This is a genomic window from Amycolatopsis sp. lyj-84 (assembly GCF_046549075.1).
GTDB lineage: Bacteria > Actinomycetota > Actinomycetes > Mycobacteriales > Pseudonocardiaceae > Amycolatopsis.
Window position 1 is genome coordinate 1 of sequence record NZ_JAJPWO010000015.1, and the last position, 57,070, is coordinate 57,070.

Annotated in this window: 49 protein-coding genes and 1 rRNA gene (1 of these 50 cut by a window edge); 24 read left to right on the forward strand and 26 right to left on the reverse strand. The window is 69.1% G+C overall.

Annotated elements, in window-relative coordinates; translation table 11 throughout:
- The first annotated feature begins 6 nt into the window (after positions 1–6).
- Positions 7–123 (forward strand): 5S ribosomal RNA (rrf, locus tag ACLJRM_RS34995).
- Positions 124–681: 558 nt separating this feature from the next.
- On the forward strand, positions 682–1,083 hold the full coding sequence (locus ACLJRM_RS35000) for a nuclear transport factor 2 family protein (protein WP_410665534.1): 402 nt from the start codon (positions 682–684) through the stop codon (positions 1,081–1,083).
- 5 nt (positions 1,084–1,088) lie between these two features.
- On the opposite strand, the gene ACLJRM_RS35005 is transcribed toward ACLJRM_RS35000, so the two are convergent.
- The 7 genes from ACLJRM_RS35005 to ACLJRM_RS35035 all read right to left on the reverse strand — a co-directional run bounded on the left by ACLJRM_RS35005 (position 1,089) and on the right by ACLJRM_RS35035 (position 7,348).
- On the reverse strand, positions 1,089–1,856 hold the full coding sequence (locus ACLJRM_RS35005) for an SIR2 family NAD-dependent protein deacylase (RefSeq protein WP_233223742.1): 768 nt from the start codon (positions 1,854–1,856) through the stop codon (positions 1,089–1,091).
- Between the two features lie 15 nt (positions 1,857–1,871).
- Positions 1,872–3,071, reverse strand: coding sequence for an Ig-like domain-containing protein (locus ACLJRM_RS35010; RefSeq protein ID WP_410665535.1), 1,200 nt, complete (start codon positions 3,069–3,071; stop codon positions 1,872–1,874).
- A 107-nt stretch (positions 3,072–3,178) separates the two neighbouring features.
- On the reverse strand, positions 3,179–4,045 hold the full coding sequence (locus ACLJRM_RS35015) for a patatin-like phospholipase family protein (protein WP_410665536.1): 867 nt from the start codon (positions 4,043–4,045) through the stop codon (positions 3,179–3,181).
- Between the two features lie 9 nt (positions 4,046–4,054).
- The gene (locus ACLJRM_RS35020) at positions 4,055–4,717 is read right to left on the reverse strand and encodes a DedA family protein (protein WP_101609531.1); all 663 of its coding nucleotides are present in this window, start codon (positions 4,715–4,717) and stop codon (positions 4,055–4,057) included.
- A gap of 61 nt (positions 4,718–4,778) precedes the next feature.
- On the reverse strand, positions 4,779–5,780 hold the full coding sequence (gene lipA, locus ACLJRM_RS35025; protein WP_181773779.1) for a lipoyl synthase: 1,002 nt from the start codon (positions 5,778–5,780) through the stop codon (positions 4,779–4,781).
- 37 nt (positions 5,781–5,817) lie between these two features.
- On the reverse strand, positions 5,818–6,774 hold the full coding sequence (locus tag ACLJRM_RS35030; protein WP_410665537.1) for an oxidoreductase: 957 nt from the start codon (positions 6,772–6,774) through the stop codon (positions 5,818–5,820).
- 43 nt (positions 6,775–6,817) lie between these two features.
- A complete protein-coding gene (locus ACLJRM_RS35035) occupies positions 6,818–7,348 on the reverse strand; it encodes a hypothetical protein (RefSeq protein ID WP_410665538.1) in 531 nt (176 codons plus the stop codon).
- A gap of 132 nt (positions 7,349–7,480) precedes the next feature.
- Here ACLJRM_RS35035 and ACLJRM_RS35040 point away from each other — a divergent pair, with 132 nt between their 5' ends.
- Both ACLJRM_RS35040 and ACLJRM_RS35045 read left to right on the forward strand, forming a co-directional pair.
- Entirely contained in the window at positions 7,481–8,098 is a 618-nt protein-coding gene (locus tag ACLJRM_RS35040) for a TetR/AcrR family transcriptional regulator (RefSeq protein ID WP_410665539.1), read from the forward strand.
- Between the two features lie 25 nt (positions 8,099–8,123).
- The gene (locus tag ACLJRM_RS35045) at positions 8,124–9,059 is read left to right on the forward strand and encodes an LLM class F420-dependent oxidoreductase (RefSeq protein WP_101613397.1); all 936 of its coding nucleotides are present in this window, start codon (positions 8,124–8,126) and stop codon (positions 9,057–9,059) included.
- A 64-nt stretch (positions 9,060–9,123) separates the two neighbouring features.
- Here the strand turns inward: ACLJRM_RS35045 and ACLJRM_RS35050 are convergent, their stop codons facing one another.
- The 8 genes from ACLJRM_RS35050 to lpdA all read right to left on the reverse strand — a co-directional run bounded on the left by ACLJRM_RS35050 (position 9,124) and on the right by lpdA (position 16,697).
- On the reverse strand, positions 9,124–9,405 hold the full coding sequence (locus tag ACLJRM_RS35050) for a hypothetical protein (protein ID WP_101609527.1): 282 nt from the start codon (positions 9,403–9,405) through the stop codon (positions 9,124–9,126).
- 60 nt (positions 9,406–9,465) lie between these two features.
- Complete coding sequence (lipB, locus tag ACLJRM_RS35055) at positions 9,466–10,209, reverse strand: lipoyl(octanoyl) transferase LipB (RefSeq protein WP_410665540.1); 744 nt, start codon at positions 10,207–10,209, stop codon at positions 9,466–9,468.
- Positions 10,210–10,219: 10 nt separating this feature from the next.
- Positions 10,220–10,834 (reverse strand): phosphatase PAP2 family protein, encoded by a 615-nt coding sequence (locus ACLJRM_RS35060; RefSeq protein ID WP_410665541.1) that lies wholly within the window; start codon positions 10,832–10,834, stop codon positions 10,220–10,222.
- The gene (locus ACLJRM_RS35065; protein ID WP_410665542.1) at positions 10,831–11,715 is read right to left on the reverse strand and encodes a TIGR01777 family oxidoreductase; all 885 of its coding nucleotides are present in this window, start codon (positions 11,713–11,715) and stop codon (positions 10,831–10,833) included. The genes ACLJRM_RS35060 and ACLJRM_RS35065 overlap by 4 nt, the downstream gene beginning before the upstream one ends.
- A gap of 37 nt (positions 11,716–11,752) precedes the next feature.
- Complete coding sequence (locus tag ACLJRM_RS35070) at positions 11,753–12,220, reverse strand: ArsR/SmtB family transcription factor (RefSeq protein WP_410665543.1); 468 nt, start codon at positions 12,218–12,220, stop codon at positions 11,753–11,755.
- A gap of 22 nt (positions 12,221–12,242) precedes the next feature.
- Positions 12,243–13,337, reverse strand: coding sequence for a serine hydrolase (locus ACLJRM_RS35075; protein ID WP_410665544.1), 1,095 nt, complete (start codon positions 13,335–13,337; stop codon positions 12,243–12,245).
- Positions 13,338–13,491: 154 nt separating this feature from the next.
- Positions 13,492–15,267: a 2-oxoglutarate dehydrogenase, E2 component, dihydrolipoamide succinyltransferase gene (gene sucB / locus ACLJRM_RS35080; RefSeq protein WP_410665545.1), complete on the reverse strand. Its 1,776-nt coding sequence runs from the start codon at positions 15,265–15,267 to the stop codon at positions 13,492–13,494.
- A gap of 56 nt (positions 15,268–15,323) precedes the next feature.
- Entirely contained in the window at positions 15,324–16,697 is a 1,374-nt protein-coding gene (lpdA, locus tag ACLJRM_RS35085) for a dihydrolipoyl dehydrogenase (protein ID WP_101609520.1), read from the reverse strand.
- Between the two features lie 214 nt (positions 16,698–16,911).
- Between lpdA and ACLJRM_RS35090 the strand changes: the two genes are divergently transcribed.
- A complete protein-coding gene (locus tag ACLJRM_RS35090; RefSeq protein WP_020630431.1) occupies positions 16,912–17,256 on the forward strand; it encodes a hypothetical protein in 345 nt (114 codons plus the stop codon).
- A gap of 420 nt (positions 17,257–17,676) precedes the next feature.
- On the opposite strand, the gene ACLJRM_RS35095 is transcribed toward ACLJRM_RS35090, so the two are convergent.
- A complete protein-coding gene (locus ACLJRM_RS35095) occupies positions 17,677–18,660 on the reverse strand; it encodes an SMI1/KNR4 family protein (protein WP_410665546.1) in 984 nt (327 codons plus the stop codon).
- 184 nt (positions 18,661–18,844) lie between these two features.
- Here ACLJRM_RS35095 and ACLJRM_RS35100 point away from each other — a divergent pair, with 184 nt between their 5' ends.
- The 6 genes from ACLJRM_RS35100 to ACLJRM_RS35125 are packed head-to-tail and all read left to right on the forward strand — an operon-like array spanning position 18,845 to position 37,406.
- A complete protein-coding gene (locus ACLJRM_RS35100; protein ID WP_410665547.1) occupies positions 18,845–21,403 on the forward strand; it encodes a hypothetical protein in 2,559 nt (852 codons plus the stop codon).
- 1 nt (position 21,404) lies between these two features.
- Positions 21,405–26,108 (forward strand): DUF6603 domain-containing protein, encoded by a 4,704-nt coding sequence (locus ACLJRM_RS35105; RefSeq protein WP_410665548.1) that lies wholly within the window; start codon positions 21,405–21,407, stop codon positions 26,106–26,108.
- A 16-nt stretch (positions 26,109–26,124) separates the two neighbouring features.
- Positions 26,125–27,291, forward strand: a complete 1,167-nt coding sequence (locus ACLJRM_RS35110; protein WP_410665549.1) for a Kelch repeat-containing protein — start codon at positions 26,125–26,127, stop codon at positions 27,289–27,291.
- On the forward strand, positions 27,288–30,374 hold the full coding sequence (locus ACLJRM_RS35115; RefSeq protein WP_101609515.1) for a hypothetical protein: 3,087 nt from the start codon (positions 27,288–27,290) through the stop codon (positions 30,372–30,374). Before ACLJRM_RS35110 ends, ACLJRM_RS35115 begins: the two co-directional genes overlap by 4 nt.
- Positions 30,367–35,553: a hypothetical protein gene (locus ACLJRM_RS35120; RefSeq protein ID WP_410665550.1), complete on the forward strand. Its 5,187-nt coding sequence runs from the start codon at positions 30,367–30,369 to the stop codon at positions 35,551–35,553. The genes ACLJRM_RS35115 and ACLJRM_RS35120 overlap by 8 nt, the downstream gene beginning before the upstream one ends.
- Positions 35,550–37,406: a hypothetical protein gene (locus ACLJRM_RS35125; RefSeq protein WP_101609513.1), complete on the forward strand. Its 1,857-nt coding sequence runs from the start codon at positions 35,550–35,552 to the stop codon at positions 37,404–37,406. The genes ACLJRM_RS35120 and ACLJRM_RS35125 overlap by 4 nt, the downstream gene beginning before the upstream one ends.
- 64 nt (positions 37,407–37,470) lie before the next feature.
- Here ACLJRM_RS35125 and ACLJRM_RS35130 read toward each other — a convergent pair whose 3' ends face one another.
- The gene (locus ACLJRM_RS35130; protein WP_410665551.1) at positions 37,471–38,973 is read right to left on the reverse strand and encodes a leucyl aminopeptidase; all 1,503 of its coding nucleotides are present in this window, start codon (positions 38,971–38,973) and stop codon (positions 37,471–37,473) included.
- Positions 38,974–39,105: 132 nt separating this feature from the next.
- Between ACLJRM_RS35130 and ACLJRM_RS35135 the strand changes: the two genes are divergently transcribed.
- Positions 39,106–39,960: a hypothetical protein gene (locus tag ACLJRM_RS35135; RefSeq protein WP_410665552.1), complete on the forward strand. Its 855-nt coding sequence runs from the start codon at positions 39,106–39,108 to the stop codon at positions 39,958–39,960.
- The gene (locus tag ACLJRM_RS35140; protein WP_410665553.1) at positions 39,953–40,579 is read left to right on the forward strand and encodes a DUF402 domain-containing protein; all 627 of its coding nucleotides are present in this window, start codon (positions 39,953–39,955) and stop codon (positions 40,577–40,579) included. The genes ACLJRM_RS35135 and ACLJRM_RS35140 overlap by 8 nt, the downstream gene beginning before the upstream one ends.
- On the opposite strand, the gene ACLJRM_RS35145 is transcribed toward ACLJRM_RS35140, so the two are convergent.
- Positions 40,576–40,887 (reverse strand): hypothetical protein, encoded by a 312-nt coding sequence (locus ACLJRM_RS35145; RefSeq protein WP_410599988.1) that lies wholly within the window; start codon positions 40,885–40,887, stop codon positions 40,576–40,578. The genes ACLJRM_RS35140 and ACLJRM_RS35145 overlap by 4 nt on opposite strands.
- Positions 40,888–41,004: 117 nt before the next feature.
- Here ACLJRM_RS35145 and ACLJRM_RS35150 point away from each other — a divergent pair, with 117 nt between their 5' ends.
- Entirely contained in the window at positions 41,005–42,108 is a 1,104-nt protein-coding gene (locus ACLJRM_RS35150; protein ID WP_410665554.1) for a branched-chain amino acid aminotransferase, read from the forward strand.
- Between the two features lie 138 nt (positions 42,109–42,246).
- Here ACLJRM_RS35150 and cobT read toward each other — a convergent pair whose 3' ends face one another.
- Positions 42,247–43,323, reverse strand: coding sequence for a nicotinate-nucleotide--dimethylbenzimidazole phosphoribosyltransferase (cobT, locus tag ACLJRM_RS35155; RefSeq protein ID WP_101609508.1), 1,077 nt, complete (start codon positions 43,321–43,323; stop codon positions 42,247–42,249).
- 93 nt (positions 43,324–43,416) lie between these two features.
- Here cobT and ACLJRM_RS35160 point away from each other — a divergent pair, with 93 nt between their 5' ends.
- Positions 43,417–44,085: a 2-C-methyl-D-erythritol 4-phosphate cytidylyltransferase gene (locus tag ACLJRM_RS35160; protein WP_410665621.1), complete on the forward strand. Its 669-nt coding sequence runs from the start codon at positions 43,417–43,419 to the stop codon at positions 44,083–44,085.
- On the opposite strand, the gene ACLJRM_RS35165 is transcribed toward ACLJRM_RS35160, so the two are convergent.
- On the reverse strand, positions 44,082–44,489 hold the full coding sequence (locus tag ACLJRM_RS35165) for a hypothetical protein (protein WP_101609506.1): 408 nt from the start codon (positions 44,487–44,489) through the stop codon (positions 44,082–44,084). The genes ACLJRM_RS35160 and ACLJRM_RS35165 overlap by 4 nt on opposite strands.
- Before the next feature lie 170 nt (positions 44,490–44,659).
- Between ACLJRM_RS35165 and ACLJRM_RS35170 the strand changes: the two genes are divergently transcribed.
- Genes ACLJRM_RS35170 through ACLJRM_RS35180 form a run of 3 tightly spaced genes read left to right on the forward strand, consistent with a single transcriptional unit; the run spans position 44,660 to position 46,477 of the window.
- Positions 44,660–45,409 carry a GntR family transcriptional regulator gene (locus ACLJRM_RS35170; protein ID WP_410665555.1) on the forward strand — a complete coding sequence of 250 codons (750 nt, stop codon included), beginning with the start codon at positions 44,660–44,662 and terminating at the stop codon, positions 45,407–45,409.
- Positions 45,406–46,257: a phosphoribosylaminoimidazolesuccinocarboxamide synthase gene (locus ACLJRM_RS35175; RefSeq protein ID WP_101609504.1), complete on the forward strand. Its 852-nt coding sequence runs from the start codon at positions 45,406–45,408 to the stop codon at positions 46,255–46,257. The genes ACLJRM_RS35170 and ACLJRM_RS35175 overlap by 4 nt, the downstream gene beginning before the upstream one ends.
- A complete protein-coding gene (locus ACLJRM_RS35180; RefSeq protein ID WP_039795309.1) occupies positions 46,250–46,477 on the forward strand; it encodes a hypothetical protein in 228 nt (75 codons plus the stop codon). Before ACLJRM_RS35175 ends, ACLJRM_RS35180 begins: the two co-directional genes overlap by 8 nt.
- Positions 46,478–46,537: 60 nt before the next feature.
- Here the strand turns inward: ACLJRM_RS35180 and ACLJRM_RS35185 are convergent, their stop codons facing one another.
- Both ACLJRM_RS35185 and ACLJRM_RS35190 read right to left on the reverse strand, forming a co-directional pair.
- A complete protein-coding gene (locus tag ACLJRM_RS35185; protein WP_101609503.1) occupies positions 46,538–47,527 on the reverse strand; it encodes an aldo/keto reductase family protein in 990 nt (329 codons plus the stop codon).
- Between the two features lie 55 nt (positions 47,528–47,582).
- On the reverse strand, positions 47,583–48,239 hold the full coding sequence (locus tag ACLJRM_RS35190) for a DUF3043 domain-containing protein (protein WP_101609502.1): 657 nt from the start codon (positions 48,237–48,239) through the stop codon (positions 47,583–47,585).
- Positions 48,240–48,382: 143 nt separating this feature from the next.
- Here ACLJRM_RS35190 and ACLJRM_RS35195 point away from each other — a divergent pair, with 143 nt between their 5' ends.
- Positions 48,383–48,760, forward strand: coding sequence for a HesB/IscA family protein (locus ACLJRM_RS35195; RefSeq protein ID WP_101609501.1), 378 nt, complete (start codon positions 48,383–48,385; stop codon positions 48,758–48,760).
- 72 nt (positions 48,761–48,832) lie between these two features.
- Here ACLJRM_RS35195 and ACLJRM_RS35200 read toward each other — a convergent pair whose 3' ends face one another.
- A complete protein-coding gene (locus ACLJRM_RS35200) occupies positions 48,833–49,021 on the reverse strand; it encodes a hypothetical protein (RefSeq protein ID WP_101609500.1) in 189 nt (62 codons plus the stop codon).
- Positions 49,022–49,162: 141 nt separating this feature from the next.
- Between ACLJRM_RS35200 and ACLJRM_RS35205 the strand changes: the two genes are divergently transcribed.
- Positions 49,163–50,152, forward strand: a complete 990-nt coding sequence (locus ACLJRM_RS35205; protein WP_101609499.1) for a carbohydrate kinase family protein — start codon at positions 49,163–49,165, stop codon at positions 50,150–50,152.
- Between the two features lie 125 nt (positions 50,153–50,277).
- Positions 50,278–50,925: an SMI1/KNR4 family protein gene (locus tag ACLJRM_RS35210; RefSeq protein WP_410665556.1), complete on the forward strand. Its 648-nt coding sequence runs from the start codon at positions 50,278–50,280 to the stop codon at positions 50,923–50,925.
- Here ACLJRM_RS35210 and ACLJRM_RS35215 read toward each other — a convergent pair.
- Positions 50,914–51,570, reverse strand: a complete 657-nt coding sequence (locus ACLJRM_RS35215; protein WP_410665557.1) for an alpha/beta fold hydrolase — start codon at positions 51,568–51,570, stop codon at positions 50,914–50,916. The two genes, ACLJRM_RS35210 and ACLJRM_RS35215, sit on opposite strands and share 12 nt — an antisense overlap.
- Positions 51,571–51,626: 56 nt before the next feature.
- Positions 51,627–53,561 carry an asparagine synthase (glutamine-hydrolyzing) gene (asnB, locus tag ACLJRM_RS35220; protein ID WP_410665558.1) on the reverse strand — a complete coding sequence of 645 codons (1,935 nt, stop codon included), beginning with the start codon at positions 53,559–53,561 and terminating at the stop codon, positions 51,627–51,629.
- Between the two features lie 194 nt (positions 53,562–53,755).
- On the opposite strand from asnB, the gene ACLJRM_RS35225 reads away from it, so the two are divergent.
- Both ACLJRM_RS35225 and ACLJRM_RS35230 read left to right on the forward strand, forming a co-directional pair.
- Complete coding sequence (locus tag ACLJRM_RS35225) at positions 53,756–54,694, forward strand: cytochrome c oxidase subunit II (protein ID WP_168214370.1); 939 nt, start codon at positions 53,756–53,758, stop codon at positions 54,692–54,694.
- A 40-nt stretch (positions 54,695–54,734) separates the two neighbouring features.
- The gene (locus ACLJRM_RS35230; RefSeq protein WP_005164186.1) at positions 54,735–55,154 is read left to right on the forward strand and encodes a cytochrome c oxidase subunit 4; all 420 of its coding nucleotides are present in this window, start codon (positions 54,735–54,737) and stop codon (positions 55,152–55,154) included.
- Positions 55,155–55,221: 67 nt separating this feature from the next.
- Here ACLJRM_RS35230 and ACLJRM_RS35235 read toward each other — a convergent pair whose 3' ends face one another.
- Complete coding sequence (locus tag ACLJRM_RS35235; RefSeq protein ID WP_410665559.1) at positions 55,222–56,106, reverse strand: DMT family transporter; 885 nt, start codon at positions 56,104–56,106, stop codon at positions 55,222–55,224.
- Between the two features lie 82 nt (positions 56,107–56,188).
- Here ACLJRM_RS35235 and ACLJRM_RS35240 point away from each other — a divergent pair, with 82 nt between their 5' ends.
- A protein-coding gene (locus ACLJRM_RS35240) for a GlxA family transcriptional regulator (protein ID WP_410665560.1) crosses the window boundary here: on the forward strand, positions 56,189–57,070 show its 5' portion. 81 nt of this gene lie beyond the right edge of the window; only the first 882 of its 963 coding nucleotides appear in the window; the start codon lies at positions 56,189–56,191; its stop codon lies off the right edge, out of view.

Genomic DNA, 57,070 nt, shown 5'->3' on the forward strand with positions numbered 1-57,070 from the left:
TAGTGTTTCGGTGGTTATAGCGTCAGGGAAACGCCCGGTCCCATTCCGAACCCGGAAGCTAAGCCTGACAGCGCCGATGGTACTGCAACCGAAGGGTTGTGGGAGAGTAGGACACCGCCGGACTAACATTAAGAAGAAGAGGGTCCAGGCCCCGGTCGAGAACCACGAGTTCTCCCGGGGCCTGGACCCTTTTTTCGTACCCGCCTGCAGAGCGCGGTCGGCCAGGTGGTCGTGAGTGACAGTTCGGGTTCTAACCCGAAACGCCACTCACGACCCACCCGACCCACAGCCTCGTGAGCGGCAAAGACGGTTCTAACCGCCCTTACCACTCACGAGATCCGCAGGCGGTCCTCGCACGTGGCCCTGGCCCGCGGGAAGTACATGAAGGCCCCCTTCCCTGCGTCTAACGCAAGGAAGGGAGCCTTCACGTACTTGCGACTAGACCGAAAGGGCCCCTTCGGCCCACCGACAGCGGAAACGACACCCTCGCGCGCAGCCTCGTGAGTGGCGATTCGTGTTCTAACCGCCTTTACCACTCACGAGGCTCTCGCCTCATGCGGTCACGTGACGTACTCCTGGTCCCCCGATACCGTGAAGCTGACGGCCATGCTCAAGGACTCGGCACCGGCACAGATGGCGCATGTGTCGCCGACAGAACCGATCGAGCGAACAGGAGCGGGGATGACCGACGATGTGGCCGGCCAAGTGATCAAGGCCGAGCAGGATCGGATCCAATGTCTCCTCGACGTGGATCGCGGCACCTACGACCGCTTGCACGCCGCGGAGTACCGGTTGTGCAACCCGACCGGCACCGTGTGGACGAAGGCCGAGTACCTGGATCTCCTCACCACCGGGCGGGTCGCCTACCGGGAACTGGAGCTGACCGGCGACGTGGACGCCATCGTCGGCACCGACGTCGTCGTCCTCCGCTACCGGTGTTTCATCGAACTCACCGTCGACGGCGCGGACATCCCGCGGCACGAGGCCTGGCACACCGACGTCTACACGAATGCCGGCGGCACGTGGCGTTGTGTCTGGTCGCAAGCCACCGGCATCATGGACCTTCCGTCAGCCGCATCCTGACCCACTCACGAGACGTGGCCCGAAGCAGTGAGGGCCGGGAGCGTCTCACCGAGCGGGCCGCGGACGACCGCGGTCGCCATCGAGTCATACGGCGTCTCGGAGCCGTTGAAGATCACCACGTCAGCCCCAGCCCGTGAAGCGACGCTCACCAGCGAGGCGGCCGGCTGCACGCTCAGCGAAGACCCTGCCACCAGCAGGAGATCACTCCCGGAGACAGCGGCACGCGCGGCCCGGAGCAGGGTCTGATCCAGGTGCTGGCCGAACGAGATCGTGGCGGACTTCAGGATGCCGCCGCACTCCAGGCAGGGCGGATCGGTCTCGCCAGCCCGGACGCGCTCCAGGGTCGCGCGCATGTCCCGGTGATCGTCGCAGGACAGGCAGGCGGACTCGAACATCGTCCCGTGCAGTTCCAGCACCTGCTCCGGCGGAGAACCAGCCTTCTGATGCAGGCGGTCGATGTTCTGGGTGACGATGTGCGTCGGCGACAGGCGTTCGAGCGCGTAGTGCGCGGCGTTCGGCACTGCATCCCAGCCGGGGTGCACCAGCCGCGCCTGCCAGGTCCGTTCCCGGACTTCGCGACTGCCTCGGTATGCCTGGAGGTTCGACATCTTCTCCGCGGCCGGGTCGCGGGTCCACAGGCCTTGAGGGCCCCGGAAGTCGGGGATGCCCGAATCCGTGGAGATCCCGGCGCCGGTCAGTGCGACGATCCGGCCGGCGCCGGCCACGAGCGTGCGGGCCTTGCTCAGTGCGGCATCGGGGCCGGTGGTGGTCACCGGCCCATCATGCCCCTACTTGACGGCGCTGCCCGCCTGCCAGTCCGCCCACGACTTCGACCAGTCGCCGTAGAGGTCCCAGACCGGCAGCTGCGGGCCGCCCGAGTTGGTCACCTCGACGACGTCGCCGAGCCCCATGTTCTGGTAGAACCACTGGGCGTTGGCGGCGTTGAGGTTGATGCAGCCGTGCGACACGTTCGAGCTGCCCTGCGCGCCGACGCTGTTCGGGTTCTCGTGGACGAACTCGCCGTCGTTGGAGATGCGCAGCGACCATTTCTCGTTCGCCTTGTAGTACCCCGGCTGTCCTTGGCAGACGCCGTAGGTGCACGAGTCCATCGTGTAATTCTCGTGTTTGTCCGAAATGACGTGCGCGCCCAAATGCGTCGGCGTCGCGTCCTTGCCCATGGAAATGGGCATCGATTTCGCCAGCTGGCCGTTGTGGAAGATCTGCATCTGTTCGGTGTTGCCGTCGGCCTTCGCGACCCAGGAATCGTGCACCTTGTACGTTTCGGTGCGGTCGGTCGCGCCGTAGACGCCATTGCCGAAATCGACGCCGTAGATCATCGCCGACACCTTGAGCGTCGTCCCCGGCTGCCAGTACACCTTCGGGCGGTAATGGACGTTCTTGTCGTCGATCCAGTACCAGGAGCCCTCCTGCTTCGGAGTGGACTCCACCGACAGCTTCTTCTCCACCTCGGCCTTGTTCTTCACCGGCTGGCCGAAGGCGAACACGATCGGCTGTCCGACGCCGACCCCGCCGGACGCGACCGCCGAGGGCGCCGGGATCAGGTTCGGGTTCGCCTGCTGCTTAGGGCTCAGGGTGGACACCCTGCTCTGCTGCTCCACGGGCTTCCCGTCGGTGCCCTGGGCATGCGCCACGATCTTGTAGGTGCTGCCGTAGCCGAGCGGCTCGACGGTCTTCCAGCTGAGCCCGTCGCCCGCCAGTTCGCCCTTGACCTGCTTGCCCTTGTCGGCGTTGCTGACCGTGACGTCGGTCAGTTTGCCGTGCTCGGCCTTGACCACCACCGGGGTCGCCGGATTGACGTCGGTCCCGCCCGCCGGATCGATGGTCACCGAGACCGGGCTTTCGCCCGATTCGGCACTGGTACCGGTCGAATTCGCGGGACCGTTCCCGCCCGAGGACGAACAGGCCGAGATCAGCAGTATCGCGGCGAGTATTCCGGCCGTCGAAAGTAATGTCTTCTTGGGAAACATATAGTTCTCTCTTTAAAATATAACCAGTACGTCGCTCGATCAGCGGAAAGGTCCTTTTTCAAAAGTACGCGAAGACGAAGACGCGATCGATGCCGGATGGTTGCTCGTCAGCCCACGACGAGACCTGGCGCACCATAAAGACCAGGGCCATCCACGCTCAATTCACCCAAATAGGTCTTCGCGGCGTCGTAGGCCTCGGCGGTCAAAGTCGTGGTGTGACTGAAGTCCAGCGGGCTGACCCGCACCGGCTTCGGTCCCGGCACGTAGACCACGGGCACTTCGGCCGCGGCGATCGGCGCCTCCAGCACGGCCTGGTTCCGCATGCTGATCATCGCGGTGAACATCATCACCTCGGCGAAGGTCTGCGGGGTACCGGGCATTTTGCCGGGGAAGGCGCAGTCGAGGACGACGAGCGACTTCGCGCCCATCGCGAGCGCCTGGCGCATCGGCACGTTGGCGACCAGGCCGCCGTCGTAGAGCATGCGGTCCCCGAACGGCACCGGCGGATAGATCCCCGGGATCGCGCAGCTGGCCAGCAGCGGCGCCAAAACGGGTCCTGAGCGGATGAGCAGCGGCTCGGCGGTGTCGACGTCCGTCGCGACGACGCCCAGCGGCAGCGCGAGGTCCTCGAACCGGACGCCCTCGCCGATGTGCTCGTCGACGATCGCGGCGAGACCGGTGTTGGGGAACAGGTTGGTCTTGCTGTGCCGCAGGGTCCGCACCTGGCTGAGCACGCCGCCGGGGAACGCCTCGTGCCGCGTCATCCGCGACCAGATCCGGTTCAGCCGGTCACCCGATTCGTCCCCGAGCGCGAGGACGGCGGCGTTCAGGGAACCCACCGAGGTGCCGACGACGAGGTCCGGGGCGACGCCCGCTTCCGAGAGCGCCTGCAGCATCCCGACCTGCATGGCGCCGAGGCTGCCTCCACCGCCGAGGACGAAACCGATCGGCTGGGGCAGGTTCAGGGCGGCCATGCCCGGAATCTAGTCCTCCGCGCCGACCTTCGCCGGGGTGGCTTCTTCGGCTGTGACACCGAGCGCTTTCTTCTTCTTGTAGCGCAGCAGGAAGAACACGGCGACGCCGACGAGCACGCCGACGATGGCCAGGCCGCCGGTGTTCAGCACGCCTTCGACCTTTTTCGCGGCCTCACCGAGGGCGGCGCCGATGCCGATGTGGATCGCCGACCAGCAGGCCGCACCGGCCGCGGCGGCCGGCAGGAACTTGCGGAACGGCAGGCCCGAGGTGCCGGACGCCGCCGGGGTCAGCGTGCGGATCACCGGGAGGAACCGCGCGAAGAACACCGCCCACGCGCCTCGCCGTTCGAGCACGCCCGTCGCCTTGTCCCAGGCGTCGAGGCCGTACTTGCGGATCAGCTTCGTCTCGCGCAGGCGCGGGCCGAACCGTTTGCCGATCGCGTAGCCGAGCGAGTCGCCCAGCGCGGCGCAGACCGTCACGACCGCCCACAGGGTCAGGAAGCGGGAGACCGACGTCGCCGTCGTGGCCGCGACCAGCAGCCCCGATTCGCCGGGCGCGATGAAGCCGAGCCCGATGGTGCATTCGGCGAACACCAGTCCGCCGGTTGCCGCGACCAGTCCCGGTTCGGGGAGTCCCTGCAGCCAATTGAGAAGATCCGTTACCAACGCCACCAGGTCACATTACTGATCTGTGACCTTTCGGGTGGCGAGGTCGCGGCGAGGGTGACCGGAGTCACCGAGCCAGCAGCGAACTGGCTTCCTGGGCGGCGGTCCCTTCGGCGGCGAGGTGGGCCAGGTTCTCCGACAGCGCTTCGCCGCGGCGAGCCTTTGTCTGCGCGAAGAGACGCCCGGCGCGGTACGAGGACCGGACCAGCGGCCCCGCCATCACACCGGCGAAGCCCATGGCCTCGGCGGCGTTGGAGTGCTCGACGAACTCCTCCGGCTTGACCCAGCGGTCGACGGGGTGGTGCCGCGGCGAGGGACGCAGGTACTGGGTGATCGTGAGGATCTCGCAGCCCGCGTCGACCAGGTCCTTCATTGCGGGCGCGACCTCGTCGGGGGTCTCGCCCATGCCGAGGATGAGGTTCGACTTCGTCACCAGGCCGGCTTCGCGAGCGCGGGTGATGACTTCCAGCGACCGCGCGTAGCGGAAGCCGGGGCGGATGCGCTTGAAGATCCGCGGCACGGTCTCGACGTTGTGCGCGAGCACCTCGGGACGCGAGCCGAAGACTTCGGCGAGCTGGTCGGGGTCGGCGTTGAAGTCCGGGATCAGCAGCTCGACGCCGGTGCCGGGGTTCAGCGCGTGGATCTGGCGGACGGTCTCGGCGTACAGCCACGCGCCGCCGTCTTCGAGATCGTCCCGCGCCACACCGGTCACCGTGGAGTAGCGCAGGCCCATCGCCTGGACGCTCTCGGCGACCTTGCGGGGCTCGGTGCGGTCCAGCTCGGCGGGTTTGCCGGTGTCGATCTGGCAGAAGTCACAGCGCCGCGTGCACTGGTCGCCACCGATCAGGAAGGTGGCCTCGCGGTCTTCCCAGCATTCGTAGATGTTGGGACAACCGGCTTCTTCGCAGACGGTGTGGAGGCCTTCGCGGCGCACCAGGCCTTTGAGTTCGGTGAACTCCGGTCCCATCCGGGCGCGCGTCTTGATCCAAGACGGCTTCTTTTCGATGGGAGTCTGGGAATTCCGGACCTCGAGCCGCAACAGCTTGCGGCCATCTGGGGCAGCACTCACCCCGTCACCCTACGCTCGCCGCAGTAGTGGTCGCCGCTCACGCGGGGTCAGGGGTGACGCCCGTCAACTTGGTGCTCACGTCCCACAACGCGGCACCGAGCGATTCGCTCCTCGCGGCGGGCAAAGGGCGCACCTTGACCGGGGCGCCGCGAAGCCCGCCGAGCCCGCGAGGGCCGATGTAATCGCCGCCCCGGACCTCGGGGGAGGTCGCCGCGAACAGCTGCGGGAGCGTGCCCTGACGGGCGTTCTGCGCGATGAAGATCTCGCCGATCCGGTTGCCCGCGCCGACGAGCGCCCGCACCACCGGGTTGCGGTACGAGCGGGCCATCCCCGAACCGAGGCCGGTCCACGTGTAGCCGGGGTGCGCCGCCACGCTGATGACATCCTCGCCCGCAGCGCGCAGCCTGCGGTCGAGTTCGAGCGCGAACACCTGATTGGAGAGTTTCGACTGGCCGTAGGCGGAGCCCGGGTTGTACATCCGGCGCTCGAAGTTGGGGTCGGCGACGTCGATGCGCGCGCCTGTCGCCGCGACGCTCGACAGGGTCACGACCCGCGCTCCCGAGCCGCCGCGCAGGGACGGCATCAGCAGCCAGGTCAGCACCGCGTGCCCGAGATGGTTCGTGCCGAACTGGGTCTCGAACCCGTCCTTGGTGTGGCCGCGCGGGGTCGCCATCACGCCCGCGTTGTTGACCAGGAGGTCGAGCTTGCGGTCTGACAGCTCCTGGACCTTCTTCGCGGCTTCGCGGACCGACTCGAGGTCGGCGAGATCCAGGCGGACGAGCTCGGGTGCTTCCCCGGTCGCGGCCGCGCGGACCTGCTCCAGCGCCTTGGCGCCGCGCTCCGGCGACCGGCAGCCGAGCAGCACGCGGGCACCCTTGCCCGCGAGCACCTCGGCGGTCCGCAGCCCCAGTCCCGAGTTCGCGCCGGTGACGAAGACGGTCCGCCCGGTCTGATCAGGGATGTCGGCCTCGGTCCAGCGCGCGTGAGCAGCCATGTCGGTCACCTAACTACATCGGCGGTGGCCCCGCCAGGCCGGATCACGCGCTCGGCGCGAGCAACCGGAGCAGGTGTCCCATCGGGCTGCGGCGGCGGGCGGGCTTCGCGTGACGGCCGTGCCGGAGCAGGGTCGCGAAAGCGCTGCCGACCTGGGTGATCTCCCCGGTCGGTTCCTTGCCGTCGGCCAGTCCCGCCGTCAGCGCGAGAGTGCGCAGTTCGGCTTCGTGGGACGGGATCAGCGCGGGGCACCGTTCGAGGGCCGCGTCGAGAACGGCGCGGAGGGTCTCGTGTTCGGCAGTGGCGCTGTTCCAGGCGCGGGTGACGGCTTCGACCCTGTCGAGCGCGAGATCCTGTTCGGCGTAGTCCGGATCGGTCGTCTCGGCGCGCAGGTGGCCCGCGAACACCTGGTTCCACTTGTACCGAAGCGCGACCAGAAGCTCTTCTTCGGTCGCGAAGTACTGGGTGGCGCCAGGGATTTCTTCAAGTGAAATCGCCTCGGACGGGTGGTGACCCGCCTGTCGGAGTGCGGCTTCGAGGATGTCGCGCCGCTGGTAGAAGTCGTTCCAGCTCATGATGTGGGCTCCCCTCCGTGACCCGGTTCATACCGCAGGTTTGCGGCATACTCCCGGTACGGACCTGACAGCAGCCAACATACCATGAGTATGGTGCGGGGCCGGCGGCGTAAAGTTGTGAAGGTGGCGACAATGAGGTCAAGGCGGCTGGACTATTCCGAGTCCACCCGGTCGGCACTCGTCGAGAGTGCCGTGGAGCTGTTCACCAAACGCGGATACGCCGGCACGTCTCTCGACGAGATCGCCAAGCGGGCCAGGGTGACGAAGGGCGCGCTCTACCACCATTTCAGTGGCAAGCAGGCGCTTTTCGAGGCTGCCTTCGACACCGTAGAGAGCCAGGTCTTCGACAGGCTCGAAAAGATCATGAACGGCCCGGACTCGCCGTGGGAGCGTGCGCTCGCCGGGCTGCGCGGTTTCCTGCAGAGCTGTCTCGACCCGGCGTATCAGCGGATCGCGATCCACGAGGCCCCGGTGGTGATGGGCTGGGAACGGTGGCGCGAGGCCGAAGAACGGTGCAGTTTCGGCCTGGTCCGCAACGGGATCCAGTCGCTCATCGAGGTCGGCGAGGTCGACGACGTCCCGGTGGACGTCACCGCGCGGCTGCTGTTCGGCGCGCTGTCGAGCGCCGCGATCGAGATCGCGAGTTCGCCGGAGCCGAAGAAGGTCAGCGCCCAGGTCGAAGAGGTCCTGGTGCGGCTGCTCGTCGGATTCCGCCGTGTTCCGCCCGCCGAACACGGGAAAGCGAGCTGACGGCCTCCTCTATATGGTGGCCTTCGTGGACCTCAGGATCTTTACCGAGCCCCAGCAGGGGGCCGGCTACGAAGACTTGCTCCGGGTGGCCAAGGCCACCGAGGACGCGGGTTACGACGCCTTCTTCCGCAGTGACCACTACCTGAAGATGGGTTCGGCGACCGGTCTGCCGGGGCCGACCGACGCGTGGATCACCCTCGCGGGTCTCGCCCGTGAGACCAGCCGGGTGCGGCTGGGCACCCTCGTCACCGCCGCCACCTTCCGGCACCCTTCGGTGCTCGCGATCTCGGTCGCCCAGGTGGACCAGATGTCCGGCGGCCGCGTCGAGCTCGGCATCGGCTCGGGCTGGTACGACGACGAGCACACCGCCTACGGCCTCGACCTGCCGCCGATGAAGGAGCGCTTCGACCGCTACGCCGAGCAGCTCGCGGTCGTCACCGGGCTGTGGGAGACGCCGGAAGGCGAGACGTTCTCCTACGACGGCGAGCACTACCAGCTCGTCGAGTCGCCCGGCCTGCCGAAGCCCGCTCAGCGGCCCCGGCCGCCGGTGATCATCGGTGGCGGCGGCAAGAAGCGCACCCCGGCGCTCGCCGCTCGCTATGCGGACGAGTTCAACCTGCCGTTCGTGGGGCCGGACTTCGCGGTCGAGCAGTTCGGCCGTGTCGACGACGCCGCCCGCGAGATCGGGCGCGACCCCAAGGAGATCCTGCGCTCTGTCGCGCTCGTCGTCGCCGTGGGCCGCGACGAGGCCGAGGTGGCGAAGCGAGCTTCGGTGATCGGGCGTGAGGTTTCCGAGCTGCGTGAGAACGGGCTCGCGGGGACGCCGTCCGAGGTCGTCGAGAAGATCGGGCAGTGGCGGGAGAAGACCGGGATCACCCGGCTCTATCTGCAGCTGCTGGACCTCTCGGATCTGGACCAGGTCGACCTGATCGCCGCCGAGGTCGCTCCTCAGCTGGACTGAACCGGAAATCCGTGAAGGCCTCCTTCCCTACGCTCAAGGTAGGGAAGGAGGCCTTCACGGATTTCTAGACGTATTCGACGTCCACGCTGGCGATGGAGCCGCCGGGGCTGAAGGAGATCCCCGAAGGCCTGCCGTTGGTGGCCGGGTAGCCCTCTTCCCGGTGACAGTTCGGACGGCAGTACTGGACGACGACCTTGTAGGTCCCCTCCGGACAGAAGCCGGCGGCCCAGGTCGAGCCGTTGGTCTCGGTCCAGCAGCTCGGGGGTGCCGCCGACGCGACGCCGGGTGCGGCCAGCATTCCGCCGACAGCGGCCACGACCGCGACGGCGTGCGCGAATTTGCGCATGTTTCCTCCCAGTGGGACCGCGGTGTTTCCGCGGCCCTACCGGGAAGGGTGGCACAAAAACTAGTTCTGCAAAGCGAAAGTGACACCAGGGGCGGCGGGCGCCTCGGCACGCGGCAGCCAGCGCTCGTCGTTCACCGGGAGGTCGCCCTCCAGTGCGGCGAGGACGGCTTCGCGCGCCATCGGCAGGACCGACGCCACGGTGACCTCGCGGTCGAGTTCGTAGGACAGCGACGTCACGCCCGCGTCCCGGATGCCGCACGGGACGATCTTGTCGAAGGCGCCCAGGTCGGGATTGCAGTTCAGCTCGAAACCGTGCATGGTCACACCGCGCTGGACGCGGATGCCGATCGCGGCGATCTTCCGCTCCACGCCGCGATCGTCGGCGGGGATCCAGACACCGCTGCGGCCCTCGACCCGGCCGGTGTGCACGCCGAGCTGGTCGCAGACGGTGATCAAGGCCTCTTCGAGACGCCGCACGTAGTGCACGACGTCGATCGGGTCGGCGAGTTTGATGATCGGGTAGCCGACCAGCTGGCCGGGCCCGTGCCAGGTGATCTTGCCGCCGCGGTCGACGTCGAGCACCGGGGTGCCGTCGGTCGGCCGGTCCTCGGCTTCGGTGCGCTTGCCCGCGGTGTAGACCGACGGGTGCTCCAACAGCAACATGGTGTCCGGGCCGTCGCCGTCGGCGCGGGCCGTCACGTGCCGGCGCTGGAGGTCCCAGGCCTCGGTGTAGTCGATCGTCCCGATCTCGCGGACGTCGACGGGCTCGCTGGTGGCACGGCATGACGTGGTCGAAGAGCTCACGCCCGCGACACTACGCCGGATCCCCCGGCCGGGGCAGCAGGCCCAGTCCGGTCGCCGAAATCAGGCCGACACCGCCCACGGCGAGTACGGATCCCGCCGTGTCGGTCAGCCAGTGCACACCCAGCACGACCCGGCAGAGCGCGCCGGCCACCGTCGCCGCGACGGCGATCGTGATCGCCAGGCGGGTCAGGCGCGGGCGGGTCCACGCGCACAACAGCACCGCGACGAACCCGGTGCAGGCGACCGCCACGACATGCCCGCTCGGGTAACTCAGATCGGGGAATTCGCGGGGCCGTTCCCGGTAGAACAGCGGTTTGGCGATCAGGCTGGTCAGACGGCACAGCAACAGGACGACGGCCAGTTTGACGCACAACACGGTCAGGTCCCGGCGGCGCCAGGCGATCACCACCAGCACCGCGCCCAGCGCGAACGGCAGGACCGGGCCGAGGACGTTCGTGATCAGCTCGGCCACCTGCCCGGCTGGCCGGGTGTACTGCCCGCGGAACGCGTCGGCGAGGGCGACGTCCACCGGCGGCGGCCGGTCGTCGACGAGCAGCCCGAGGGTGACGAAGCCGATGAGCAGCAGGACTCCGGCGAGGAAGTACAGACCGCGTTGCAGGGTCATGTCGCGGCGGCCAGCGCGTCCTCGAGGGTCGGGTGGCGGAACGGGTAGCCCGCCTCCTCCAGCGCGCGGGGCAGGGCGCGCTGCCCGAACAGCGCCATCTCCTCGGCCGCCTGACCGAGGGCGATCTTCATCGCGAAACCGGGGACCTGCCAGAACGCCGGCCGGTGCACGGCCCGGCCGAGCGCCTTCGTGAACGCCGCGTTCGTGGCGGGCTGCGGCCCGCTGAGGTTCACCGCGCCGGACAGCGAGTCGTTCTCCAGCGCGAAAACGATCGCCCCGACCTCGTCGTCGAGCGAGATCCACGGCATGTACTGCTTGCCGTCGCCGAGTTTCCCGCCGAGCCCCAACCGGAACAGCGGCCGCAGGACGTCGAGAAGTCCACCCTTGCGGGCGAGGACCAGACCGGTGCGGACACGCACGACGCGGGCGCCCGCGGTGGCCGCGGTCTCGGTGGCGCCTTCCCACGCGGTGCAGAGTTCGGCGAGGAAACCGCGTCCCACCGGGCTGTTTTCGTCCACAAGGGACGGACCGGGGTCGCCGTAGTAGCCGACGGCGGAGGCGTTGACCAGTACCGGGATCCCGTGTTCGGCGACGGCTTCGGCGAGCACTTCCGTCGGTTCGACCCGGCTGTCGAGCAGGACCTGTTTGCGGGCCGCGCTCCAGCGTCCGGGCAGGAGCGGCGCGCCGGCGAGGTTCACCACGGCGTCGACGCCGTCGAGCGCGCCGTCGGCGATCTCCCCGGCAGGGGGATCCCAGCGGCGTTCGTCGGCGGCCCGCTCTTCCCGGCGCACGAGCCGGACCACCTCGTGCCCTGACTCACGGAGCCGCTTGGTCAGGGAGGTACCGATCAGTCCGCTCGCACCCGCGATCAGAACTCGCATTGTCCGATCGTGTCGTATCCGCGATCCGGGCGCACGCTCAGGTTCGCAGTTGCCCGGCCACGTCCGACGCGGCGGTGAGCAGCACCAGCACCGGGATCGTCGCGGCGGGGCGGAGGCGATAGCTGCCCCGCTTGTCCTGCTCGACGATCCCGGCGCCGGTCAGCGCCTTGAGATGGTGGTAGAGCTGGCCGGGGGAGCCGAGTTCGGCGGCCTCCTGCAGGGCGGGCGCGGACTGGGCACCCTTTTCGGCCAGCGTCCGCACGAGTGCCACCCGCGCGGTGCTGGACAGGGCCGCGAGCACCTCGGCGCGCGGACCGTCCGCCAGCGCCAGCACGGGGCCGGGGGTGACGGTGATCGCCCAGCTCAGTTCGAGGGGGTCGGTCAGCTCTCCGTGGTAGCCGATCAGGCCGCCGGGGCCCGCCGCCGGTTCGGTCCGCTGCCCGCCTTCGAGCGCGGCGACCCGGGCTTCGAGGGCGGCGATCCGGTCGGCGAGCTCAGCGTTCATACCGGTTATCTATACCTTCGTCTCAGCCGAGCGCCCGTTCCAGGGCGGCGAACCGGGCCGGGTCGGACAGCGCCGCGAGCAAGGCGTCGATGAGCGGCAGCTCGTTCTGCGTGTCCTGGTCCGTCACGCCGTGGAGCAGGACGGCCGCCGTGCCGGACCGTCCTCCCGGCCACCTGACCGAAAGCCCGATGGTGAGCGTGCGCGGCAGGGCCCCGTCCTTGACGAGCACCTCGCTCGCGCCGGGCGGCACGCGGTCGGAAAGCGGCCTGGCGAGGATTTCGCGGGCGAGCGCGCCTCCCGGCCGGTAGCGACCGGACGCCAGGCTGCGGTGGAGAGAGAACAGTTCCGACGCCGTCCCCCTGGCGTGGCCCTTGACCCAGGGCCACTGCGCGTCCGGCGTCCCCGGCATGGTCGGGAAGCGCGCGAAGGCTTTGGCGCGGAACGCGGGGTCGGCCACGAAGCGCCGGGCCACCGCGTCGCCCAGCGCCCGCCGGACCGCGACGGGACTGCCGGGCGGCGGCGCGTACTCCGGCATCATCAGCATCAGGACCTCGCCGCCCAGCGAACGGGTGTCCGGCCGCACCCACCCGCCTCGTGCCGCCGCGAGCTGGAGGGCGGGATCACCGAGGCGGGTGCGCAGATAGTCGGTGGCGGCGTTGTCGCTGAAGAAGATCATCGCTTCGGGGAGCCTCGCCAGCGGGACACGCTGTTCGGGGTCCTTGGCGATGCCGTAGTCGTCGCAGGGGACGCCCAGCCAGGTGAGCGCGTGGAAGTGCGCGCGGCCGTCGGCCACGAACGGGTGGTGGGCGTCCCAATCGCCGACCCTGATCTGTTCCTTCGGATCGAGCCTGCCTTCGGCGACCGCGACGGCGTACGCGCTGAGATGCACGACCTTGACCGACGAGGCCAGCAGCCGCCGGACGTCGGCGTTGCGCGAAGCCCGCCGGCCCGCGCCGTCGTCGATCACGACGGAGACATCGCGCCGATGGGCGGCGAGCCAGTCGAGCCAGCCCTGTTCGGTCCCCGTGTCCGGCTCGGCCGCACTCGCGGTTCCCGGAAGCAGCAGCGCCGCCGACCCCACGGCGGCGCCCGTCAGCAGATGACGTCTTGTCAGCATGGGTGACACCCTCCCTCTTGTTTTCCGTAATTCCGGAATACTAGAGTTCTGGGTGGCTGTCAAACCCTCGCAACCAGAGGACGAATTGCGGGTAAAGAGGAAGGCCCTCGTCCCGCCGGAGCGGAACGAGGGCCTTCACGGGACTACCGGAGGATCAGAGACCGAGCTCGTCCTCGAAGTTGCCCTCTTCCAGACGCTGCTTGATCGTCGTGACGAAGCGGCCCGCGTCGGCCCCGTCCACCAGGCGGTGGTCGTAGGTCAGCGGCAGGAACGCCATCGACCGGACGGCGATCGTGTCGTTGCCGTCGGCGTCCGCGATCACGACCGGGCGCTTCACGACCGCGCCGGTACCGAGCATGCCGGACTGCGGCTGCACGATGATCGGCGTGTCGAACAGGGCGCCGTTGGAGCCGATGTTCGTGATCGTGAAGGTGCCGCCCGACAGCTCGTCCGGCTTGATCTGGCCCGAACGCGCGCGGCCCGCCAGGTCGGCGATGCGGTGTGCGAGACCGGCGAGGCTGAGCTCACCCGCGTCGTGGATGACCACCGACAGCAGACCCTTTTCGGTGTCCACCGCGATCCCCAGGTGCACCGCACCGTGGTAGGTGATCTCCTTCGTGTCCTCGTTGTAGGACGCGTTGACGTTCGGGTGCTGCTTGAGCGCCTCGACGGTGGCCTTCGCGAAGAACGGCAGGAACGTCAGGTTGACGCCCTCGCGCTCCTTGAAGGCCGCCTTCGCCCGCTGGCGGAGCTTGGCGATCTTCGTGACGTCCACCTCGTGGACCTGCGTGAGCTGCGCGGAAAGCTGCAGCGACTCGCGGGTCTTGATGGCGGTGATCTGACGGATCCGGCTGGCCTTCTGCACGGTGCCGCGCAGGGCCGCGAGCTCCGGCGAAACCGCGGCCTTGCGCGGAGCGGCCGGTGCCGACGACGCGGCCGGGGCCGCGGCGGCGGGCTGTGCGGCGGGAGCCGGGGCTTCCTTCTTCTGCTTGGCCTCGGCGGCCGCGAGCACGTCCTGCTTGCGGATACGGCCACCGACACCGCTGCCGCTCAGCGACGACAGGTCGATGCCGTGCTCGGAAGCGAGCTTGCGGACCAGCGGCGTCACGTACGGCGAGCTGTCCGAACCGTTGTCGCTGCTCGCCGCGGGCTGTGCGGCGGGCTTCGGTGCCTCGGCGGGCTTCGGCGCGGGCGCGGGAGCCGCTTCGGCCTTGGGCTCGGGCTTCGGTTCCGGCTTGGGCTCGGGCTTCGGCTCGGGCTTGGGTTCCGGCTTGGGCTCGGGCTTGGCCTCGGCCTTCGGCGCGGATCCGGCCGCGCCGATCACCGCGAGGACACCGCCGACCTCGACGGTCTCGTCCTCGCCCGCGCGGATCTCCAGCACGGTGCCGGCGACCGGGGACGGGACCTCGGTGTCGACCTTGTCCGTGGAGATCTCGAGCAGCGGCTCGTCGACCTCGACGCTGTCGCCGACCTGCTTGAGCCACCGGGTGACGGTGCCCTCGGTGACGCTCTCGCCCAGCTCGGGCAGCTTCACCTCGGTGCCTTCACCACCGGAGGCGGGCGCGGTGTCCGGCTGGGACGGCGCGGACGCCTGCTCCTGCGCGGGCTCCGGCTCGGGCTCGGGCTCGGGCTCCGGCTGCGCCTCTTCGGCGGCGGGCTCGGCGGACCCGGACGACTCCGGCACCCCTCCGGTCCCGTCGTCGATGACGGCGAGTTCGCCGCCGACCTCGACGGTCTCGTCTTCCTGGGCGCTGATCTTCACAACCTTGCCGGCGACCGGGGAGGGGACCTCGGTGTCGACCTTGTCCGTGGAGATCTCGAGCAACGGCTCGTCGACCTCGACGGTGTCGCCCTCCTGCTTCAACCACCGGGTGACGGTGCCCTCGGTGACGCTCTCACCGAGCTCCGGCAACGTGACGGAGTAGGCCATCGTTCGCTGACTCCCTTGATATGTCTTGCTTGGTCTGGTTCTTCGACGGTGAGACGTCAGCTGTGGACGTGCAGCGGCTTGCCCGCCAGGGCGAGGAACGCTTCACCGAGGGCCTCGGTCTGGGTGGGGTGCGCGTGGATGAGCGGAGCCACGTCCTCCGGGAACGCCTCCCAGCTGTAGATCAGCTGCGCTTCGCCGATCAGCTCGCCGACGCGGTCGCCCACCATGTGCACGCCCACGACCGGCCCTTCCGGAGCCTTGATCAGCTTGACCCCACCGGAGGTCTTGAGGATCTGGCTCTTGCCGTTGCCGCCGAGGTCGTAGGTGAAGGTGGTGACGTCGGAGCCGTACTTCTCCTTCGCCTGAGACTCGGTGAGACCGACCGAAGCGACCTCGGGGTGCGAGTAGGTGACGCGCGGGATTCCGCTCTCGTCGATCACGCGCGGCTCCTGGCCCGCGATCTCCTCGGCGACGAAGATGCCCTGCTGGAAGCCGCGGTGCGCGAGCTGCAGACCCGGGACGATGTCGCCGACGGCGTAGACGTTCGGCAGGTTGGTGCGGAGGCGGTCGTCGGTGAGGACGAAACCGCGGTCCATCTTGACCCCGGCCTCCTCGTAGCCGTGCCCGGCCGAGTTCGGGCCGCGGCCCACGGCGACCAGCAGCAGGTCGGCTTCGAGCGTCTCGCCGGACTCCAGCGAAACGCTGACGCCGTTGTCGTCCTGCTTGGCGCCGGTGAAGCGGACGCCGGTCTTGAAGGCGATCTTGCGACGGCGGAAAGCGCGCTCGAGCTGCTTGGACGCGTACTCGTCCTCGTTCGGGACCAGGCGGGGCAGCGCCTCCACGATGGTGACGTCGACGCCGAAGGACGCCCAGACGGACGCGAATTCGACACCGATGACACCACCGCCGAGGACGATGACCTTCTTCGGGATGTAGTCCAGCGAAAGGGCCTGCTCGCTCGCGATGACGCGGCCGCCCAGCTCCAGGCCCGGCAGCGTCTTCGAGTACGAGCCGGTGGCGAGGATGACGTTCTTGCCGGTGTAGCGGGTGCCGTCGACCTCGACGGTGGTGCCGCCGACGAACGTTCCGGTGCCCTCGACGAGGTTCACCTTGTGCGCCTTGGCCAGGCCCTGCAGGCCCTTGTACAGGCGGGAGACGATCCCGTCCTTGTACTTGTTGACCCCGGCGATGTCGATGCCTTCCAGCACGGCCTTGACGCCGAAGGTCTCGGCGTCGCGGGTCTCGTCGGCGACCTCCGCCGCGTGCAGGAGGGCCTTGGTCGGGATGCAGCCTCGGTGGAGGCACGTCCCGCCAAGCTTGTCCTTTTCGATCAGGGTGACGGAAAGGCCCAGCTCGGCCGCGCGGAACGCGGCGGCGTAGCCGCCCGATCCGCCACCCAGGATCACAAGGTCGGCGGAGGTGTCGGTCACTTCAATAACTCCTCGGCAAGCGGTAGGGGTGGTGCTCTGGCGCCGCTTCGCGCGGTATACGCGCGCGCGGACACTTGCCATCTTGTCACTACGCGCGGCGGGCCTGCGACCTAGGCCGTGTCGTGTGACCCACGGGACACGGCCTACCAGGGTCGCCACGGTGAGCACACGCCCGGGTCGGGATAATGGGCGTCGGACGCGAATGGGAAGTGAGGTGGTCGGAGTGGGTCTGTTCGACTCGCTGCGCCGGCGCTCTAAAGGTGGGCAAAAGCCCGGTACGCTGCGGAAAGCCTCTTCAAACGACTTCAAGCACCTTGAGGAGTGGGCCTCTTCGAGGACCGGTGTCGAGGCCTACGTGGAGCCCAAGACCAACGTCACGGAGACCACGGTCGTCCTCATCGCACACGATGGTGAGTGGACGAGGCGCCGGATCGAGAGTCTCGACGCGGCGCAGCAGTTCGGTCACAAACGGTCGATCCCCGTCTACGAGGTGGCGCGGGTCGGCTATCCGAAGCGGATGCGTGAGTACACCGAGCGGAAGAAGCGCGGCGAAGCCTGAGGGCTCGTGAGTGGCGATTCGGGTTCTGGTGGACCTGCATTGCCTACCACTCGGCTGTCGTTCGCCGGGGTTGCGGGGTGGCACGGTCTTGATCGACGGAGGATCGGGGACGTTGAGTGTCCCCGATCCTCCGTTGATCGAGCTCCGAGACCGGTCCGACCCCCTCGACTACCGCGCACCATCTTCGCCCTGGTCACGCGTAGGTAGGCAAATACCGGTCCGCTCCAACCCGAATCGCCACTCACGGCCCCCTGTACCGACGCTCCGCCGGGCTTGGACGCTTCCCACGGCCCGCGAGAACGCGTTGCGAAAGCCACTTTCGCAACCCTCAACGTTGCGAAAGCCACTTTCGCAACGCAGCCATCCCACCCGGCCAGCCCGGCCTAGCCATTCACGAGCCCGACGCGTGCCCGGACCTCTTCACGCAGACTGCGCCAACAACAACAGGTGCCGTTCCAGCAGGGCCCGGAACGTCGGGTGCACCGTCGTGCCCAGCGCCGGGTCGATCTCGACCGTCCGCCACTGGGCACGGGCGGCGGTGAGCAGCACCGAAGCGGGGTCGGCGATCACGACGACCCCGCCTTCCGCGCGCAGTTCCGCCGTGCCGAGCAGACGCGGGAAGACGACGTCGGCGGGCAGGCCGTCGCAGGTCATCAGGAACTCCCGGTAGTCGGCGGGCAGCCTGAGCCCGATGCGCGCTTCGGCCGCGTCGATGTTCCGGGCCGAGGCCGCCGGGGGCGCGGTGCCGCCGCCGCGCAGCCGGAGAACGCCCGCGATCATTTCGCGCCACGAGCCGGTGTCCGGCGGGTAGCGCTCGTACAGCGCCGCGACCAGTGCCCCGGCGCACAGCCCCGGCCAGTCGCCGAGTCCGAGCGGGTCGGCTCCCGCGACCAGACGCGGCGCGAGCCGCCTCGACGCGGCGAGGACGGCGACGTCCGGCCGTGCCTGCCGCGAGGCGATCCCGGCCCAGGCGTCGACGTCGCCTCGCGTGACGGCCTCCCGTAACCGATCCGGCCGCGACGACCCGAGGTGCGAGACAGCCTCTCCGATCGGGGAGCCGCCGAGGAGACCGTCGAGATCGGACACCCGGCGGGCGAGGTACGCGTCGTGGGCGCGTTCTTCCGCGTCGAGGTCGAGCGGGGTCAGCGCGGCCGCCCACTCCGGCCGAGACCCTTGTGCGTCGAAGAGCATCGCCCACGCGCGGGCCTGCACGGCGCCGGGGACGAGCGCGGTGACGGGACGTTCGGTGAGCGCGTGCCAATGCGTGATCAGCCTGTCGGCTTCCGCCATCGCGCCGGAGGCGGCGAACAGCAGCGCGGCGTGCCCGATCCGGTCGTCGAGCGTCGCGTCGTCGCCGCTGAGCACGTCCCTGATCGCGCCTTCGAGATACGCGTCCCTGTCCACGGAAGCGACCTTGCCACACCGGGGTTCGCACTGCCCGCTGCCTCATGGGGCAGTTCATCGGGCCATGCGTTGACGGCTGATCCATTCGGCCGCCACGCTGAAGGACATCCGCATCGAAAGACTTCACCGGCCCGCACCGCCGTGTCCGGCGGTTGTCCGCGCGTGGATGACAAAGGGGTGGGGAATGGTCGTCACCAACGTCGGCATGGTCTTTTTTCCGCACGGCGATCTGCATGTCGCGCGTACCGGGACACCACCGCTCAAGGTTTCCTTTCACACTCAGGATTTCGACGACACAAAGCCCGATCGCTATCAGCTCGGGGAAGTCACCAAGGACTGCGTGTTCGACTTCTTCGCGCCGCACAAGCCGGTCGGGCAACGCTTCGACGGATTGCCTTCGATCAACCCGGCCACGGGCATCGTCACCCCGAAAGACCCGGGCGTCTTCCTGTTCCAGGTCCGCTGGGGTGAGGTCTATCTGGTCGGGCGTCTCCAGGTGCACGAAGGAATCGACGCGTGGTGGTTCGGGAACGACTCGATCACGACGGCGCTCGACAGCGAATTCGGCCACGCCCAGCCGTCCCTCTACGCGAGGTTCACCGACGACGCCACGGGCGTGGACCGGATCGGCGACATCACCGGACACGGGTACGTGACCTTGACGCCGGACGATCCGGCGAAGCTCAAGATCGCGCCGCAGGGCAGGGTGCAGGGACTGGCCGAGACCACCGATCCGGCCGTGCCCACCGGGATCAAGGGAAACTTCCTCGGCGTCACCAATTCCCTGCCGGTCAGGGTGGTCGACTACGGGAAGACGCGCCAGAACCTCCAGCCGGTACAGACGCCCGATGTGGCACAAGCCGACGGCATGGTCAACATCCTGTTCATACCGGAGGGGTTCCAGGACACCGACACGGACCGGGCGGCCTTCGACCTCATCGTCGCCGGCACCGTGCGGGATCTCTTCGACAAACCGAGGCACCAGCCGTACGCGATGCTGGAAGCCGGGTTCAACATCTTCAAGGCCTACCTGCCTTCGCGTGATCATTACCTCACCTGCGGGTTCAGGATCACCGACGACGACTTCAACAAGGCGAAGCCCATTCCGTTCAACGGGCGGCTCGGCAGCGAGAAAACCAGCTACACCATGCAGGAACTCGTCGCCGTGGTCGGTCTGCCGATGCACAACGAGAGCCGGTTCGATCTCGTGACGATCTGGCAGGGGCAGAGCCTCAAGGGATTCGAACCGTCGCGAGTGGACCCGAAGCTGATCGCCGCGTGGCGGGCGCACGAAGCCGTCGGGATCCTGCACGCGAGGGACACGGTGTTCGGGATGTACCTGGGACAGCGGCCCGGCGACCGTACGTCCGGGAATTCGAAGCCGCCGGTGAAGCCGCCGGCGCTGGGAGACACGACGCATGTCGATCTGAGCGCTTTCGTCGCGCGGTTGTACGAGTTCTACAGTCCCGACGCGACCAGGCTTCTCACTCCCGATCCTCGCCGGAACCCGCCGGAGCGGTACTCGGCGGGACGGGAGAATCCGGGCGCGGCGCTGCCGCGGTACTTCGGCGGATCGCAGTACGCCTTCGCGCCGTTCCACCCGATCGGCAAGAACTGGGTCCCGGACACGACGAAATTCACGCCGAGCCGGGGACTGGTCGCGATGATCTGTTACGAGGATGTCGATGGCGGTACCAACTTCGACGGAACCGCCACCGCGCAGACCATGGGCAGCGTGCGCACGGTGGCCTTCACCTATGCCGACGTGGTCGACAAACGAGAAATGCGACGACGTGATCCGCTGACCGGGGTCCCGCCCACCGCGGCCGCCGTACTCGAGATCGCCAACACGGTGGCCCACGAGTTCGGGCACAGTTTCAACCTCGGCGACGAGTACGAGGATTTCGAAGGGGACGGCACCGCGGCCACGGCGACCGGGGACCTGACGGACGACAACCTTTCGGTTCTGGGCTTCCTGCGCGACCCGGGTTCACCGGCACCGGGAAGGCTGATCGACCCGGCGAAGGTCAAATGGCTCGATCTGCACCGGATGCTCCTTTCCGCGAAGATCACGGCACCCGCCCGGCCCGCCGGTGGTGCCATCACCGTGACGATCGATCCTCGCTACAGCGGGAAATGGGTCCAGGCGCAGCGGGACGGCGCCGAGATCTGGCTGCGTAATTTCTCGATCACCAAGGACGGGGTCCAATTGCCGCTGGCCAAGGGCCAGGGCGAACTGCTCACCGGGCTCAAGATCGGGACGATCGACACGACGGCGGGCAAGATCACCCTGTCCGGAGTCGTGTCGCCGTTGGCGGAGTACCGGGCGGGCTCTTTCCTGTACATCCCGCTCAAGGCTCCGGACGGCGGTCTCGTTTCGGTGGTGGACAAGAAGGTCAAAGAATCCCTCTTCCTCACGAAGACCCCGCTGAACCGGGACACCGTTTTCGGCAAGGTGCGGAAAGAGGACGACGAGCCGGTGGACATCACCGGATTCGCGCCGCCGTGCAACTCGAGCAAGACGGTCGGGGTCTTCGAAGGTGGAGGCACCTTTTCCGGTGGCCATTATCGTCCCGCCGGCTCGTGCAAAATGCGGAATCACTACGGCACGGCGAACGTGTGGACCGAGATCAGCCAGGACGCCGGCGCCTTCTGCTACGTCTGCAAATGGTTGATCGTCAACCGGGTCGATCCGAGTTACCACGCGATTCTCAGCGCCGCTTTCTACCCAGGGGAGCTGTGAAATGGCCGGGACGGGTGTGTTCGAAAAGATCCTCGCCGGGATCGGGCAGGCGGCGCTCCCGCTTCGTGAGGCGGTGCGTTCGCCCGGTGCCTGCATCGCCCTCCTGCAGAAGATGGGCTGGCGCGTGGACGCCGTCCCGCCCGCCCTGTCGGCTTTGGGCGGGACGCTCGAAACGCTGACCGAATCTCTCCGCCGGTTGCTCGGAGACGGCGGGCTGAACGTGGGCGGTGGTTCCTCCGGCGGTGTCGACGTCGAGTTCTCGGCCGACGACGTGGCCCGGGTGCTCAGCGCGGTGCAAGCCCTCGTCGACGGCGTCAAAGGCATCGCCACCGCGCCGGACTCCGCCGTCCCGGAGGCTTTGCGGGTGGACGGATTCAAGGAGAAGTTCCCCCGTCAGCTGCTCGACTTCCTGATCGTCTCCTATCTCCAGCGGCACCATCCGGCCGTGGGTTTCGGGTTGCGCGGCCTCGGTGTCGTCAAGGGGAAGTACGCTCCGCGCTTCGGGAACCGGCCGTCGTACCTGCATCTCACTCTCGACCTCACGGACATCCCGCGGTTGATCGGTGATCCGGGGCAGGTGCTCAAGAAGGCCTTCGGCTGGGGTGGAACGGACTTCGACTTCGCGTCGCTGTCGTCCCAGCTCGACAACCTGCTGATGAGCATGGGCGTCGACGTCGACCTGCGATCCTTGCCGTCCGGAGCCACGGCGGCCGTCCGGGGGACGCCGGAAGACCTGACGGCCCCGCTGGTGAAAGCCGTCCGCGGCACCGTGTTCGAACGGTTCCTTCCGCAGAACGAGCGTTTGGCGGCCGAGATCCGGCTCGTCGAATTGCCGTCGGTGAACGGCGCACCGGCAGGCCTGGCGCTGTTGCCGTACTTCACCGGCTCATTGGGCGCCAACCTGCCGTTGACCGAGGACCTCACCCTCCTCATCCGCAGCGACCTCGACCTCGAAGGCGGCGTCGCGCTCAGAATCCTTCCCGGCCAAGGCATCGAGACCGTCGTCGGCTTCGAGAAGGAGAACCCGGCCCCGCGACAGCTCGACGGCGCCATCGAGGTCGTCATCGAGCGTGGCGAGGCCGGGAGCGAGCCCACCCTCCTGATCGGTTCCAGGGACGGCACGAGGCTGCAGTTCCGCAAGCTCGCCGCGACCGGGGGCGTGCGGATCAGCGACGGCGTGGACGTCTTCGCGGAGTTCGAACTCCAGGGGCTCGAGTTCGTCTTCAAACCGGGCGGGGCCGACGGCTTCATCGCGAAACTCCTGCCCGGCGACGGATTCACCGTCGGCGGCGACCTCGTCGTCGGGATCTCGCACGCGCACGGGTTCTACTTCCGCGGTTCGGCCAACCTCGAAGCGCGTATCGCGGCCCATTTCGAGCTGGGGCCGCTGGAGATCCAGGGGCTGACGATCTCCGCGTCGCCGTCGGGGGACGGGATCCCGATCGGGCTGGGGACGACGATCAAGGCGCGGCTCGGGCCGATCACGGCGGTGGTGGAGCAGATCGGGCTCACCGCCGGCCTCGCGTTCAAGGAGGACAACGACGGCAACCTGGGGCCGGTCGATCTTTCGCTCGGTTTCAAGCCGCCCAAGGGGGTCGGGCTGTCGGTCGACGCGGGCATCGTGTCCGGTGGCGGGTATCTCTACTTCGACCCGGATCGCGGCGAGTACGCGGGCGCGCTGGAGCTGGAGTTCGCGGGGCTGGTGGAACTCAAGGCCATCGGGCTGATCACCACGCGGATGCCGGACGGGTCCGACGGGTTCTCGTTGCTGATCGTGATCGCCACCGAGTTCGGGGGCGGCGGGATCCAGCTCGGGTTCGGGTTCACGCTGCTCGGCGTCGGCGGGGTGCTCGGGCTCAACCGGCGGATGGACTTCGCCGCGCTGATCGACGGCGTGGTCAGCGGCGGGATCGAATCGGTGATGTTCCCCAAGGACGTCATCGCGAACGCGCCGCGGATCATCAGCGACCTCCGGCGGTTCTTCCCGCCGGAGGACGGCCGGTTCCTCATCGGCCCGATGGCGAAGATCGGCTGGGGGACACCGGCGCTGGTCACCGTCTCGCTCGGGGTGATCGTGGAGATCCCGCCCGGCAACGTCGCGATCCTCGGGGTGCTGAAATGCGTGCTGCCCAGTGAAGACGTCGCCCTGCTGAAACTGCAGGTCAATTTCATCGGCGCGCTCGAAGTCGACAAATCGAGACTCTGGTTCTACGCCCAGCTCTTCGACTCGCGCATCCTGACGATGACCATCGAAGGCGGGATGGGCCTGCTGGTCGACTGGAGCGACAACCCCGACTTCGTGCTCAGTGTCGGCGGCTTCCATCCGTCGTTCAAGCCGCCGCCGTTGCCGTTCCCGGTACCGCCGCGGCTGTCCATCGACATCCTGAACGCGCCGGGACGCCTGATCCGCGTGTCCGGCTATTTCGCGGTCACCAGCAACACCGCCCAGTTCGGCGCCAAGGCCGAACTCCGGCTGGGTTTCGGCGGGTTCGGCATCGAAGGGCATCTCGCCTTCGACGCGCTGTTCCGCTTCTCGCCGTTCTCGTTCATCATCCAGATCTCCGCCGGTGTCTCGCTGAAGGCGTTCGGGGTCGGCGTGTTCGGCATCGATCTCGACTTCCAGCTCGAGGGCCCGTCACTGTGGCGTGCGCACGGGCGCGGGTCGATCTCCTTGCTGTTCTTCGAGATCTCGGCGGACTTCGACATCAGCTGGGGCGAGGAGCGCGACACCGCGCTGCCGCCGGTCGAGGTGCTCGGCCTGCTGGAGAACGAGGTCCGCAAGGTCGAGGGCTGGCAGACGCGGCTGCCGGCGGGCGGGGTCAATCCGCTGGTCACGTTGCGGCAGCTGCCGGGGACCGACGACCTCGTCCTGCATCCCCTCGGCTCGTTGTTCGTCCGGCAGCGGGCCGTCCCGCTCGACGTCCGGATCGACCGGATCGGTGCGCAGAAGCCCAGTGACGGCAAGCGGTTCACCCTGGAGCCGATGCCCTCCAGCGGTTTCAAGCGCGCGTCGATCACCGGCGACAAGTTCGCGATGGGGCAGTTCCAGGACTCCGGCGACGCCGAGAAGCTTTCGCGCGCCGCCTTCGAGGACCAGAACGCCGGGCTGGAACTGGTCGCCGCGGACGGCGCGATCTTCTCGCCGCGCGTCGTGCGGCGCAGCGCCCGCTACGAACTGTACATAGTGGACAATGAACCACCGGAAACGTTCACCACCCTCGGGATGCGCCGTCGCCGGGTCCGGATGGCGGTGAAGGCACCCGCCGCGCCGAAGCTGTACAGCCCCGCTCCCGCGGTCTTCGACACCCTGCTCGCCGGCAGCAGCACCGCGCGCTCCTCCCTGTCCCAGCACGAATCCCGGCTGCGGCAACCGTTCGCGCCCGCCGAGACGGTGCGCGTCACCGGTGACAGCTTCATCGTCGCGTACCGCCGCAACAACCTCCAGGCGTTCCCGCCGGTGCGGACGGGCTCGACCGCCGCGACCTTCCGGAGCGAGGCGAGCGCGACCGACGCCATGGCGGACTGGATCCGCGCCGACGCGTCCCTGTCCGGGCAGGTGCACGTCCTGCGCCGGACCGAAGCGGGCGGCGGCCCGGTCGCGGAACCCGGTGTCTGGTCGAACGCGGGCAACGCGCCGTCGCCGGTTTCGGGGGCGGACGCTGTCGTCCTCGTCGGCGGGAAGGTACTCGTCGCGGGCGGCGCCGGCGCGACCGGAAAACCGGTGTCCACCACGGCGATCTTCGATCCGGTCGTGGTGACCTGGGCGGCCGGGGTGTCGTCGTTGAAGACCGCGCGGGCGCGGCACAGCACGACAAGGCTGGCGGACGGCAGGACCGTCGTGGCGGGCGGGCTCGACGCGAACGGCGCCCCGCTGGCGTCGGCCGAGGTGTTCGACCCGGCCGTGAACGCCTGGAAGGACACGGCGGATCTCGCCACCGCGCGAGCAGGACACGGCGCCGTGGCGATCGGGTCCCGGCTGCTCGTGGCGGGTGGGACGTCGCCGAGAGGCGCCGCGCTCGCCTCGGCCGAACTGCTCGACCCGGGAACGCTGACCTGGACCGCGGCCGCGCCGATGTCCGACGCCCGCACCGGGCACCGGATGGTCCCGCTCACCGACGAGAAGACCGGGAAGGTGACGGTTCTGGTCGTCGGGGGCGCCGTACCGACCGGGCAGGGCGAGCGAGCCGTCGCGACCTGCGAGACCTACGACCCCGAGGCGAGGCAATGGACTCCGGCCGGGAGCCTTTCCGTGCCCCGCAAGGGTCATCAGGCGACACTGCTGCCGGACGGGCGCGTGCTGGTCACCGGCGGAGACGCCGTCGAGTCACGGCCCTACCGGCGGGAAAGCCTTGCCACCGCGGAAATTTACGACCCGGCGAAGCGGACCTGGCTTCCCGTGAACGCCATGCCGGGCGGCGGCCGCAGCGGACATCGGTGTGTGGCGACCCCGCTCGGCGCCGTCGTCGTCGGGGGCACCGGCCGTCCGGGGGCCACGGCCGGATTCCGTGCCGCCGCGGTGTTCGAGCCCGGCTCCGGAACCTGGTCGGAGACCGGGGCACTGACGGTGGGCCGCCACGACTTCGCGGCGATCGACCTCGCCGACGGCCGGGTGTTCGCCGTGGGCGGCCTCGCCAGGACCGGCGCCGCCGCACCGGGACCCGACCCCGTCGAACTCGCCACCACCACCGAGATCTACCTGCCATGACCGAAGGGAACGCCTCATGACCAGCGCGACGCTCGCGGCCGACAAGTGGTCGGACGCCACCGATTACGCGGTGGCGGCGACCTGGGCCGGTCAGCATGACGCCGCCGTCCTGCTCACGGACGGCAAGAAGGCACTCGTCGCAGGGGGAGCCGACGCGGCCTCGGTGAGCGTCGGGCAAAGCGCGGTCTACGACTTCGACGCCGGGACGTGGGGGCAGCCCGCGTTGCTGGGCACGGCGAGACAACTGCACGCGCTGACCCCGTTGCCGGGCGGGAAGGCGCTGATCACCGGCGGGATTCCGGCGCCGGGCGGGGCCGCGATCGGCACGGCCGAGATCTACGACCCGGTGGCGAAGAAGTGGGAGCCGGTGGTGAAGCCGATGCTCAAGGCCCGGTGGGGGCACAGCGCCGTCGCGCTCTCGAACGGGCTGGTCCTGATCGCGGGCGGCAGCACGCTCCGGCCGGACGGGAAGGCGATGGCGGTCCGCTGGGCCGAGTTGTTCGATCCGGCCGGCGGCGGGAGCTGGGCCGTGGCCGAGGAGATGACCGACGCCCGCACGGGGCACACCGCGGTGGTGTTGCAGGACGGCAAGAAGGTGCTGGTCTGTGGCGGCACCGCGCCGGTCGGCGGCGCCGACGACCCGGCGCTGGCCTTCTGCGAGCTCTACGACACCGACACCAAGAAGTGGTCGGTGGCGGCCACGATGAAGTTCCCGCGCAGCGGGCACACCGCGACCGCGCTGACCGCGACTTCCGTGCTCGTCGCCGGGGGAACGGCACCGGGAGTGACCCCCGACGGCGCCTTCGATCCCTTCGCCCGCGCCACCGCCGAGGTCTTCCAGCTGAACTCCTCCGGCGGGGTCTGGAGCCAGGCCAAGGCCATGCCGGGCGGCAGGGCGTTCCACCGCGCCGTTCCCGCGGGCGAGGGGAAGGTCGTGCTGCTCGGCGGGGCGGACGACGTCGCGAACGAGGCGGGGTACCGCAGCGCGGTGCGGTACGAGGGCGGCGAATGGACCGCGATGCCCGGATTGGACCGCGGCCGCTGGGGTTTCGCCGCGGTCGCTTCGGGCGCCAAGGTGCTCGTCGCCGGAGGCACCGCCGGTACCGGGCTCGCGATGGCGGCCGGGCAGTCGGGGAAGGCCGAACTGACGAAGTCCGCGGAGAAGTTCGGGAGCGGTTCGTGAGCGCGAACGCCTATTCCTTCCTGCCCTGGCTCCGGACCGGGCTGAGCACGCGGATCAAGGGCGAGGTCGCCGGGGCGCGCGCGACGATCCCGGTCGGGCTCAGGCTGACCGGGGACGCGCTCGCCGAGAACGCCGAGGCGCTGCATCGCGAGATCACCAAGCCCGTCCAGCTCTACGGCCCCGGCGACGTCGTGGGGCTGGACCCGCGCGCCGTCTCGCGGACCGAGCCACATCCGTTCGCCGTCAACTTCGAGCCCAACTACCTGGCCCACATCGAGTTCTACGACGAAGACACCCCGTGGCGCTACAGTCCCGCGGCGCCGGACGAGGTGGCGAAACGGCTGGATCCCTGGCTGGCGCTGATCGTGCTGTCCGCGGGCGGCGATTCGGGTCCGGCGGAGTTCAAGGAGGGTGCGGCGACGGAACAGCCGCTGCCCTTCATCACCGTCACGGAGCCGAAGGCGCTGCAACCGTCGGGTGAACTCGGGGCGTGGGCGCACGTCCACGTCAACGGGACGCTCGACGGCAGGATCGCGGTCGACACCCCCGACGACATGAAGCCCTCGCTGGGAGTGCTGAGCGACGTCCTGCGCCGGTCGCCCGACAGCGCGTGTTCACGCGTGCTCTGTCCCCGGCATCTGAAGCCCAGCACCACCTACCACGCCTTCCTGGTTCCGGCGTTCGAGGCGGGGCGCGTCGCCGGGCTCGGTGGCGATCCGAAGGACATCCCGGCGAAGAACCCGAGCTGGACCGCCTCGACGGGTCAGCTGGACCTGCCGTTCTACCACCGCTGGTCGTTCACCACGAGCACGGTCGGCGACTTCGAGTACCTCGTCCGGTTGCTGAAGCCGATCGAGGCGCAGGCGCCGGTCGGCAGGCGCGACATGGACGCGCATCGCTCGCCGGGCTACGCCCTCGAAGGCGTCACCACACCGACGGATCCCAAGGGAGTCCTGAAGCTCGGTGGCGCGTTGCAGTTGCCCGACAGCGACGACAAGCCCGACAAGTACGAGAACTGGGACAACTTCTACGGCACCGACACCTCGGCGACGCCCTATCCGAACCAGTGGCAGCGGTCCCTGGCCGACCTGATCAATCTCGCGGACGCCTATCAGCGGAAAACGCCACAGGCCGCGAACGCCGAAACGGCCGCGGTGGCAGCGGGGACCGATCCGGTGATCACCCCGCCGCTGTACGGCTGCTGGCCGTCGCTGACCCGGACGCTGGTGGAGGACGAGACCGGCAAACCGCGGCCGCCGGACCAGGTCCACAACTGGGTGCACCGGCTCAACCTCGATCCGCGATTCCGGGTCGCCGCGCAGTTCGGCACCGAGGTCGTCCAGGCGCGGCAGGAGGAGTTCATGGCGGCCGCGTGGAACCAGCTCGGCGACATCCAGAAGGCGAACGAGCTCATCCGGGCCGCGCAACTGGCCCGCCAGCTCGGAAAGACGTTGCAGGGCAAGCACATCACTCCGCAGGCGCCGCCGAAAACAGCGGCCGCGGCGGCCGGGCCGGTGTCCGGCCGTGCGCTGACCCTGACCGCGCCCGCGCACGGACGAGTCGTCGGACGCCCGAGGCAGACGGCTTTGGCCGCCGAGCCCGAACTGTTCGCCGTGGGCTACAAGGTGAGCGAGAGCCGGGTCGCGGCGGCACCGATGTCCGCGCCGATGCGCCGGATCACCCGGCCGGGGTCACGACTGAGGAAACGGCTGCTGCGCGAGGGAAGCCAGTACGACCTGCTGGTGGACCGGATCGACCGGAACGAGGTCTTCGCCGCGAAACCCAAAGGGGCGCCGGGGGTCACGTTCAGGATGAGCATGCCGGATTTCGCGGCAGAGCAGGACGACAGCGAAGACAGCGAGGAGACGAAGCGCTACAAGAGCGCCTTGCGGGCGATGCACGACGGCCTCGCCGAGACCGCCGCCGGTGACCCCGGCGAAGACCAGCTCGACGTGCTGACCGCCATCGACGACATGCTCGCCGGCCTCCGCGCCGAGAAGACCCTGCTGGAAAGCATGGCGGGGGCGATGAACCTGCCGGAGCGGCTGCGGATCGCGGTGGGCGACCTCATCGAGATCCTGGCCTATCCGGTGTTCGACATGCCGATGTACGAAGAACTCCTGAAGATGTCGGTGGAGACCTTCGTACCGAACATCGGGCTGCTCCCGGACAATTCGATCACCCTGCTGGAGAACAACCGGCAGTTCATCGAGGCCTATCTCGTCGGGCTCAACCACGAGATGGCGCGGGAGCTGCTGTGGCGCGAGTTCCCGACCGACCAGCGGGGAACGCCGTTCCGTCAGTTCTGGGACCCGCGCACGGTGCCGCTGCGGGCGGGCGAGAGCCGAGAGGCCTGGCGTGAGCGGCTGTACGACATCCCGCCGTTGCACCTCTGGGAACCGGCCGCGCGACTGGGCGAGAACAACCCCCGGCAGGCGCCGCCGTCACCCCCGGAGACGAGGCAACGGAAGGACCTCGTCCTGGTGATCCGCGGCGAGCTGCTCAAGAAGTACCCGAACGCGTCGATCTACGCGCACAAGGCGGTCTGGCCGGTCAAGGACGGCGTCGTGGACAAGAGCGGGGAGCGGACCATCGCCCCGCTTTCGCCGAACGCCCCGCTGGATCCGAAACTCGTGTTGCTGCCGACCTACGAGGCGAAGATCGCCCCGGATCTCTACCTGCTCGGCTTCCCGCTCGAAGACGACGAGGCGCGAGAAGGCGGGGAAGACAAACTCGGCTGGTTCTTCGTCCTCAAGGAGCGCCCCGGCGAGCCGAGGTTCGGGGTGGACGAGCCGCCCAAGGGGCAGCTGCCCGAGGTCGAGGTCTGGAACGACATCACCTGGGGCCACGTGGATCCCAAGCCGGGCGAGACCGGGTTCGTGCGGTTCGACCGGAACGTGACGGTCCGCCTCGGCGACGCGCGGCTGGATCCCGACGACGGCGAAAAGGTGGCCCAGCGCGAAGACGATCTGAACATCGGCAGCTGGGCAACCAGGATCAGCTCCGCCGACGTCGCCTACATCCTTTTCCAGGCCCCGGTCCTGGTGGCCGTGCACGCGGGGGAGATGCTGCCGAATGGCTGAGCTGACGCTCGATTTCCCGGTCCTGCTCGGACCGGTGCGGGTCGAGACCCGGTTCGTCGGCGACGATCTGCTGGTGCGGATCTTCCCCGACGAATGGTCGGTGGACAAGTTCGAAGACAACCTGACCCGTGCCGAACTCGCCGCGCTGGACGCGTACTGGACCACGCTCTGGGCGGTCGGCGACTCCCCGGTGGGACGGCGGTCCGCGTGGCAGCAGCTCGTCGGACGCGTACCCGCCGGCCGCGCGGGATGGTTGCTGGGGAAACACAAACCGGCCAACCCCGACGACCGCCCGACCGGGATTCCCGACGGGCCCGTGCTGGTGGTCGTCACGCCGCAGGCCGTCGCGGCGCAGGACCGCGGGCCGACGGTGACGTACTGGACGTCGGTCCGGAAGGCGCGCGGCGATCGCCGGAAACTGCGGGACGCCGACATCGCCCTGCTCGCCGCGGTCGGAGCCGTCAGGGCGAACGCGATCCGCGCCCGGCGTCCGTCCGGTGTGGACAGTGCGCCGTCGAACCCGGTCGAAACCGTCACGGTGGCGTTCCTCGTGCTCACCCCGCCGCCGGAGATCGCCGAAGAGTCATGGACGGTGGCGGCGAAGGCCAAATTGTTGCCGGACCTGTTCACCGTCTACGGCTACGTGGGAGACCAGCGCGTCTTCGCGGTGCCGGGGCGTCCTGTCCAGCCCGATCTCGCCGTCAGCCCGGATCCCGGCGAGACCGGGGAAGACCGGCTGAGAGTCGTCGAGGAGACCGGCGAACTCGTCGTCCCCACGGCGCTGAAGTGGCTGGTGGACTTCGAAGCGGCCAAGACGGCGGGTATGGCCGTGCGGATCCCCGCCGAAGTCCTCCCGCCCGGGAACATCGACCGGCTCGTCGTGCTCGGTCTCCGCGAGCAGGCCACTCCACAGGAGTCCGCGACGGCGTGGGGAAAGCTGATCGGGGACCAGCTGCGCACGCCGTCCGGCTTCGGTTTCCTGCCGCAGGGTACGCCGACGAACAACTCCGAAGAGGTCTCCGCGGGCCAGGATCCCCAAGCCGAGGCCGAATCCGGGTTCGCGACCGCGGCGGGGTTCACCGCCGCCGCGGCCGACTGGACCACCAAGACCGACGGCGAGTGGTTCGCCGAACTGCTCGGGCTCGATCCGGCGGTGCTCGCCGGGGTGCCGAACGCCGAGGGCACCGACCGGCGGGACGCCCGCGCGGCCCACACCGCGCTGTGGCCCGCCACCTGGGGCCATTACCTTCCCGCGCTCCTCAATGGCGTCCTGACCGAGGAGCAGATCGCGAAGACGCGGCAGTTCTTCCTCGAACACGTGTCGGGGCGGGGACCGCTGCCGGTGGTGAAGATCGGGCGCCAGCCCTACGGAATCCTGCCGACGACGGTGTTCTCCGAACTCGCCTTTCCCGAGACCCTGCCTCATCGCACCGCCTTGAACAACATCCTCAAAGAGGCCGCGAAGGACTGGGACGCCGCGCTCGCACACGTCCAGTACCTCGACTCGGCCGGGGGCGACCCGCACCAGAAGCTGCTGGACATCCTCGCGCTCCATCCGACGTCGGCCGAGTACCACCAGCGGTACGCCCAAAGCGTCGAAGACCTGTCCAGACGTGAGGAACTGGGCGCGAGCGGTCTCCGCGCGGCCGTGGCCGCGGTCGGTGAACCCGTCCGCGAGGTGCTGGCCAGGTTCGGGTACTCGGCCGGTGAACCCGATCTGGCCCGGCGGGTGTTCGCCGAGGAGGTCCGGCTGCTGGCGGCCCCGGTCGTCGACGACCGGCCACTGTCCGAAGTGGACAAGATCCGGAAGTACGCGGCCGAGGGGAACTACCTGCACTGGCTCGCCCACTACGGGGCGAACGAGCTGGAGACCGTGCGCAAGGAACTCGGATTCATCGACAACCTCCCGCCGTCCGCGCTGCTGTACTCGCTGGCGAGGCACGCGGTGCTGCTCGGCGCGGCCGAGGCGGCGAGGCGGCTCGCCCTGCTGACCCCCGGCGCCGAGGCACCCGACGGCCGGGACGCGCCGTTCATCCACGTCGACCCCTCCGGCGGGCCCAGCGAAAGCCGGTACCACAAGCTCTATTCGACGGATCCGGCGATCGATCCCGAGCGGCCGGTGCACGAGTACCTGCGCACGATCCTGGACGCGAGCCCGGCGACGGCGGAGCTGAGCGAACAGCTGAAAGCGGTGAAGGCGCTGGCGGAACTGCCCACCGCGCGGCTGGAGCGGGTGTTCGCCGAGCATCTCGACTGCACCTCCTACCGGCTCGACGCCTGGCGGCTCGGCCTGGTCAACGAGCGGCTGGCCGAGCTGCGGAAGGATCCGGCCGGGGGCGCGCCGAAACGGGGAACGCATCTGGGGGCGTACGGCTGGCTGGAGAACGTCCACCGCGAATCCGCGGCGGAGACGGCACCCCTTCCCGCCGGGCTGCCCGCGATCTTCGGTACCGAAGACCTGCCCCACGACGAGGACAACGGCGGATTCGTGCACGCGCCGTCGCCGGCCCACGCGCGGACGGCCGCGATACTGCGCGCGGGTTTCCTCGCGAACGGCAAGGGACGCAAGGACAGTACGTTCGCGGTGAACCTGAGCTCCGAACGAGTCCGGATCGCACTGTCTCTTTTGGACGGAATGCGGCAGGGACAGTCTCCCGGCGCCCTGCTGGGGTACCGGTTCGAACGCGGTCTCCACGACGCCCGCGCCGGCCTCGACAAGTTCATCGCCGGGCTGCGGCGAAAGTTCCCGTTGCGGGCCAACAAGATCACCGACACGAAGACGACCCCGGGGAGCATCGAACAGGTCGAGGCCCGCAACGTGATCGACGGGCTGGCCCTGCTCCGGCACGTGGACCGAGAAGTGGAACCGTTGCCGAAGGACCAGAAGGTCTACCCGTTCGACTTCACCGATCTCCCCGAGGCGAACGGGGACGAGAAGACGGCGATCGGCGTTCAGCTCGATGCCCTGCGCAACGCCCACGACGCGCTGGCCGACCTCGTCGTCGCCGAAGGCGCGCATCAAGCCTTGCAGGGCAACGCCGAACGCGCGTCGGCGACGCTGGACTCCTATGCGAAAGGCGGCGTCCTGCCCGAGCCTTCGGTGGTCGAGACGCCGCGCAGCGGGACCACGCTCACCCACCGGTTCGGCCTGCAGTTCACCCCCGGCCTCCGGCCCGATCACGGAGCCCCGTTGCTGGGCAGGAACAATCCGCGCGCCAGGGCGGAACCGGCGGTCAACGCCTGGCTGAGGACGGTCCTGCCGGACGCGGGCTCCGTGGCCGCGCTGGTCACCTGGCTCGACGAACGCGGAAGGCCGCAGAGCCGGGTGGTGAGCCAGGCCGAGGCAGGACTGCAGGCGATCGACCTGCTGTGGGCGGTGCCCCCGGCGCGAAAGGCGGAGACGACCGACCTCGACGACCGGATCCTCGGCGTCGTCGTCGAGAAGTCCCGGCCCCGGCCGGACGCGGCGCTCACGATCGAGTACACCGAACGGGTCGAGGGGAAGGTCAGCTTCTTCGAACTTTCCCCGCTGATCGGCACTCTGCGCTCGCTGCTGACCACGGCCCGGCCGTTGCGGCCGACCGATCTGGTGCCCGGTGCCGGTTCGGCGCAGGTGGACCGCCGCGCCGACGACGAGGTGACCGTCGCCAGGGAACGCCCGGTCGCGGTGCTGGACTCCCTCACCAGGCTGGGCACCGAGGTCACCGCTTTCCGCACCGACCTCGGGGAGCTCTACCCCGCGCAGCCGAACCGCGCGGAGATCCTCGAGAACATCGACGACTTCCTCGCCCGGTACGCGAAACTGGCGCGGACCGCGGGCGACTTCGGGCTGGTGATCAGCGGCTGGGGCGAGCTGTCGGTCTGGCGGGGCGGTGTCTTCGCCACCGTTCTCGCCGCCGTCGCCGCGGTGGCCGAGCGGATGAAAAAGGCACTGGACACGGCGAACGTCCTGTTCGGGGAATACGAGAGACTGCCTTCGTCCACATCGGACGCGGAGCGGTTCCGGTTGCTGGAACAGATCGAGCGGCTGATCGTCACGAAGCTCGGAGCCCGTGAGCGGACGCCGTCCTTGCAACGTGGCAGGGTGCGGTCGAACCGCATCGTGTTCGAACGGCGTCTTGGCAGGCTGACCGACTTCGCCGGCACGAGCGAGCCGACGCTGAGCGGGTTGCTCGACGACGTCGCCCGCCAGCTGCCGTTGACCGACATCGACCCGGCGGGCCTCGATCTGAAGCCGTTCGAGGACCAGGTCGTCGCGTATGGCCAGGAACTGCTGACCAGGGCGAAAAAGCTCGAAGTGGACCTCATCGGCGAGAAGGGCCGGAAGAAGACGGCGGAAGACCTGCTGGTGAACGTCCACGACAAGGCCGTCACCCGGCCGGACCGGGTCGCCGCCGCGATCGACGTCCTCGAAGTGCTGCTGGGCGAGGACGTCCTCGTCGTTCCCGAATTCACCCCGCCGGAAGCGGTCCTCGAACAGTGGCGGGACGCCAGGGCCGACAGTGTGGAGCTGGTCGCGCACCTGACGTCGCGTGATCCCGACGTCCTCGAACGCCGCGACTTCCCGGTGGACGACTGGCTGCACGGCATGGCGAGGGTGCGGGAGAAGCCGCGGTTGTGGGAGAAGACCGTGCTGCTCGCCAACGCGCTGCTCGACACCGGCCCTCTCACCTGGAAGGAACCGGCGCTGACCCCGGTCCAGCTGCCCTACGTCGAGAACGATCACTGGCTGGCCATGGAGTTCTTCGATCCGGAGAAGGTGGGCGACCAGCTCGACCAGGACCGGCTGCTGTTCACCGCGCACTACGCGGCCTCCTTGAACGGCAAAGACCACTGTGGACTGTTGCTGGACGAATGGACCGAGGTGATTCCCGCCGAACGGGAGACGACGGGGATCGCGCTGCACTACGACCGCCCGGATTCCGAGCCGCCGCAGGCGATGCTGCTCGTGGTCCCGCCGGTGCTCGATCCGGAGAAGAGCTGGACGCCGGAACTGCTCGTGGAAGCGATCACGGAGACGTTCCAGCTCGCCAAGACCCGTGCCGTCGAACCGGACCACCTCGACGGCACGCCGCTTTCCCAGCTGCTCCCGGCCGCCGTGCTTTCGGCCGTCCGGGGCGACGTCACCGTCGGCACCGACCTCGCCGTCGCCGACCTGCGCCGGAAGGCCATGCCATGACCGAAGCGCGGAACTTCGCCGACGAGCTGGCCGCCAGGGAAACCCCGGCCGTCGGGGTCTGGAACCGGCTGGAAGGCCGTCCCCGCACGGTCGGCTTCGACCGGGCGCTGCGGGCGGAGGTCCGGGATCCTTTGTGGATGCTCACCCGGCAGTGGCAGCTGGGGGAGCTGCGCGGCGCGGACGCGGGCAGCCCGGTCACGGTGACCTACGCGGTGACACCGTCGCGTCCCACCCGGTTCCAGCCGCACGAGGGCACGCCGCGGGAGCTGGCCGTCGACCATCCACTCGAGACCGCCGCGGAACGACGGCTGCCGACGCTGGCCTACGGCACCAGTGGTGACGAGAAGGTCGCCTTCGATCTCCGGCTGGCGATCGGCAGGCAGTGGTTCAAACTGATGGCGGCCCATTCTCTGCTGGGCGCACTCTTCAGGATCAAGGAGGACTACCTCAAGCGGTATCCCATCGCCCTGCCCGCTCCCGGCAACCCCGGCGACGTCGCGAAACTGGCGCATCCCGAGGTCTGGGCGATGATGCAGACGATCGCCGGACGCGCGATGGACGGGCACCTTTTCTACCTGCACCTCAAGGGCGGCGGGAACGCCGAGGACGGCACCGGCGTCATCGGCGCGGTGCAGCGTGACCTGCTGCGGAAGCTGGGGCGGCGGCTGGTCCGCTGGTACGAGAGCCTGATCGAACGACCCGAGCCCGCCGACGCGACCTGGGATCCCAGCCGGTTCGAGCACCGGTTCTCGGTGGCCGCGGGGGCACCGGGCGGTGGCGAGAAGAAGCTGTCCGCCAAGGAGTACGAAGGCGGGACCCTGGACTGGCACGCCTTCTCCGTCGACCCGAAGAACCCGCTCGGTGGCACGAAACCGCCGGAGCCGACGCTGACCAGGACCGTGTTCCCCGCCCCGGTGCGCTATTCCGGGATGCCGCTGCCGCGCTGGTGGGCGCAGGAGGACGGGAAGACGAACTTCGCCGCCGTCCGGACGGACAGCACCGATCTCGCGCGGCTGGTCTTCCTGGAGTTCGCGCTGGTCTTCTCCAACGACTGGTACCAGGTGCCGTGCGATCTGCCCGCCGGCACGCTCGCGAAGGTCACGGGCATGGTCGTCACGGACGTGTTCGGGCAGAAGCAGGCGATCACCCCGGCGGGCGCGGGGCCCGACCAGGACTGGCGCCGGTGGTCGATGTTCACCTTGGACACCATCGGCGACGACGACGTCCAGGCGGACACCGATCTGCTGCTCCCGCCGAGTGTGCCGAAGGTGACCGAGGGACCCGCGCTGGAGGAGGTCCTGCTGATCCGCGACGAGGCCGCGAACATGGTCTGGGGGATCGAGCAGACCGTCACCACGCCGATCGGGGAGCCCCGCCGCGGAAGCGAGGCGGCCGCCGAGGTCGTCACGTTCCGGCGACGCCTGGCCGAGGCCACCGAGGCGGCCGACGCCGATCCGCCGCGCGCCCCGATCTCGTACGTCCTGATGAACACCGTGCCGGAGCACTGGATCCCGTTCATCCCGGTGCACGAACCCGGCGACCACCGCGAGATCCGGTTGCAGCGCGCGGCGATGCCCGGCGTCGTGGACCAGAAGCCGGTGGAGCCGAGGACGACGTTGCTGCGGCCGGGGCTCGACCAGCCGCAACCCGGTCAGAAACCGCAGTACTTCGTCAACGAGGAAGAGGTGACCCAGGCGGGCACGCGGCTTTCGGTCGCCTACAACCGGACACGCTGGCGTGACGGCCGCGTCGTCGTCTGGCTCAGCGCACGGCGCGGCGTCGGCAGGGGTGAGGGCTCCAGCGGGCTGGCCTTCGACCAGCTCGTGGACACACCGCTGCCCCCGGCCCCCTGAAGCGCGTGAAGGCCCCCTTCCCTCGGCTGGACAGAGGGAAGGGGGCCTTCACGCGGGAAAGCGATCAGCCGTTGGCGGCGATGTCCGCCAGCACCGCGGCGATGGTGCGGACCGGGACGCCGGTGCCGCCCTTGCCGGTGTAGCCCCACACCCCGGCGGTGTTGAACGACGGGCCCGCGATGTCGATGTGGGCCCAGGGCAGGCCGTCGGCGACGAACTCGCGCAGGAAGACACCCGCGGCGAGCATGCCGCCCCAGCGGTGCCCGGTGACGTTGGCCAGGTCGGCCAGGCGCGAGTCGAGGTCGGCGCGCAGCTCCTCCGGCAGCGGCATGGCCCAGCCGCCCTCACCGGTCGCCTGCGCGATCGAAGCGACCCGGTCGCGGAACTCGTCCGAGCCCATGACGCCCGCGGTGCGGTTGCCCAGCGCGACGACCTGCGCGCCGGTCAGCGTCGAGGTCTCGATCAGGTAGTCGGGGTTCTCCTCGCCCGCGCGCACGATCGCGTCGGCCAGCACGAGACGGCCTTCGGCGTCGGTGTTGAGCACCTCGACGGTCTTGCCGCCGTACATGCTGAGCACGTCGCCCGGCCGGTAGGCGGTGGACGAGGGCAGGTTCTCCGCCAGCGGGATGTGCGCGACGACCTCGAGCGGGTACTTCAGCTTCGCGGCCAGCACCACGGAGGCGAGCACGGCGGCCGCGCCCGACATGTCCGAGGTCATGTGGTCCATGTTCGCGGCGGGCTTGATCGAGATGCCGCCCGAGTCGAAGGTGATGCCCTTGCCGACCAGCGCGACCTTCTTCGACGCCTTCGCCGGCTTGTAGGCGAGGCGCAGCAGGCGCGGCTGCCGCGAGGAACCGCCGCCGACGCCGAGGATGCCGCCGAAGCCCTTGCGCTTGAGGGCCTTCTCGTCGAGGACCTCGAACTCGAGGTTGTTCGCCTCGGCCAGGGTCTTCGCGCGGTCGGCGAAGGAGGCCGGGAACAGGTCGTTCGGCGGGGTGTTGATCAGGTCGCGGGCGATGATCACCGACTCCGCGATCAGGGTGGCGGCCTTCAGCGTCGCCTTGTGGTCCTTGGCGGTGCCCTCTTCGGGGCTCACGAAGTCGACCTTCGCGACCGGGCCGTCGCCCTTTTCGGAGCGGTACTCGGTGAAGGAGTACGCGCCGAGCGCGGTGCCCTCGACGGCGGCCTGCAGGTCGATCGCCGACAGCGTGACGAACGCGCGCTCGGTCCCGTTCAGCGCCCGCGCGGCGGCACCGGCACCCCGGCGGACCTGCTCGGCGGTGACGCCGTCCGCGCCCGCCTTGCCGAGGCCGACGGCCAGTACGACACCGGCGGACAGCTTGCCCAGCGTCGGTACCTTCACGACCTCGTCGGCCTTGCCGGACGCGCCGAGCGTGCCGAGGACGTCGGCGAGCTTGCCGTCGAAGGCGGCATCGGCAACGGAGGAGCCGGCGGCGAGCGCCAGGCCGTCCTCGCCCTGCAGGGTTCCGATGACGACGACGTCGGCGCGCGTCTTGGCAAGCGCCGCTTCGGCGTTCTCGGTCAGGGCAAGCTTCGGCACGGTCACTTCTGGCTCCTCGCGCGTTCGCGGTGGTACCGGGCGTCCGCCCGGTTGGATCGTGAGCCATGCTAATGACAGTCGGACCTGGGGTAACAGCGGGGCCGACCGGGTCACTCGATCTACGGCAAGGGAGACGGCGTGCGGCTGGCGGGCGGTCTGCTCATCGCACTCGCGGTGGGTACCTCCGGAGCGGACTACTGGGTTCTTCTCGCCGCCGTGGTCGCGGCCGTGCTCGCCGTCGCGGCCGAGGCACTGCTGCCGCCGGTGGGGGACACCCGGCCCGAGCGGATCGTGGGCTCCGTTTCACGGCTGGGCCTGGTCCTGGTCTTCGCGACGACGTTCGGGCAGTACCTCTTCCCGACCGCGCCGGGAGCCGCCGCCGCGGTGTTCGCCGTCGTGGTGGCCGTGGCCGATCTGGCGGGCGTCCGCCTCGGTGACTACGCCGCCCGCTGGGTCACCGGTCTGCTGCTGGCCGCGGCCGCCTCCCTGGTCGCGATCTGCGTGGGCATCCCGCCGCTGGCGCAGTTCATCGCGCCGGACCCGCCGTCCGTGCCCGGTCTCGGCTTCGCGGTGCTGGTGCTGCTGCCGTTCCTGCTGCCCCGCCGTCCCGGCGCCGGGCGCGCGGCCGCGGTGGGCGCCGTGGCCGTGGCGATCATCGCCGTCGCCCTCTACCAGCTGGGACCGGTCCGGCTGGGGCTTTCGGCGACGTCGTTCCGCGAACTCCTCGCCGCGGCGGACGCGGTCTCGCTGCTGCCGGTGCTGACCGTGGCGGTCGCGGTGGCGACCGTGCCGGTCGCGGTGGACGCCTTCACCGACGGCCGGGAGCGCCTTTCCCCGGAACGTCCGAAGGCGACACTCGCTTGTGGACTGATCGTGGCCGTCGCGGCGGCCTTCGCTGGGCCGGTCGTGGCCCTCGGGCTCGCGGGAGTGGGAACGCTCGCCGAACTGGTTCTGCGGGTCCGCGCCCGTGGGTACCGTTCAAGGCGTGCGTGATCCCCAATGGACCCCGGGTGACACGGTCGTCGAACGGTTCCTGCGACCGGACGGTTCGATCGGCCAGCATCACCCGCTGCGCGTCATCGCCGACGACGGCACCGTGCTGCTCGGCTGGCTTCCCGCGGACACCCCGATCGTCGGCAGCAGGCTCGCCGACGGGCGGCTCTTCCGCGAGGCACCGCTGGAGGAGCGGTTCCGGGTGGAGAGGGTGCGCGTGCCCGACTTCTGGCGCGACACCTCGACGCTGCGCCGGATCGCCGACGACGAATGGTCGTCGGTCTGGTGGTTCTTCGACGCCGAAGGCCACTTCCTGAACTGGTACGTCAACCTCGAGGTCCCGCTGGGGCGCACGCCGTCCGGGCCGGACCGGATCGACGGCATCCTCGACGTCGCCGTCGAGCCCGGCGGACGCTGGCAATGGAAGGACGAGGACGAGGCCGAAGAAGCCGTCCTCGCGGGCCGCATCACGGCAGGACAGCTGAGCCGGCTGCGCGCCGAGGGCGAGCGGATCGGGGCGCTCGCGGACGCCGGTCGCTTCCCCTTCGACGGGACGTGGACCGACTTCCGCCCGGACCCGGACTGGCCGGCGCCCGGGCTCCCCGACGGGTTGCTCTAGCTCACCTGGAGGAGCAGGAGCAGCACGAGCGCGACGTTGATCACCGTGAGGATGACCACCGACTTGGTGGACAGCTCGCGCGGGAACACCTTGCCGTGGATCTGACGCCACCAGAAGACGCCGAAGCCGCCGGCGACCAGGCCGAGGAACGCGCCGAAGCCGCTTTCCAGCAGGGCCCAGCCGTCCATCATCAGTACGCCGACGCCGAAGGTCAGCAGTACCGCCGTCGCGAACGTCTTGACGTCGGTCGCCCGGCCGGGGGTGGCGGACTTGGCCGGGTGGGCGGGCTGCATCGGGTTTACCGTCACGTCACCCATCCTAGGGGCGAGCGCCCTCGCGTGTTCGTCCTGACGGACAGATCGTGTGAGGTAAAGATATGCGGACGTCCGACTAACGTGGGTCCGACCAAGCGTTATCGTCTAGGCATGACGACCACGACGCAGTTCGCCCACCTCCCGCACTCGAGCCCCGCGAGCCCGGAACGCGTCGCGGACGTACTGGCGGCACCCGGTTTCGGGCTGCATTTCACCGACCACATGGTGACCGTGAAATGGAGCGCCGAGCAGGGCTGGCACGACGCGACCGTCGGGCCGTACGCGCCCCTCACCCTCGACCCGGCGACCTCCGTGCTGCACTACGGCCAGGCGATCTTCGAAGGCCTCAAAGCGTACCGCCAGCCGGACGGCACCATCGCCGCGTTCCGGCCCGACGCGAACGCGATCCGGTTCCGTAACTCGGCCGAGCGACTGGCCATGCCGCAGCTGCCGGTGGAGGTCTTCCTCGACTCGATCCGCGAACTCCTCGCCGTCGACAGCCGCTGGGTCCCGACGAAGCCGGGCGAGTCGCTGTACCTGCGGCCCTTCATGATCTCCACCGAAGCCGGGCTCGGGGTCAACCGCCCCGCGAACGAGTACCTCTACGCGCTGATCGGCTCGCCCGCGGGCTCGTACTTCTCCGGCGGCGTCAAGCCGGTGAGCGTGTGGCTCTCGACCGAGTACGTGCGCGCGGTCCCCGGTGGCACCGGCGAGGCCAAATGCGCCGGGAACTACGCGGCGTCGTTCGTGGCGCAGGCGCAGGCCGTGGCCAAGGGCTGCGACCAGGTCGTGTGGCTCGACGCGGTCGAGCGGCGCTGGGTCGAGGAGATGGGCGGGATGAACCTGTTCTTCGTCTTCGGCTCCGGTGACGACGCCCGCGTCGTGACCCCGGAACTGACCGGTTCGCTGCTGCCGGGCGTGACCCGCAAGTCGCTGCTGGAGCTGGCGAAGTCGTTCGGGCACCAGGTCGAGGAGCGGCGCATCTCCACCGACGAGTGGGAGAAGGCGGCGGCCTCCGGCGAGCTGACCGAGGTGTTCGCCTGCGGGACCGCGGCGGTCATCACGCCGGTCGGGCACGTGAAGCACGCGGGCGGCGAGTTCTCCGTGGCCGGCGGGCAGCCCGGTGAGCTGACGATGAAGCTGCGCGGCGCGCTGACCGGCATCCAGGAGGGCACCCGTCCCGCTCCGGAAGGCTGGATGTACCCGCTGGGCTGACGTCCGCTCCGGTCCGGAGCCCCGTCACCGACGCTAGGAAAGGCCCGTTACTTGCAAAATTTGCAAGTAACGGGCCTTTCCTGTCACGCGCGGGGCGGCCCGAACCGCAACTAGAGGACCAAACGCGGTGGAGGAGCGTCAGGAAGCGGGTGCCTCGATCAGCGGACCGCTCACCCCGGCCTGCTCGTGCGTCGCCATCTCCGCGAGCACCCGTGTCGCCATGAACACCAGCGGCAGCGCCGCGACGGCGCCCGTCCCCTCGCCGAGGCGCACGTCCAGATCCAGGATCGGCTCCAGGTCGAGGTGCTCCAGCGCCAGCGCGTGCGCGGGTTCGCCGCCGCGCTGGCCCGCGGTCCACCACTGCCGCGCGCCGGGGACGAGCTCCTCGGCGACCAGCGCGGCCGCGGCGGCGACCAGGCCGTCCAGGATCACCGGCGTCTTCCGCAGCGAGGCCTGGGCGAGGAAGCCCGCCATCGCGGCGATGTCGGCGCCTGCCGCGGTGCGCAGCAGCGCGACCGGGTCGGCCAGCACGGTCCTCGCCCGCCGCAGCGCGTCACGGACCGCCGCGGCCTTGCGCATCCAGGCGTTGTCGTCGATCCCCGAACCGCGGCCGACGACGGCCACCGGTTCGCTGCCGGTCAGCGCCGCGATCAGCACCGAGGCCGGGGTGCTGTTCCCGATCCCGAGGTCGCCCGCGATGAGCAGGTCGGCCCCGCCGTCGACCTCGGCGTCGGCGATCGCCCTGCCCGCGCGGACGGCGGCACGCGCCTCTTCGTCGGTCAGCGCGTCCTCGACGTCGATCGAGCCGGACCCGCGCCGCACCTTGTACTCGCCGATCGACCGGGTGGCGGGGGCGTCGGTGTCGACGGCCATGTCGACGACCCGGACGCTCGCGCCCGCCGAAGCCGCCAGCACGTTGATGGCCGCGCCGCCGGTCAGCATGCTGCCGACCAGTTGCGCGGTGACCTCGCCCGGGTACGCCGAGACGCCCTTGGCCGCGACGCCGTGGTCTCCGGCGAACACCACGACCCTGGGCCGCGTGAACGGCCGCGGCGGCGACTGGCCCTGGCAGGCCGCGACCCACACGCCCAGTTCTTCGAGCCTGCCCAGCGACCCGGCGGGTTTGATCAGTTTCGAGTGCAGGGCGATCGCCGCCGAGCGCGCGTGTTCATCTGGCTGCTCGACTTCGGCGAACTCGAGGATTTCGTCTTCCAACGCCCTGCCCCTTCGGATCACTTCGGTGGCCGGACCCAACCTACCGACCCGCCTGTGCCAGAGTTGCCTGTGGCTCAGACGAAGGCCGCCGGGGTGGTGCTCGCGAGCGGAGCGGGCACCCGGGTCGGCGCCAAGCTCAACAAGGTCTACCTGCCGGTGGCGGGCAGGCGCGTGGTCGCGTGGTCGCTCGGCGCGTTCGCCCGCGTGCCCGGGATCGACGTGCTCGTGCTGGTCATCCGGCCACAGGACACCGAACTCGCGCAAGAGGTACTCGCCTCGCATCCGGGTGAAGTCGAACTCGTGCACGGCGGTGCGACGCGCCAGGGTTCGGAGCTGAACGCCTTGCGCCACTTGGCTTCCCGCATCGAGAGCGGCGAGATCGACGCGGTACTGCTGCACGACGCGGCCCGTCCGCTCGTCACGCCGGAACTGATCGCGGACGTCCTCGCCGACACGCGGCGGTACGGGGGAGCGGTGCCGGGGGTCGCGGCCGACGACATCGTGCGCGTGGACGGAGACACCGTGTCCGGCGCGCTGCCCGGCGCGATCCGGGTGCAGACGCCGCAGGGTTTCCGCGCCGCCCCGTTGCTCGAGGCGTACGAAACGGCCGAGCGCGAGGGTTTCGTCGGCACGGACACGTCTTCGTGCATGGAAAGGTTCTCCGCGCTGCCGGTGCGGTGGGTTCCGGGCAGCGCGGAGAACCTCAAGATCACCTACCCGCACGACCTCGTTGTCGCCGAGCAGGTGATCGGCCGCGGTTAGGGATCTCCCTGGTCGGGCTTGGGGGTCCCGTTGGCGGGCAGGATGGTGACCGGCTGGCGCGCTTCCATCGGGATCACGCAGTCCGGATGTGGTTGCAGCAGTTGGATCGGCGCGGCGGCGTCGCCGGGCGCGGGGATGGTGAGCACCGCGCGCAGGGTCCAGTCGGCCGTCGAGTGGTACTGCCATGAGACGAGCGCCGGACGGAAGACGTCCGTGTCGGGGAGGGTGGTGACCCGGAAAGCGGAGGCTCGTTCCTCACCGCGGAGGACGAGGACGTCGGCGCAGGTGTCCCACTGGAACACCGCGGCACAGACCTCCGGTTCCTCCCGGGGACCGAAGATGTAGACGACCCACCGGCGTCTTCGAAGCTCTTCGAGCAGTTCGTCGATGCTCAGATGGTTCATCGAGCCCCCCAACGGGTTTCGGGAACTCTGCGGAGAGTAACAGGTGTACTAGAGCACCGTCCAGAATGTGTACTAGTACGTAATAATGGGGTGTGAGCAGGATCCTTGGTGCTCGCCCATTGGTGTGCTAGAACGCTTGTGCGCACCGCGCGACCTTGTGAGGAGTCACCTTGCCCGCCGTCGACCGACCCGAACCGCCATACCTCCAGATCGCGGGAAACATCCGCGACGACATCGTTTCGGGCAGGCTCAAGGAAGGTGACGCGGTCCCGTCCGCGCGTGAGATCGCCAGAAACTGGAACGTCGCGATGGCGACCGCGATGAAGGTGCTCTCGACGCTCCGGGCCGAAGGTCTGGTGCGCGCGGTACGCGGGATCGGGACAGTGGTGCAGACCAGATCGCTCCACCGCTCCGCGCACGATCGGACGATCTCGATCGCGCGAACCGGCAAGGTCTATCCGCCGGGCCACTACGCGAAAATCCGTGAGGCCGGGCTCGTCCCGGCGCCGGACCGGGTGGCGGCCGCGCTCGGCATCGAAGAGGGTTCTCCCGTGATCCGGCGGCGCCGGACCACATACACGGGACAGGAACAGCCGGTGTCGACGTCGGTCTCCTGGTTCGAAGGCGCTGTCGCGGCCAAAGCGCCGCTGCTGTTCGAGCCGGTGCGGATCGTCGAAGGCACGGTGAAGTACGTCGCGGACCGGACTGGCCGGGTTCTCGCGTCGACGCAGACTCAGCACGCCGCGGGGCTGGCGGGTGCCGAGGACGCGGCGGAACTCGGCGTGGCCGAAGGTTCGGCGATCTTGTTGAGCCGTAACAGGTTTCTCTCCGCGGAGGGCGACGTGCTCGAGTACGGCGAATCAGCGGCGTTGCCGGACCACTGGGTTTTCTACGAATACAACATCGAGGACGGGGCATGAAGCACATTCACGCGGGTAAGGTACGGGACCTTTACGAAATCGACGGCGACATTCTGCTCGTCGCGTCGGATCGCGTTTCGGTCTACGACGTCTCGCTGCCGACCCCGATTCCGGACAAGGGTGCGCTGCTGAACCAGCTTTCCGCCTGGTGGTTCGAAAAGATGGCCGACGTCGTGCCGAACCACGTCGTCTCCACGACGGACGTCCCCGCCGAATTCGCGGGCCGCGCCACGCGGTGCAAACCGCTGAAGATGATCCAGGTCGAATGCATCGCGCGCGGTTATCTCACCGGTCTCGGCATGCGCGAGTATCAGCGTGACGGCAAGGTTTCGGGCGTCGAACTGCCCGCCGGTCTCATCGAGGCCGACAAACTGCCCGAGCCGATCTTCACGCCCACCACGAAGATCTCCGACACCGGCCACGACGAGTTCATGACCTTCGCCGACGTCGTGAACGACATCGGCAAGGAGACCGCGGACCGCATCCGCGACCTGACGCTCGAGGTCTATACCAAGGGCGCGGAGCACGCGGCGAAGACCGGCATCATCATCGCCGACACCAAGATCGAATTCGGTTTCGACGCCGACGGTGTGCTGACGCTCGGGGACGAGGTCCTCACGTCGGACTCGTCGCGGTTCTGGCCCGCCGACGACTACGAGCCTGGCCGGACGCAGCACGCGTTCGACAAGCAGTTCGTCCGCGACTGGTCCGCGAGCACCGGCTGGGACAAGACGCCGCCCGGCCCCGCCATCCCGGACGAGATCGTCGAGGCGACCCGCAAGCGCTACACCGAGGTCTACGAGAGGATCACCGGAAAGACCTGGGTTCCCGGCGGTGGCCATGCCTGAACAGCAGGTCTACGACCCGTACCGGTTGATCGACGACGTCGAGGGCCTGCTGATCCAGCGGGGTCACCGGCCGGAGCGCCTCGACGGCCGGACGGGTGATCGGGTCGCCGGTGCGAGCAGGTTGTTGCGGGGCTTGGGAATCGACCCCCTGCGCGCCCCCGGCGACGCCCTCGATCTCGATGGTCAGATCGCGTACCAGTCACGGGTACACGGCGACTGAAGCAAGCAGTCGACTAATTGCGGGAAGATCGTCCGCAATTAGTCGACTGCTTGCGGTGCGTCAGGGGCTGCGGGTGAGGGTGGGGTCGGTCTCGACGACGCCGTCGAGCGCCTCGTCGATCGCGGTCAGCAGATCCGCGTCCAGCTTCACGCCGGCCGCCTTCACGTTCTCGTGTACCTGCTCCGGCCGCGAAGCGCCGATGATCGCCGAAGCGACGTTCGGGTTCTGAAGCACCCACGCCACGGCCAGCTGCGCCAGCGACAGGCCCGCCTTGTCCGCGATCGGCTGCAGCCGCTGGACGCGCTCGAGGACGTCGTCGTTGAGGAAGCGGGCGACCATGTTGGCGCCGCCCTTCTCGTCCGTCGCGCGGGAGCCCGCGGGCAGCGGCTGACCGGGCTTGTACTTGCCGGTGAGCACACCCTGCGCGATCGGCGACCAGACGATCTGGCTGAGGCCCTCGCGCTCGGACGCCGGGACGACCTGCGCTTCGATGACCCGCCACAGCGCGTTGTACTGCGGCTGGTTCGAGATGAGCGGCACCTTCAGTTCCCGCGCGATCGCGGCGCCCTGGGTGATCTGCTCGGCGGTCCACTCCGAGACGCCGACGTAGAGCACCTTGCCCTGGCGGACGAGGTCGGCGAAGGCGAGGAAGGTCTCCTCGAGCGGGACGGTCCGGTCGAAGCGGTGTGCCTGGTACAGGTCGACGTAGTCGGTGCCGAGCCGCTTCAGCGACGCGTTCGCCGACTCGATGACGTGCTTGCGGCCGAGTCCCTGGTCGTTGGGACCCTTCGGGCCGGTCGGCCAGTAGACCTTGGTGAAGATCTCCAGGCTTTCGCGCCGCAGGCCCTTCAGGCCGCGGCCGAGCACCGATTCGGCGGCCGTGTTCGCGTAGGCGTCGGCGGTGTCGAAGGTGGTGATGCCGACGTCGAGCGCCGCCTTGATGCAGGCGTGCGCCTGGTCCTCTTCGACCTGGGACCCGTGGGTGAGCCAGTTGCCGTACGCGATCTCACTGACATTGAGGCCGCTGCGGCCCAGTCGTCGAAACTCCATGGGCGCGACTCTACCCCAGACCGTTAGCCAGGCTAACGACCCGGGTTTCGCCTGCTCAGACCTTGTCGCCGGGCTTGACCCGCGGCTTGGGGACGCGCAGCTTGCGGATCTGGCTCGCGCGGATGAAGGAGTACCAGCCGATCGACGTGCCCTTGACCGTCTCGCCGGGGAACTTCAGCCGGACCATCTTGGAGATCCGGCGGCCGCTGAGGACGCCCTCGACGATCATGCCGAGCAGCATCACGGTGCACAGGAGTGTCGCGTAGCGCTGGACGTCCGGGTACGGCACCAGCAGGGCGACGAACACCAGGATCGCGAGTGGCATGAAGAGACCGAGCAGGTTGCGCCGCGAGTCGACCAGGTCGCGCACGTAGGCCTTGACCGGGCCGCGGTCGCGGGGGAGCAGGTACTTGTCGTCGCCCGCCATCATCTTCTCGCGGCGTTCCTTGGCGGCGTTGCGCTGCTTCGCCTTGTACTCCGGATCGGACTTCGCGGACTTGCGGAGTTCCTTGTTGCGCTTCATCGCCTCCCGCATGGTGGTCGGCGGGGGCGCCACCGGGCCGCGGCGCTTGGCCTCGGCCTCACGCCGCTTGGGCGTGGCCTTGCCCTTTCCGGGCGTGTACGCCTTGGCCTGGACATCGACGGCCTCGTTGTCGAGGGTCTCGGTGTCGGTCGTGGCGGAGTCTGTGGTGCTACGGCGCAGGAACCTCACCTCACCAGGGTAGTTGCAGGCGTCACGGTGTCACGCACCAGGCCGAGCGATATGTCACCATGGAGGGGAACAGATCGGGACTCCGACGTGTTGGACCATGTGCAAGACGAGTACCCGCAGCGAGTTCGACCAGAGGGAGAACCATGACGACCGCTGAGCAGGCAGCCGCAGCTCAGGCCGAAACCGCCGAGGAGACCCACGGCGTCACGTTGACCGACGCCGCCGCCGTCAAGGCGAAGGCCCTGCTCGAGCAGGAGGGCCGTGACGACATGCACCTGCGCATCGCCGTCCAGCCCGGTGGGTGCGCGGGCCTGCGCTACCAGCTGTTCTTCGACGAGCGGACGCTCGACGGTGACCTGTTCCGTGACTTCGACGGGCTTCGCGTCGCCGTCGACCGGATGAGCGCGCCGTACGTGTCGACCGCCGTGATCGACTTCGTCGACTCGATCGAGAAGCAGGGCTTCACGATCGACAACCCCAACGCGACGGGTAGCTGCGCCTGCGGCGACAGCTTCCACTGACGCACGTCGTGCATGAAGAAGGGCCGCGAACCTCACCCAGGTCGCGGCCCTTCTTCATGCACGGAACGCCGATCAGACGTAGGCGTCCAGATCGGCGACCTGGGCCAGGCACCGCTCGTCCACGGTCCAGGGCGGAGCGATCTGCCGGGGCAGTGGCAGGTTCTCGGCCTGGAGGGACGACGGGATACCGGCACAGTCGGCGATGAGTTCGCCGATCGATTCCGGCTCGAGGTGATACGCGGAAGTGGTCACGAACGACAAGTTAATGACTGACGTTGCAGTAGGACACCACTACCAACCGGTAGTGTTCATGGCCGTGCCTGAAGCAACCCGTATGGGGCATGACCTGCGGGTAACTTAGCCGTCCTCGTTTCGGCGGGGCCGACCGATCAAGGAGAACCGGTGGCAGACAGCGCCAGGATCGCAGTATCCGGCAGTATCGCAACCGACCACCTCATGCACTTCCCGGGCAGGTTCGCCGAGCAGCTCGTCGCAGAGCAACTGCACCGTGTGTCCCTGAGCTTCCTGGCGGACGACCTCGTCGTCCGGCGTGGCGGTATCGGCGCGAACATCGCCTTCGGCCTCGGTGTGCTGGGCAAGCGCCCGATCCTGGTCGGCGCGGTGGGCTCCGACTTCGCCGACTACCGCTCGTGGCTCGAGCGGCACGGTGTCGACACCGCCGGCGTGCTGGTGTCCGAGGTCGCGCACACCGCCCGCTTCGTCTGCACCACCGACGAGGACCTCTGCCAGATCGCCACCTTCTACGCCGGCGCGATGGCCGAATCCCGCAACATCGAACTGGAGCCGGTCGCCGCGCACGCCGGTGAACTGTCGCTCGTGCTGATCAGCCCGGACGACCCCGAAGGCATGGTCCGGCACGCCGAGGAGTGCCGCCAGCGCGGCTACACCTTCGCCGTCGACCCCTCGCAGCAGCTCGCGCGGATGGACGGCGCGCAGGTGCGTGCCTTCGTGGAGGGCGCGAAGTACCTGTTCAGCAACGACTACGAATGGGAACTGCTGCTCCAGAAGACCGGCTGGACCGAGGCCGACGTCCTCGACCGCGTCGGCATGCGGATCACCACGCTCGGGGAAAAGGGCGTCGAGATCATCGGCAAGGACGGCCTCGCGCTGCAGATCGGCGCCGTCCCGGAGCGCGGCAAGGTCGACCCGACCGGCGTCGGCGACGGCTTCCGCGCCGGATTCATCGCCGGTATCGACAGCGGCCTGAGCCTGGAGCGCGCGGCGCAGCTGGGCTCGCTGATCGCCGTACTGGTGCTGGAAACCGTGGGAACGCAGGAGTGGGCCTTCGACCGCGCCGACGTCCTGGGCCGCCTCAAGGAGGCCTTCGGCCCGGAGTCCGCCGAGGAGATCGCGGCGATCCTGCCGGTGTGAGCTGAAGGGGACTTTCCCCTCATGTGATGCGACGAAGGGGCCCTTGACCGCGTGGGACGCGGGGAAGGGCCCCTTCAGCTTTAAAGGTTCGCTTGGTGCGTGCGGTCTCCAGCACACTGTGCAGGGTGAACACCGACGACCTCGAGGAGAAACTCGCCCGCCTGCACGCGATCGAGGAAGACCTCCCCGAGTCTCTTCTGCATCTGCGCAAGTACGACGAGTTCGTGATTTTCGGCGCCTGCACCCACCTGTACCGCAGCCGGCCACAGGACGAAGCCGATATCGCGGCCGTCGAGGCCGAGCTCGGCGTCGAGATCCAGGGCGACTATCGCGACTTCCTGACCCGGGTCGGTGCCGGTGCCGGGCCCTATCACGGCCTGTTGACCATGGCAGAGCTGCGGGACTGGGCCGAGGACATGAAGCTCGCCGGAGAGTTCCCGTTCACCAGGGCGGACGCCCACCGGGTTCATCAGGAGTTGCAGGACTGGCAGCCCGGCTTCGCTCACGACTGGTTCAAGGGCATCGAGGTGAGGAAGGATCTGCCCGGCTGTATCGCCATCAGCGAGCAAGGCTGCACCGGGTTCACGATGCTGGTCACCACCGGCGAACTGGCGGGGACGCTGTGGGACATGGACGAGTGGGGCTGGATGCCCGCCCGCGCTCCCAGTTCAGGTATCCCTCGGGGCAAGCCGATCGACCTCGGCCCCACACCGACCTTCATACCCTGGTACGACGCCTGGCTCACCGAGTCCCTGCGAAAGCTAACGCCGTGAACCGGTCAAAATCCCGGCGAGTTCAGCAGGCCGGGAGACGTGAGGACAGTGCCCCGCGTCGATCTCGATCGCGGTAACGCCGAGCCGCTCCCTGGCGGCAGTACGCACCCACTCCGGCTTCAGCGTGCGGTCGCGGGCGGGGACGATCACCGTCGACGGGATCTCCGGCGCGGGACCGGCGGGATGTGCCGCGAGGACCGCGGGATTGAACAGCCGCAAGGTGTCCAAGGCCCGGTGTTCGGTCTCGGGGTCGCAGTCGTGGAAGAGGAACTCCGACGCCTTCGCGGGGTCGGCCGTCGGGTCCACGCCGATCCATTCCGGGGTGAACAGGGCCTGAACCTCGTCCCGCAGGCTCTTCCCGCCCGCGAAATCGGGGATGTAGGCGGCGACCCACACCATCGCCCGCGCGTCGAGCGCCTCGGCGATCGAGGGGAGCAGCACGCCTGCCCCGGAATGGGCCACCACGACCGGCCGCTCGCCGTCGTACTGGTCCCGCGCGTGCTGGGCGTAGCCGTCGACCGGCAGCTCTCGCGAGGTCAGCAGGTCCACCGCGATCGCGCGGTGCCCGGCAGCGGTGAGCAGCTTGGCCACGCGGTCCCAGCCCGCGGGGCTCTGCGTCGTGCCGTGAACGAGGACGAAGTCCATGACCCCATGCTGGCCTCCACCGGGTGAACGGTGAAGGCCGGCATGGCGAGTCGTGACTAGAGCTTCACCGGGTAGACGGGTTCCGGCACCTCGGGCTTGATGCGGTTCTCGATGAAGATCCCGTGCCACAGCATGAACACCAGCAGCGCCCACAGCTGACGGCTCCGGTCGAGCTGACCGGCCTTGTGCTCGTCGAGCAGCGCCAGGACGGCCTTCTTGTCGAGCAGCGCGTCGGTCTGCGAGTCCGCGATGATGCCCTTGGCCCAGTCGTACATCTCGTTGCGCAGCCACAGCCGGATCGGCACCGGGAAGCCGAGCTTGCGCCGGTTCAGCACGTGCGCGGGGATGATCTTCGCCAGCCCCTGGCGCAGCGCGTACTTCGTGGTGCCGTGCGCGAGCTTCTGGTCGAGCGGGATGCTCGCGGCGACCTTGAACACCTCGGCGTCCAGGAACGGCACGCGCAGTTCCAGCGAGTTCGCCATGGTGACCTTGTCGGCCTTGACCAGGATGTCGCCGCGCAGCCAGGTGAAGAAGTCCACGTGCTGCATCCGCGCGACCGGGTCCCAGCCCTCGGAGATCTTGTACCAAGGCGCGGTGACGTCCTTGAAGCCGACACCTTCCTCGTACGTGCGCAGCACCTTGCGGAGCTGGTCGTCGCGGAAGTTGCGGGCGTTGCCGTAGTAGCGGTCCTCCAGCGGCAGCGCGCCACGCCGCAGCAGGTCCTTGCCGCGGGTGCCCTCCGGGATCTTCGTGGAGACCTTGCCGATGATCTTCCGCATCCCGCCGGGGATCTTCTCGAACGGCGCGAGCGAAATCGGCTCGTTGTAGATCGTGTAGCCGCCGAAGAGCTCGTCGGCGCCTTCGCCGGACAGCACCGCCTTGACGTGCTTGCGGGCTTCGCGGGCGATGAACCACAGCGGTACGAGCGCCGGGTCGGCCACCGGGTCGTCGAGGTACCAGACGATGAGCGGCAGCGCCTCCATCATCTCGTCCGGCGACACCGTGCGGACCACGTGCTCGACCCCGATCGCGGCGGCCGTCTCGGCGGCCACGTCGACCTCGGAGTAACCCTCGCGTTCGAACCCGGTGGTGAACGCGATCAGGTTCGGGTTGTGCTCCTTGGCCAGCGTCGCGGTCGCGGTCGAGTCGATCCCGCCGGAGAGGAACGCGCCGACCGTGACGTCCGGGTCGGAGATCATGTGCTTGCCGACCGAGTCGCGCATCACGTCGGCGATGCGCTCGTACAGCGCGTCGGCCTCGGCCTGGCCGTTGACCGGCTTCGCGCTGAACTGCGGGTGGAAGTAGCGGGTGAACTCCACCTCGCCGCCGGGGACCATCCGGAACGACGTGCCGGACTCGACACGGCGGATCCCGGCGTGCATCGACTCGGGCTCCGGCACGTACTGCAACACCAGGTAGTGCTGCAACGCCGTCCGGTCCAGCTCGTCCTCGACACCGAGGACGCTCGAAAGCTCCAGCAGGCTCTTCTTCTCACTCGAGAAGGCGACCTTGCCGGGGCCGGCGGCGTAGTACAGCGGCTTGATGCCGAACGGGTCGCGCGCGCCGAAGACGACCTTCTCCTGGGAGTCCCAGATCATGAAGGCGAACATGCCGCGCAGCTTCTTCACCGCGTCGTCGCCGAGGTAGTGGTACGCCGCGACGATCGCCTCGCCGTCACCCTCTGTGGCGAATTTCGCACCGTGTTCGGAAGCCAGCTCGTCGCGCAGCTCGCGGTAGTTGTAGATCTCGCCGTTGAAGTTCAGCGTGTAGCGCTCGGGGGCCTCCGGCGGCCCCCAGATCAGCGGCTGGTGGGAGTGGTCGACGTCGATGAAGGCCAGCCGGTTGAAGCCGTAGACCACCTCGGCGTCGGCCCAGGTGTCGTGCTCGTCGGGGCCGCGGTGCCGCTGGCAGCGCATCGCCGCGTCGACGGCCTCACGGGCGCCTGCCGCGTCGGCTTCGGTCGAACAGATCAGTCCAAGCAGGCCGCACACGTCTAGTTCACACACCTCTTGTTGGCCGAGCGGGGGAGAAGGGCCCAGTATGCCCGTGCGTGCGTACACCCGGATGTGGTGGGGGATACGCGTGTTGGGGTTACCCCTTGGTCAGCACGGCGCCGTAACTCGGCTAGGCTCCGCCCTGTCACAAAGATCGGTCGAGGAGGCTCTGGGTGAAAGGGCAAGGCGCAGTGGGAAATCCAGAGCGCAAGCCGGTAAAGCGAGCTGGTCGCGTCGCCGCGCTCGCCGCGCTGGTGTTGCTGACCGCGACGGGCTGTTCCGGGGACGAGATCCTCCGCTTCGGCTGGCCGGTCGGGGTGACCCCGCAGGCGCACGACATGCGCACCCTGTGGACGTGGACGGTCGTCGCCGCCCTGATCGTCGGTGTCATCGTCTGGGCGCTGATCTTCTGGACCGCGATCTTCCACCGCAAGAAGAAGACCGCCGACGGCGCGGAAGAGGAACTGCCCCGTCAGTTCCAGTACAACATCCCGCTGGAGATCTTCACGGTCGTCGTCCCGACGATCATGGTCTGCGTGCTGTTCTTCTTCACCGCGACCACCGAGAACCGCGTGCTCGCCGAGACGGAGAACCCGGACGTCACGGTCGACATCGTCGCGTTCCAGTGGAACTGGGAGTTCAAGTACAAGAGCGACTCCAAGAACCACGACGACCCCGAGATCACCACGGTCGGCAGCTCGACCGAGATCCCGCTGCTCGTCCTGCCGACGAAGAAGACGATCCAGTACAACCTGCGGTCGGCGGACGTCATCCACTCGTTCTGGGTGCCGGAGTTCCACTTCAAGCGGGACGTCATGCCGGACCCGGAGAAGAACAACCAGGACTTCACCTTCCAGAACTCGATCGACAAGGAAGGTTCGTTCGTCGGCCGCTGCGCCGAACTGTGCGGCACCTACCACTCGGGGATGAACTTCGAGGTCAGGGCGCTGTCGGCGGACAAGTACGCGCAGTACATCCAGCTTCGCGGCACGGTGAACCCGAAGAGCGGCAAGCCGAACACCGCCTCCGAGGCGCTGACGGCGATGAACTGTGGCGAACTGTGCTCGCCCTACGCCGTCACCACCACCCCGTTCAACACCGACCGCACCGCGCGGGTCGCGTCCAACTGACCCGGCTGTTCGAGCCCGAAACAGGAGTGAGGCAACGTCCATGAAGGTCGAAGGACGGATTTTCTTCCTCGTCGCGGTCTTCTCCGTCGTCGTGGCGGGTATCTACGCGTACATGACCGGAACGATGACCCGGGACGGCGTCGAGCCGGTCGGTGTGGTGGCCCTGATCCTCACCGGTGGCCTGGCCTTCCTGGCCGGGAGCTACCTGCAGTTCGTGGCGCGGCGCATCGAGCCGCGGCCGGAGGACCGGGAAGACGCCGAGATCAGCGACGGTGCCGGTGAGCTGGGCTTCTTCAGCCCCGGCAGCTACTGGCCGATCGGTCTCGCGGCGGCCGCCGCGCTGACCGGTGTCGCGCTCGCGTTCTTCCACGTCTGGCTGTTGATCATCGCGCTGGGCCTGGTGATCGTCGCGATCGGCGGGCTGGTGTTCGAGTACCACACCGGTCCGAATCACGACTGAGTCTTCACTGCTTCGCGAAGCGGCGCCCCGGTCTTCGGACCGAGGCGCCGTTTTCGCGTTCAGAGGACTAAACGCGGGCGGGTTGGGGCTGCCGGGGTGCCCGGGCCCTCTTCGGTGCCAGGGCGGCCGCCAGGACGGCCAGCATCCCCACGCCCTCCGGCCACGTCGGCCGGTGCCCGTAGGCGAGGATGTCCACCACCACGGCGACCACCGGATACACGTAGGACAGCAAGGCCACCGTCGTGGTCGGCAGCTTGCCGATGCTCGCGTACATCAGGACGTACATCAGCGCGGTGTGCACGGTCCCCAGCAGGACCAGCCACAGCAGCCCCGAGGTGTCCGTCGGCAGCGGCGTGACCAGCAGCGCGGGCGCGAGCACGATCGTGCCGGTCACCAGTTGGACGGCCGCCAGGACGTGCGGCCGCAGGTGTTTGAGCTGTTTCGCGACGAACGAGGCACCGGCGTAGAGCGCGGCCGCGCCGAGGGCGAGCACGATTCCCCACAGCTGCACGGGTTTGCCGTCGGCGCCGTGCGCGGACAGCGAGATGAGCGTCACGCCGCCGAACGCGATCAGCGCCCGGACCAGCTGGCTCTTCGCCATTTTCTCGCCGAGGAAGGCCGCGGCGAGACCGACCAGCATCAGCGGTTGCGTGTGGTAGACGACGGTGCTGACGGAGATCGACGACAGCGTGTACGAAGCGAACAGCAGCACCCAGTTCCCGACCAGGAACAGCCCGCCGAGGATGGCGAGCAGCAGTTCGCGCCGGGTGAGTGTCCACGGGCGGAGCCAGCCTCGGGCGGCGCTCCACACCAGGAGCAGCAGGCCGCCGACCAGGCTCCTCGCGAACGCCACGGCGGGCGCGTCGGCGCCGCTTTCGAGGACGACGGCACCGATCGTGCCGGAGAGGGCCATCGCGGCCGTCCACTGGAGCAGGGGGTTGTTCTTGGTCATGGCGACCACTCTCGCCCTCGTACGCACTCCCAACCAGTGTCAGAGATGACATCGACCGCAAAACTTGTGACACACTGCCTCGATGGACGTGAAGAAGGTCGCGGTGGTGCTGGCCGACCAGGTGTCGCCGTTCGAACTCGGCGTCGCGTGCGAGGTCTTCGGCACCGATCGCAGCGCGGACGGCATCGAGGGCTGGGACTTCGCGGTCTGCTCGCCCGGCGGCGAGAACGTCCTGAGCTGGTCCGGATTCGGACTGAACGGGCTGGAGAGCCTGGACTTCGCGGCGTCCGCCGATCTGCTGATCGTCCCGACCTGCGCGCCGCGCAGCGCGAGCCCGCCGGAGCCGGTCCTCGAGGTCCTGCGCGAGGCGGCGAGCCGGGGTGCCTGGGTCGCGGGCTTCTGCGCGGGAGTCTTCTCGCTCGGCTACGCGGGGCTTCTCGACGGGCGCAACTGCACCGTGCACTGGGTCTACGAGCAGGAGTTCCGAAGGCGCTTCCCGACGGCGAAGGTCGACCCGAAGGCGTTGTACGTCGACGACGGCGGCGTTCTCACCAGCGCGGGGACCGTCGCCGCCGTCGACCTGTGCCTGCATCTGGTGCGCGAACTGCGCGGTGTCGCCGCGGCCACCGCGCTGGCCAGGCGGATGGTCGCGGCGCCGCACCGGGTCGGCGGGCAGGCGCAGTTCGTGCAGGCGCCGGTACCCGAGACCGCCGCGCCGGACGACACCGTGCTCGCCGAAGCGCTCGAATGGATCGAGCGGCGGCTGGATCGGCCGTTCACCGTCGCGGAACTCGCCCGCCGCAGCGGTTTGGGGGAGCGGACCTTCCTTCGCCGGTTCTCGGCGGCCACCGGGACGACCCCGCACCGCTGGCTCACCGAACGCCGTCTCGATCGCGCGCAGTCGTTGCTCGAAGAAGGCCGTCTGTCCATTGAGGACATCGCGGTCGCCTGCGGATACGCCTCC

Excerpts from the sequence above, each read along its gene's own strand:
- ACLJRM_RS35000 (WP_410665534.1), top strand. The coding sequence starts at position 682 with ATGACCGACGATGTGGCCGGCCAAGTGATCAAGGCCGAGCAGGATCGG.
- ACLJRM_RS35010 (WP_410665535.1), bottom strand. The coding sequence starts at position 3,071 with ATGTTTCCCAAGAAGACATTACTTTCGACGGCCGGAATACTCGCCGCG.
- ACLJRM_RS35015 (WP_410665536.1), bottom strand. The coding sequence starts at position 4,045 with ATGGCCGCCCTGAACCTGCCCCAGCCGATCGGTTTCGTCCTCGGCGGT.
- ACLJRM_RS35030 (WP_410665537.1), bottom strand. The coding sequence starts at position 6,774 with ATGGCTGCTCACGCGCGCTGGACCGAGGCCGACATCCCTGATCAGACC.
- ACLJRM_RS35035 (WP_410665538.1), bottom strand. The coding sequence starts at position 7,348 with ATGAGCTGGAACGACTTCTACCAGCGGCGCGACATCCTCGAAGCCGCA.
- ACLJRM_RS35040 (WP_410665539.1), top strand. The coding sequence starts at position 7,481 with ATGAGGTCAAGGCGGCTGGACTATTCCGAGTCCACCCGGTCGGCACTC.
- ACLJRM_RS35050 (WP_101609527.1), bottom strand. The coding sequence starts at position 9,405 with ATGCGCAAATTCGCGCACGCCGTCGCGGTCGTGGCCGCTGTCGGCGGA.
- ACLJRM_RS35060 (WP_410665541.1), bottom strand. The coding sequence starts at position 10,834 with ATGACCCTGCAACGCGGTCTGTACTTCCTCGCCGGAGTCCTGCTGCTC.
- ACLJRM_RS35065 (WP_410665542.1), bottom strand. The coding sequence starts at position 11,715 with ATGCGAGTTCTGATCGCGGGTGCGAGCGGACTGATCGGTACCTCCCTG.
- ACLJRM_RS35070 (WP_410665543.1), bottom strand. The coding sequence starts at position 12,220 with ATGAACGCTGAGCTCGCCGACCGGATCGCCGCCCTCGAAGCCCGGGTC.
- ACLJRM_RS35075 (WP_410665544.1), bottom strand. The coding sequence starts at position 13,337 with ATGCTGACAAGACGTCATCTGCTGACGGGCGCCGCCGTGGGGTCGGCG.
- sucB (WP_410665545.1), bottom strand. The coding sequence starts at position 15,267 with ATGGCCTACTCCGTCACGTTGCCGGAGCTCGGTGAGAGCGTCACCGAG.
- ACLJRM_RS35100 (WP_410665547.1), top strand. The coding sequence starts at position 18,845 with ATGGTCGTCACCAACGTCGGCATGGTCTTTTTTCCGCACGGCGATCTG.
- ACLJRM_RS35105 (WP_410665548.1), top strand. The coding sequence starts at position 21,405 with ATGGCCGGGACGGGTGTGTTCGAAAAGATCCTCGCCGGGATCGGGCAG.
- ACLJRM_RS35110 (WP_410665549.1), top strand. The coding sequence starts at position 26,125 with ATGACCAGCGCGACGCTCGCGGCCGACAAGTGGTCGGACGCCACCGAT.
- ACLJRM_RS35120 (WP_410665550.1), top strand. The coding sequence starts at position 30,367 with ATGGCTGAGCTGACGCTCGATTTCCCGGTCCTGCTCGGACCGGTGCGG.
- ACLJRM_RS35125 (WP_101609513.1), top strand. The coding sequence starts at position 35,550 with ATGACCGAAGCGCGGAACTTCGCCGACGAGCTGGCCGCCAGGGAAACC.
- ACLJRM_RS35150 (WP_410665554.1), top strand. The coding sequence starts at position 41,005 with ATGACGACCACGACGCAGTTCGCCCACCTCCCGCACTCGAGCCCCGCG.
- ACLJRM_RS35165 (WP_101609506.1), bottom strand. The coding sequence starts at position 44,489 with ATGAACCATCTGAGCATCGACGAACTGCTCGAAGAGCTTCGAAGACGC.
- ACLJRM_RS35175 (WP_101609504.1), top strand. The coding sequence starts at position 45,406 with ATGAAGCACATTCACGCGGGTAAGGTACGGGACCTTTACGAAATCGAC.
- ACLJRM_RS35180 (WP_039795309.1), top strand. The coding sequence starts at position 46,250 with ATGCCTGAACAGCAGGTCTACGACCCGTACCGGTTGATCGACGACGTC.
- ACLJRM_RS35185 (WP_101609503.1), bottom strand. The coding sequence starts at position 47,527 with ATGGAGTTTCGACGACTGGGCCGCAGCGGCCTCAATGTCAGTGAGATC.
- ACLJRM_RS35195 (WP_101609501.1), top strand. The coding sequence starts at position 48,383 with ATGACGACCGCTGAGCAGGCAGCCGCAGCTCAGGCCGAAACCGCCGAG.
- ACLJRM_RS35215 (WP_410665557.1), bottom strand. The coding sequence starts at position 51,570 with ATGGACTTCGTCCTCGTTCACGGCACGACGCAGAGCCCCGCGGGCTGG.
- ACLJRM_RS35230 (WP_005164186.1), top strand. The coding sequence starts at position 54,735 with ATGAAGGTCGAAGGACGGATTTTCTTCCTCGTCGCGGTCTTCTCCGTC.
- ACLJRM_RS35235 (WP_410665559.1), bottom strand. The coding sequence starts at position 56,106 with ATGACCAAGAACAACCCCCTGCTCCAGTGGACGGCCGCGATGGCCCTC.